The organism is Paenibacillus cremeus, assembly GCF_007786445.1.
Taxonomy (GTDB): domain Bacteria; phylum Bacillota; class Bacilli; order Paenibacillales; family NBRC-103111; genus Paenibacillus_G; species Paenibacillus_G cremeus.
On sequence record NZ_VNJI01000001.1, the window covers coordinates 230,197 to 287,867 of the forward strand.

Annotated in this window: 58 protein-coding genes (2 of these 58 only partly in view); 50 read left to right on the forward strand and 8 right to left on the reverse strand. The window is 53.8% G+C overall.

Annotation, left to right across the window (positions count from 1 at the left end; genetic code table 11):
* The 6 genes from FPZ49_RS01005 to FPZ49_RS01025 all read left to right on the forward strand — a co-directional run.
* Positions 1-1,338 carry the 3' portion of a bifunctional folylpolyglutamate synthase/dihydrofolate synthase gene (locus tag FPZ49_RS01005; RefSeq protein WP_391563796.1) on the forward strand. Its footprint begins 36 nt before the window's first position, so the window shows 1,338 of its 1,374 coding nt (coding positions 37-1,374); the start codon falls outside the window, past its left edge; its stop codon occupies positions 1,336-1,338.
* Positions 1,339-1,345: 7 nt separating this feature from the next.
* On the forward strand, positions 1,346-2,728 hold the full coding sequence (gene murC, locus FPZ49_RS01010) for a UDP-N-acetylmuramate--L-alanine ligase (protein ID WP_144842481.1): 1,383 nt from the start codon (positions 1,346-1,348) through the stop codon (positions 2,726-2,728).
* A 385-nt stretch (positions 2,729-3,113) separates the two neighbouring features.
* Complete coding sequence (locus FPZ49_RS36575) at positions 3,114-3,653, forward strand: extracellular solute-binding protein (protein WP_261381186.1); 540 nt, start codon at positions 3,114-3,116, stop codon at positions 3,651-3,653.
* A complete protein-coding gene (locus FPZ49_RS36580) occupies positions 3,568-4,068 on the forward strand; it encodes a hypothetical protein (RefSeq protein WP_261381187.1) in 501 nt (166 codons plus the stop codon). The genes FPZ49_RS36575 and FPZ49_RS36580 overlap by 86 nt, the downstream gene beginning before the upstream one ends.
* The gene (locus FPZ49_RS01020; RefSeq protein WP_261381188.1) at positions 4,061-4,441 is read left to right on the forward strand and encodes a helix-turn-helix domain-containing protein; all 381 of its coding nucleotides are present in this window, start codon (positions 4,061-4,063) and stop codon (positions 4,439-4,441) included. Before FPZ49_RS36580 ends, FPZ49_RS01020 begins: the two co-directional genes overlap by 8 nt.
* An 82-nt stretch (positions 4,442-4,523) precedes the next feature.
* On the forward strand, positions 4,524-5,909 hold the full coding sequence (locus tag FPZ49_RS01025) for a hypothetical protein (RefSeq protein ID WP_144842482.1): 1,386 nt from the start codon (positions 4,524-4,526) through the stop codon (positions 5,907-5,909).
* Between the two features lie 244 nt (positions 5,910-6,153).
* Here FPZ49_RS01025 and FPZ49_RS01030 read toward each other — a convergent pair whose 3' ends face one another.
* Entirely contained in the window at positions 6,154-7,452 is a 1,299-nt protein-coding gene (locus FPZ49_RS01030; protein WP_144842483.1) for an N-acetylmuramoyl-L-alanine amidase, read from the reverse strand.
* A 214-nt stretch (positions 7,453-7,666) separates the two neighbouring features.
* Here FPZ49_RS01030 and FPZ49_RS01035 point away from each other — a divergent pair, with 214 nt between their 5' ends.
* The 20 genes from FPZ49_RS01035 (at position 7,667) to FPZ49_RS01130 (ending at position 26,005) form a co-directional block, all read left to right on the forward strand.
* Complete coding sequence (locus FPZ49_RS01035) at positions 7,667-7,909, forward strand: DUF4321 domain-containing protein (RefSeq protein ID WP_144842484.1); 243 nt, start codon at positions 7,667-7,669, stop codon at positions 7,907-7,909.
* Positions 7,910-7,963: 54 nt separating this feature from the next.
* Positions 7,964-8,575 carry a Maf family protein gene (locus FPZ49_RS01040; RefSeq protein WP_144842485.1) on the forward strand — a complete coding sequence of 204 codons (612 nt, stop codon included), beginning with the start codon at positions 7,964-7,966 and terminating at the stop codon, positions 8,573-8,575.
* 55 nt (positions 8,576-8,630) lie between these two features.
* Positions 8,631-9,320 (forward strand): RadC family protein, encoded by a 690-nt coding sequence (gene radC / locus FPZ49_RS01045; RefSeq protein ID WP_144842486.1) that lies wholly within the window; start codon positions 8,631-8,633, stop codon positions 9,318-9,320.
* Between the two features lie 104 nt (positions 9,321-9,424).
* Positions 9,425-10,459 carry a rod shape-determining protein gene (locus FPZ49_RS01050; protein WP_144842487.1) on the forward strand — a complete coding sequence of 345 codons (1,035 nt, stop codon included), beginning with the start codon at positions 9,425-9,427 and terminating at the stop codon, positions 10,457-10,459.
* Between the two features lie 44 nt (positions 10,460-10,503).
* Positions 10,504-11,376, forward strand: a complete 873-nt coding sequence (gene mreC, locus FPZ49_RS01055; protein WP_144842488.1) for a rod shape-determining protein MreC — start codon at positions 10,504-10,506, stop codon at positions 11,374-11,376.
* An 11-nt stretch (positions 11,377-11,387) separates the two neighbouring features.
* Complete coding sequence (mreD, locus tag FPZ49_RS01060) at positions 11,388-11,915, forward strand: rod shape-determining protein MreD (RefSeq protein ID WP_144842489.1); 528 nt, start codon at positions 11,388-11,390, stop codon at positions 11,913-11,915.
* Positions 11,916-11,985: 70 nt separating this feature from the next.
* Entirely contained in the window at positions 11,986-12,651 is a 666-nt protein-coding gene (locus FPZ49_RS01065) for a septum site-determining protein MinC (protein ID WP_144842490.1), read from the forward strand.
* A 20-nt stretch (positions 12,652-12,671) separates the two neighbouring features.
* Positions 12,672-13,469, forward strand: coding sequence for a septum site-determining protein MinD (gene minD, locus FPZ49_RS01070; RefSeq protein WP_144842491.1), 798 nt, complete (start codon positions 12,672-12,674; stop codon positions 13,467-13,469).
* Positions 13,470-13,475: 6 nt separating this feature from the next.
* Positions 13,476-14,627: an FtsW/RodA/SpoVE family cell cycle protein gene (locus tag FPZ49_RS01075; RefSeq protein WP_144842492.1), complete on the forward strand. Its 1,152-nt coding sequence runs from the start codon at positions 13,476-13,478 to the stop codon at positions 14,625-14,627.
* Positions 14,628-14,814: 187 nt separating this feature from the next.
* A complete protein-coding gene (locus FPZ49_RS01080) occupies positions 14,815-15,711 on the forward strand; it encodes a M23 family metallopeptidase (RefSeq protein WP_144842493.1) in 897 nt (298 codons plus the stop codon).
* Positions 15,704-16,609 carry a M50 family metallopeptidase gene (locus FPZ49_RS01085; protein ID WP_144842494.1) on the forward strand — a complete coding sequence of 302 codons (906 nt, stop codon included), beginning with the start codon at positions 15,704-15,706 and terminating at the stop codon, positions 16,607-16,609. The genes FPZ49_RS01080 and FPZ49_RS01085 overlap by 8 nt, the downstream gene beginning before the upstream one ends.
* Before the next feature lie 78 nt (positions 16,610-16,687).
* Entirely contained in the window at positions 16,688-17,920 is a 1,233-nt protein-coding gene (locus FPZ49_RS01090; RefSeq protein ID WP_144842495.1) for an Rne/Rng family ribonuclease, read from the forward strand.
* Between the two features lie 217 nt (positions 17,921-18,137).
* On the forward strand, positions 18,138-18,449 hold the full coding sequence (rplU, locus tag FPZ49_RS01095; RefSeq protein WP_144842496.1) for a 50S ribosomal protein L21: 312 nt from the start codon (positions 18,138-18,140) through the stop codon (positions 18,447-18,449).
* Positions 18,450-18,452: 3 nt separating this feature from the next.
* Positions 18,453-18,788, forward strand: a complete 336-nt coding sequence (locus tag FPZ49_RS01100) for a ribosomal-processing cysteine protease Prp (protein ID WP_144842497.1) — start codon at positions 18,453-18,455, stop codon at positions 18,786-18,788.
* Positions 18,789-18,802: 14 nt separating this feature from the next.
* Positions 18,803-19,114 (forward strand): 50S ribosomal protein L27, encoded by a 312-nt coding sequence (gene rpmA, locus FPZ49_RS01105; RefSeq protein ID WP_144842498.1) that lies wholly within the window; start codon positions 18,803-18,805, stop codon positions 19,112-19,114.
* A gap of 149 nt (positions 19,115-19,263) precedes the next feature.
* The gene (locus tag FPZ49_RS01110) at positions 19,264-19,911 is read left to right on the forward strand and encodes a Spo0B domain-containing protein (protein WP_144842499.1); all 648 of its coding nucleotides are present in this window, start codon (positions 19,264-19,266) and stop codon (positions 19,909-19,911) included.
* A gap of 12 nt (positions 19,912-19,923) precedes the next feature.
* On the forward strand, positions 19,924-21,222 hold the full coding sequence (obgE, locus tag FPZ49_RS01115; RefSeq protein ID WP_144842500.1) for a GTPase ObgE: 1,299 nt from the start codon (positions 19,924-19,926) through the stop codon (positions 21,220-21,222).
* Between the two features lie 305 nt (positions 21,223-21,527).
* Complete coding sequence (locus FPZ49_RS01120) at positions 21,528-22,760, forward strand: MFS transporter (RefSeq protein ID WP_144842501.1); 1,233 nt, start codon at positions 21,528-21,530, stop codon at positions 22,758-22,760.
* Between the two features lie 48 nt (positions 22,761-22,808).
* Positions 22,809-24,938 carry an assimilatory nitrate reductase catalytic subunit NasC gene (gene nasC / locus FPZ49_RS01125; RefSeq protein WP_144842502.1) on the forward strand — a complete coding sequence of 710 codons (2,130 nt, stop codon included), beginning with the start codon at positions 22,809-22,811 and terminating at the stop codon, positions 24,936-24,938.
* A gap of 14 nt (positions 24,939-24,952) precedes the next feature.
* Complete coding sequence (locus tag FPZ49_RS01130) at positions 24,953-26,005, forward strand: anthranilate phosphoribosyltransferase (protein ID WP_144842503.1); 1,053 nt, start codon at positions 24,953-24,955, stop codon at positions 26,003-26,005.
* 71 nt (positions 26,006-26,076) lie between these two features.
* On the opposite strand, the gene FPZ49_RS01135 is transcribed toward FPZ49_RS01130, so the two are convergent.
* A complete protein-coding gene (locus FPZ49_RS01135; RefSeq protein ID WP_144842504.1) occupies positions 26,077-26,580 on the reverse strand; it encodes an NUDIX domain-containing protein in 504 nt (167 codons plus the stop codon).
* Between the two features lie 158 nt (positions 26,581-26,738).
* Between FPZ49_RS01135 and FPZ49_RS01140 the strand changes: the two genes are divergently transcribed.
* From FPZ49_RS01140 to FPZ49_RS01165, 6 genes are all read left to right on the forward strand, one after another.
* Positions 26,739-27,200, forward strand: coding sequence for an ACT domain-containing protein (locus FPZ49_RS01140; protein ID WP_144842630.1), 462 nt, complete (start codon positions 26,739-26,741; stop codon positions 27,198-27,200).
* A gap of 25 nt (positions 27,201-27,225) precedes the next feature.
* Entirely contained in the window at positions 27,226-28,512 is a 1,287-nt protein-coding gene (locus FPZ49_RS01145; protein WP_144842505.1) for a homoserine dehydrogenase, read from the forward strand.
* Between the two features lie 6 nt (positions 28,513-28,518).
* Complete coding sequence (thrC, locus tag FPZ49_RS01150) at positions 28,519-29,580, forward strand: threonine synthase (RefSeq protein ID WP_144842506.1); 1,062 nt, start codon at positions 28,519-28,521, stop codon at positions 29,578-29,580.
* A 13-nt stretch (positions 29,581-29,593) separates the two neighbouring features.
* On the forward strand, positions 29,594-30,574 hold the full coding sequence (gene thrB, locus FPZ49_RS01155) for a homoserine kinase (RefSeq protein WP_144842507.1): 981 nt from the start codon (positions 29,594-29,596) through the stop codon (positions 30,572-30,574).
* The gene (pheA, locus tag FPZ49_RS01160; RefSeq protein WP_144842508.1) at positions 30,571-31,449 is read left to right on the forward strand and encodes a prephenate dehydratase; all 879 of its coding nucleotides are present in this window, start codon (positions 30,571-30,573) and stop codon (positions 31,447-31,449) included. Before thrB ends, pheA begins: the two co-directional genes overlap by 4 nt.
* Positions 31,450-31,645: 196 nt before the next feature.
* A complete protein-coding gene (locus FPZ49_RS01165; RefSeq protein ID WP_144842509.1) occupies positions 31,646-33,166 on the forward strand; it encodes a LysM peptidoglycan-binding domain-containing protein in 1,521 nt (506 codons plus the stop codon).
* A gap of 38 nt (positions 33,167-33,204) precedes the next feature.
* Here the strand turns inward: FPZ49_RS01165 and lepB are convergent, their stop codons facing one another.
* Positions 33,205-33,753: a signal peptidase I gene (gene lepB, locus FPZ49_RS01170; RefSeq protein WP_144842510.1), complete on the reverse strand. Its 549-nt coding sequence runs from the start codon at positions 33,751-33,753 to the stop codon at positions 33,205-33,207.
* A 131-nt stretch (positions 33,754-33,884) separates the two neighbouring features.
* Between lepB and FPZ49_RS01175 the strand changes: the two genes are divergently transcribed.
* Together FPZ49_RS01175 and FPZ49_RS01180 are read left to right on the forward strand one after the other, a co-directional pair.
* Positions 33,885-34,589 carry a BofC C-terminal domain-containing protein gene (locus tag FPZ49_RS01175; protein ID WP_144842511.1) on the forward strand — a complete coding sequence of 235 codons (705 nt, stop codon included), beginning with the start codon at positions 33,885-33,887 and terminating at the stop codon, positions 34,587-34,589.
* A gap of 594 nt (positions 34,590-35,183) precedes the next feature.
* Positions 35,184-35,372 (forward strand): hypothetical protein, encoded by a 189-nt coding sequence (locus FPZ49_RS01180; RefSeq protein WP_144842512.1) that lies wholly within the window; start codon positions 35,184-35,186, stop codon positions 35,370-35,372.
* Between the two features lie 213 nt (positions 35,373-35,585).
* Here the strand turns inward: FPZ49_RS01180 and FPZ49_RS01185 are convergent, their stop codons facing one another.
* Positions 35,586-35,906: a transposase gene (locus tag FPZ49_RS01185; RefSeq protein ID WP_144842513.1), complete on the reverse strand. Its 321-nt coding sequence runs from the start codon at positions 35,904-35,906 to the stop codon at positions 35,586-35,588.
* A gap of 363 nt (positions 35,907-36,269) precedes the next feature.
* Between FPZ49_RS01185 and ruvC the strand changes: the two genes are divergently transcribed.
* From ruvC to yajC, 7 genes are all read left to right on the forward strand, one after another.
* A complete protein-coding gene (ruvC, locus tag FPZ49_RS01190) occupies positions 36,270-36,773 on the forward strand; it encodes a crossover junction endodeoxyribonuclease RuvC (protein ID WP_144842514.1) in 504 nt (167 codons plus the stop codon).
* Positions 36,770-37,420, forward strand: coding sequence for a Holliday junction branch migration protein RuvA (gene ruvA, locus FPZ49_RS01195; RefSeq protein WP_144842515.1), 651 nt, complete (start codon positions 36,770-36,772; stop codon positions 37,418-37,420). Before ruvC ends, ruvA begins: the two co-directional genes overlap by 4 nt.
* Positions 37,421-37,453: 33 nt before the next feature.
* Positions 37,454-38,458, forward strand: coding sequence for a Holliday junction branch migration DNA helicase RuvB (ruvB, locus tag FPZ49_RS01200; RefSeq protein WP_144842516.1), 1,005 nt, complete (start codon positions 37,454-37,456; stop codon positions 38,456-38,458).
* Positions 38,459-38,496: 38 nt separating this feature from the next.
* Entirely contained in the window at positions 38,497-40,629 is a 2,133-nt protein-coding gene (locus tag FPZ49_RS01205) for a SpoIID/LytB domain-containing protein (RefSeq protein WP_261381190.1), read from the forward strand.
* A 10-nt stretch (positions 40,630-40,639) separates the two neighbouring features.
* On the forward strand, positions 40,640-41,692 hold the full coding sequence (gene queA / locus FPZ49_RS01210) for a tRNA preQ1(34) S-adenosylmethionine ribosyltransferase-isomerase QueA (RefSeq protein WP_144842631.1): 1,053 nt from the start codon (positions 40,640-40,642) through the stop codon (positions 41,690-41,692).
* A gap of 26 nt (positions 41,693-41,718) precedes the next feature.
* A complete protein-coding gene (tgt, locus tag FPZ49_RS01215; protein ID WP_391563794.1) occupies positions 41,719-42,852 on the forward strand; it encodes a tRNA guanosine(34) transglycosylase Tgt in 1,134 nt (377 codons plus the stop codon).
* Positions 42,853-42,938: 86 nt separating this feature from the next.
* Entirely contained in the window at positions 42,939-43,265 is a 327-nt protein-coding gene (yajC, locus tag FPZ49_RS01220) for a preprotein translocase subunit YajC (protein ID WP_144842518.1), read from the forward strand.
* A 66-nt stretch (positions 43,266-43,331) separates the two neighbouring features.
* Here yajC and FPZ49_RS01225 read toward each other — a convergent pair whose 3' ends face one another.
* Positions 43,332-43,703 carry a TIGR04086 family membrane protein gene (locus FPZ49_RS01225; RefSeq protein ID WP_144842519.1) on the reverse strand — a complete coding sequence of 124 codons (372 nt, stop codon included), beginning with the start codon at positions 43,701-43,703 and terminating at the stop codon, positions 43,332-43,334.
* A 205-nt stretch (positions 43,704-43,908) separates the two neighbouring features.
* Between FPZ49_RS01225 and FPZ49_RS01230 the strand changes: the two genes are divergently transcribed.
* Positions 43,909-44,511 carry a DUF421 domain-containing protein gene (locus tag FPZ49_RS01230; protein WP_144842520.1) on the forward strand — a complete coding sequence of 201 codons (603 nt, stop codon included), beginning with the start codon at positions 43,909-43,911 and terminating at the stop codon, positions 44,509-44,511.
* Between the two features lie 11 nt (positions 44,512-44,522).
* On the opposite strand, the gene spoVB is transcribed toward FPZ49_RS01230, so the two are convergent.
* Positions 44,523-46,085, reverse strand: a complete 1,563-nt coding sequence (spoVB, locus tag FPZ49_RS01235) for a stage V sporulation protein B (RefSeq protein WP_144842521.1) — start codon at positions 46,083-46,085, stop codon at positions 44,523-44,525.
* 182 nt (positions 46,086-46,267) lie between these two features.
* On the opposite strand from spoVB, the gene FPZ49_RS37235 reads away from it, so the two are divergent.
* The 6 genes from FPZ49_RS37235 to FPZ49_RS01265 all read left to right on the forward strand — a co-directional run bounded on the left by FPZ49_RS37235 (position 46,268) and on the right by FPZ49_RS01265 (position 53,038).
* Positions 46,268-46,669, forward strand: a complete 402-nt coding sequence (locus FPZ49_RS37235; RefSeq protein WP_315899152.1) for a post-transcriptional regulator — start codon at positions 46,268-46,270, stop codon at positions 46,667-46,669.
* 158 nt (positions 46,670-46,827) lie between these two features.
* Positions 46,828-48,060 carry a protein translocase subunit SecD gene (gene secD / locus FPZ49_RS01245; protein WP_144842522.1) on the forward strand — a complete coding sequence of 411 codons (1,233 nt, stop codon included), beginning with the start codon at positions 46,828-46,830 and terminating at the stop codon, positions 48,058-48,060.
* Positions 48,050-48,955, forward strand: coding sequence for a protein translocase subunit SecF (gene secF, locus FPZ49_RS01250; RefSeq protein ID WP_144842523.1), 906 nt, complete (start codon positions 48,050-48,052; stop codon positions 48,953-48,955). Before secD ends, secF begins: the two co-directional genes overlap by 11 nt.
* A 72-nt stretch (positions 48,956-49,027) precedes the next feature.
* A complete protein-coding gene (locus tag FPZ49_RS01255) occupies positions 49,028-49,978 on the forward strand; it encodes a cation diffusion facilitator family transporter (protein WP_144842524.1) in 951 nt (316 codons plus the stop codon).
* A gap of 23 nt (positions 49,979-50,001) precedes the next feature.
* Positions 50,002-52,452, forward strand: coding sequence for a single-stranded-DNA-specific exonuclease RecJ (gene recJ / locus FPZ49_RS01260; RefSeq protein ID WP_144842525.1), 2,451 nt, complete (start codon positions 50,002-50,004; stop codon positions 52,450-52,452).
* A gap of 73 nt (positions 52,453-52,525) precedes the next feature.
* Positions 52,526-53,038, forward strand: a complete 513-nt coding sequence (locus FPZ49_RS01265) for an adenine phosphoribosyltransferase (protein WP_144842526.1) — start codon at positions 52,526-52,528, stop codon at positions 53,036-53,038.
* 62 nt (positions 53,039-53,100) lie between these two features.
* Here the strand turns inward: FPZ49_RS01265 and FPZ49_RS01270 are convergent, their stop codons facing one another.
* Complete coding sequence (locus FPZ49_RS01270; RefSeq protein WP_144842527.1) at positions 53,101-53,763, reverse strand: DUF2642 domain-containing protein; 663 nt, start codon at positions 53,761-53,763, stop codon at positions 53,101-53,103.
* Positions 53,764-53,925: 162 nt separating this feature from the next.
* Positions 53,926-54,561: a hypothetical protein gene (locus FPZ49_RS35275; RefSeq protein ID WP_186445539.1), complete on the reverse strand. Its 636-nt coding sequence runs from the start codon at positions 54,559-54,561 to the stop codon at positions 53,926-53,928.
* A 513-nt stretch (positions 54,562-55,074) separates the two neighbouring features.
* Here FPZ49_RS35275 and FPZ49_RS01280 point away from each other — a divergent pair.
* Positions 55,075-56,142 carry a CotH kinase family protein gene (locus FPZ49_RS01280; RefSeq protein WP_144842528.1) on the forward strand — a complete coding sequence of 356 codons (1,068 nt, stop codon included), beginning with the start codon at positions 55,075-55,077 and terminating at the stop codon, positions 56,140-56,142.
* A 183-nt stretch (positions 56,143-56,325) separates the two neighbouring features.
* On the forward strand, positions 56,326-57,671 hold the 5' portion of the coding sequence (locus tag FPZ49_RS01285) for a RelA/SpoT family protein (RefSeq protein WP_144842529.1). The gene runs 847 nt beyond the window's last position; 1,346 of the gene's 2,193 nt are visible here — the first part of the coding sequence; the start codon lies at positions 56,326-56,328; its stop codon lies off the right edge, out of view.

Here is a 57,671-nt window from a genome sequence, read left to right on the forward strand (position 1 = left end):
ACGGTGAGGGAGGCGGTCGACTGGGTCGTCCGCTTCATCCCGCTCGTCGGAATTAAGCCGGGCTTGGAGCGCATGGAGAAGCTGATGGAGCTGCTGGGCAACCCGCATCGGCGTTTAAAGTTCATCCATGTGGCCGGTACGAACGGTAAGGGTTCGGTTTGCGCCTACTTGACGGAAGTCATCAAGCAGGCCGGCTATGATGTGGGGACGTTCACGTCCCCTTACATCGAGAAGTACAACGAGCGCATTCGGCTCAACGGGCAGAACATCCCGGACGAAGACCTGCTGCAAGTGATCAACAAAGTGAAGCCGCTAGTGGATGAAGTGGTCGAGGAATTCGGCCAGCCTTCGATGTTCGAGATTTCGACGGTGATCGCCATCGAATATTTTGCCCGTGTCGCTTATCCGGATTTTGTCGTCTGGGAGACGGGGATGGGGGGACGTCTGGACTCCACCAATGTGGTGACTCCGATCGTTTCCGTCATTACGAATATCGGCCATGACCACATGGATATTCTGGGCGATACGCTCGAGAAGGTAGCCGCTGAGAAAGCGGGGATCATCAAAGCGGGCGTTCCTGTCGTCAGTGCGGTGGAGCAGCCGGAGGTCATCGACGTCATTGAGCGAACGGCGAAAGCCAAGAACAGTACGCTGTATTTGCTGGGCCGGGAATTCCGTTATGATATGCGCGTAACCAAAGAAGACGAACAGACATTTGATTTCAGCGGGCTGTTCCGCAACATTCCCGAGATGACGATCTCGCTGAACGGCTCCCACCAGCCGAAGAATGCCGCTGTGGCGCTCATGACGCTGGAGGTGCTGCGCCAGTATTACGCCTTCATCGCAGAGGACGAGGACTTGTACCGTGCGATGCGTGCGGCTGCGTGGCCGGGACGCCTGGAGATGGTTTCGCGGTCTCCGCGGATCTTGATCGACGGCGCGCATAACCCGGAAGGGGCAGCAGTGCTGGCGGAATCGCTAAAAAGCACGTATTCATACAAAAAACTCCATTTAATGATGGGAATGCTGGCGAATAAGAATCATACGAGTTATTTCAGGCATATACTACCAATAGTGGATACTCTCATCGTTACCGAGCCGGATTGGTTTAAAAAAGCGGCTGCTGCGGACCTTGCTGATCTCGCTCATACACTGCTCGAGGAAATCGGCCGGCGTGACGTGAATGTCATTGTGGAGCCGAACTGGAAAGAGGCGCTGGAGCTCGTGAAGCGTTCCACTTCACCGGATGACCTGGCTGTCGTAACCGGCACGTTATATTTAATAGGGGATGTACGTTCCCGGATCAACCATCAATCCGATTCTGAAAAAGGCTGGTGAAACGAGCGTGAATACATCGGAGCACATCCATTTTATCGGCATCGGCGGATATGGCATGAGTGCGATCGCCAAGGTGATGCTGGAAATGGGCTACCAAGTTTCGGGATCCGATTTGGCGCAGCAGGAGCTGACTGAAAAGCTGGCGGCCAAGGGAGCACAAGTGTATATAGGGCACAAAGCGCAAAATGTGGATGGAGCGGATATCGTCGTTTATTCTACCGCTATCTCCAAAGATGATGTGGAAATGAAGGCGGCGAAGGAGCTTAACATTCCAATCCTGCACCGGTCGCAAATGCTGGCCAGACTGATGAATCAGAAGAAGGGCATTGCCGTAGCCGGCGCGCATGGCAAGACGACGACGTCTTCCATGATTGCGCTCGTGCTGGAAAGCTGCGGTCAGGACCCAACCTTCATCATCGGCGGCGAGATTATGAACGTGGGCAGCAACGCCAAAGCAGGGAAAGGCGACTGGGTCGTAGCGGAAGCGGACGAAAGCGACGGCTCGTTCCTGCAGTATCACCCGACCCTTTCCTTGGTGAATAATATTGAAGCGGATCATCTCGAAAACTACGACGGAAACTTTGAAAATTTGAAAAAAGCGTACGCGCAGTTTCTGAGCCAAGTGAAGGAAGATGGCAAGGCCATCGTATGCAAGGATGACGCCTACCTGCAGGAAATGATTCCGCAGATCAAGAGCGAGGTCATTACGTACGGGATCGAGTCGGATGCCGATTACATTGCTCAGGCGATCGAGCTAGGCGACCGGAAAGTAGCGTTCGAGGTCGTGCACAAAGGTGCCGTTCTGGGTGCGATTCATTTGTCCGTGCCGGGTAGACACAACGTGTTCAATGCCCTGGCGACGCTGATCACCTGTATGGAAGCGGGACTAACGTTTGACCAGGTGGCGGAGGCGATCACCGATTTCCGCGGAGCCAAGCGGCGCTTCCAAGTGTTGGGCGAAGTGGACGACATTCTCGTAATCGACGATTATGCGCATCATCCGACCGAGATTGAAGCGACGATTCAAGCAGCGAAAGCTACGGGCAAGCGCATCGTTGCGGTGTTCCAGCCACAGCGGTATACGCGGACGTACTTCTTGTTCGAGCAGTTCAGCAAGGCGTTCCCGGATGCGGATGAGGTGATCATCACCGACATTTATTCGCCGGCCGGGGAGAAGCAGATCGAGGGCATCAGCTCAGCGAAGCTGGTGGAGCTGATTCGCCAGAACAGCAACTCGAACGTGCAGTATATTCCGACGAAGGAGCAAGTGCAGGAATATTTGCTCGGCTCGGTGCACTCGGGCGATCTCGTGCTCACAATGGGCGCGGGCGACATCTGGAAGGCCGCCGACGGGCTGGCAAAGTGCTTAATTGCGCTCAGCAAGAAATAAGACAACAAGCCTCCGAATTCCACAGAGCAATGTAGCTCAAGTGGAATCCGGAGGCTTTTTTGGTGTTTGGCTTAAATAATGCAGCATATATGGTGTTGGGTTTCGGGGGCAAGAGTTCGATCATATGATTTCTAGGATATTTAATTATTTTTTAGTTATAGGCATAATTTCGACCTGAGTGATAGGGATAGTACCTAAAAGGGACAAAAAAATAGACAATAGACTGCCATATTTTACATTACCGATGCAAGATTCTCAATACAGCTTCCCCTGCAATCATACAAATTTCAACCTCCAATCGAAGGATCGTCACCTCGGCAAGGAAGCTCCAATCCCTTACGATAAACTTGTAAAACGATTACAAGAAACGAGAGGGGTATGGAGCATGAGTTTGCTTAAACGATGGGCAACGGCAGGTGCAGCGGTAGTGCTGGCGGCGGCGATGACGGCATGCAGCAGCGGAGGGACGACTACGGCAAGCACGGGGACGAAGGCGGGCGGAGACGCCAAAACGGAAACGGCGAAGCCCGTAGAGTTGACCGTTTGGTCGCTGGGGACGAATGGGTATGAGAAGCTGGCGGAGGAATACAAGGCGATTAAGCCGAACGTGACCATTAAAATTCAAAACACGTCTGACCAGACCGCTCATCACAACAATATGTTGACAGCGCTTTCTGCGGGGAAAGGTGCACCGGACATTTTCATGGTGGAGATCGCGTTCCTGGAGAAATTCATGGAGGCGAAGGACAAGTTCAATAACTTGAATGATCTGGGCGCGGGCAGCATCAAGGGCAATTATTTGGATTGGAAATGGAAGCAGGCTTCCTCGGCCGACGGCTGTGTACTACCGTACCGACCTGCTGGATCAAGCGGGTATTCCAAGCAAGCCGGAGGATTTCGCCAAAGAGATTGCTACCTGGGATAAATTCGCTCAAACTGCGGTTAAGTACAAGCAAAAGACGGGCAAACCGTTCGTCGATATGCCGGACCTGGTTTTTAACGGTGTGCGGGATCAAGGCAATGATATTTACTACAACGACAAAGATGAGTTCATCGGCGACAAAAACGCGCAGGTGAAGAAGGCTTACGACTTTACGGTGAAAGGCATTAAAGATGGCTGGGTTGGCAAAAACGCGCTGTGGACGCCGGAATGGGCGAAGGATACGAACAGCGGCGGGTTTGCGGTCATGCTGGCTCCAGCATGGATGAATGGCGTGATCAAAGGCAATGCCAAGGATACGGCTGGGAAATGGATGATTACACAAATGCCGGAGGGCGCGGGGAACGCTGTGCGGCACCTTGGAAGAAGCGGAGCTGCTGCTGAGAGGCAAGTTGAGTGAGTCGGTAGATCGGCTGGCCGGTGCCTCCTCCCGAGAGGAAGATAGCCGGTCGATCAGCAAAGCGATGGAGTATATGGACGAGCGGTTCCATCACGATCTGGGGATTGACGAAATTGCCGAGTTTATCGGGCTCAGCTGCAGCCATTTTTGTGTGCTGTTCCGGAAAGAAAGCGGCATGACGTTCCTCGAATATTTGACGAAGCTGCGTATCGAGCGCGCCTGCTCCATTTTGCGTAATACGGAGGTCAAGGTGTATCAGGTTGCGCCGCTGGTCGGGTATCAGGATGCCAAATATTTTACCCAAGTGTTCCGCAAAATGATGGGCATGACGCCTTCGGAATACCGGATCGCCGAGCAAGCCGGATCGGAGTAAGAGTTCACGGTGCTTGTTCTATTTTTTTTCTAACTCTCATAGTCTAGTAATACGAAAAAAGGGACAAGGGAGAGTTGAATCAATGAACAAGGCCAAAATGACATTTCGCTTCGACCAGGAGCAAAGGCAAACCGGAAACCGCGGGGGGCGGCAGGAGCCGAAGCTGGAGGCCAAGGTGATCCCGCTGCATTCGGAAGAATACAGTGTAGTAGAAGAGACGACGCGGGAGGAAACGATAGCCCCGGCACTCCGAGGTACCGAGGGAGGAAAACCGGCGGCGCCCGAGCCGAAGTTCATAGATGCGCAGCAGCTTAATCAATACACGACCGACTTTGGCGGCTGGCAGAGCTCCTTTGACGCCGAGACGCAGCGGATCGAGAGCATCATCCGGGCCTCCGGCGGCGCGACGGTCAATCCCGAAACCGGCTACGTGGAGCCGAAGCAGGAGCAGGAGCGGGAGCCTGAGCCCAGACCGGAGGAGGAGATGCGCGACCATCGCTGGTATTCCCCGCAGGAAACCGCCTATTACTCGAAAAATCCGGGCGGCGGCTCCTGGCTGAAAATTACAACCTCTGTGGCTGGTGCGGTGATCACAGGGGTGGCGTTCGGATTTTTGGTGCTGTCGATGTTCTCCGGAGGCGACGAAGAAGCAAAGGTGAAGCCGGTGGATGCGGGTACGGCAACGAAACAGGTTCAAGGGGCGGTCAAGCCTGGGGACGCTACAGGGCAAACCACCGGTAAGTCGACGGATACAGCAGTAAAACCGGGGGATAAGGCGGCGGCTGGTGATCCGGCTTCGGCATCAGCTGCTCAGACCGCGTCTGCGACGACCGGGGTGGCTGTGAGCCTGCCGGCTCGTTCCTATACGTTTTTGCAGGGCGGCGTGTTCAGCTCAGCGCAGGGTGCGGATACGGCAGCGGCGGACTTTAAGAAAAAAGGACTGGCAGCGGCCGCCGATGCTGGCGATAAATTTCCCGTCTACGTCGGGATGGGGATGAACCGCGATGAAGCACTCGGACTCAGCGCACAGTTCCAGCAGAAGAAAATCGACGTGCTCGTCAAGCCGTTTGATATTCCAGCCGTCAGCAAAATCAAGTGGAACGGCAAGCAGGCCGATTTGTTCCAAAGCTACATCACACAAGGCGACAAGCTGATTACGCTCATCACAGCGCAAACCATCACGCATTTGGGCGACGCTAAGCCGGCGCCGATCGATGAGTCGGCCCTGCAGGCGATCAAGACAGCCCATCAGGCCTGGTCCGGCTCTTCCACCGCCGTTAGCGACGGTCTGGGCGAGGCAGGAAAGGCGTCGCTGCCCAAAATGAACAGCGCGCTCAACACCGCCGTCCTATCGCTGGACGAGTATAAGAAGAGCCCATCGGCGGCCTACCTGTGGCAGGCACAGGGCGCGCTGATGCAGTATATTGTAGCGGAAAAAGAGCTGCTGAAGGCGACAGCTGTGCAGTAAGGACAGCGGGCCGCTAGAAGCGGAAAGAAGCCAATCCTCGTAGGCAGAGGGTTGGCTTCTTTTTTGTATTGGATACGGGTTTATACTCTATTAGCTGCTTTTGGAGCAACTAATCGAGCGTTCCGACATATGCGCTTACGATAAGTTGGGATAAGTGCCGTAAAAGCAGCTATTCGAGATGGTAGCCTTATTTCGCTGCAATAAGTGCTTCAAAAGCATTTATTGCGACAGCGGACGGCGAACTTTACTTCTTCGGATTCGCCGCTAAATATCGATCCAGCAGCGCGGTGGCTTCGGCGCGGGTGATCGAGCGCTCTGGCATATACTGATTTGCCGTCATGCCGTTCACCCAGCCCGCCTGCGTCAGTGCCGCAACGGCTCCTGCCGCCCAATAGCTTGGCGGCACATCCTTGAACGGCTGCCGCAGCGTCCCTTCCAGCGCCGGCCCCGCCAGCCGCTGGAACATCGCGGCCACCTCCGCCCGGGTCACCGGGCGGTCGGGCCGCAGCGTGCCGTCGGGGTAGCCCTCCAGCACGCCGGCCTTCACCGCCTTGTCCAAGGCGGTGAAGGCCCAAGACCCCGCGTTCGCGTCGCGGAACGCGGCAGCCCCGGCGGCGCCCGCGCCGGCAGAGGCGGGCTCGCACCCGCCACCGCCGGCAGCGCCGCTGCCGTACACCGCGCCGGCGACCGTGCCGCCGGCGGCAGAGCAGCTCCCTGCCTGCGCCTTCGACAGGTCGAAAACCCTACCCAGCAGCGTCACCCATTCCGCGCGTGTCAAAGCCCGGTTCGGCTCGAAGCTTCGGCCGACGCCGTCAACAATCCCCTGCGCTTTGAGCCGCAGGATCGCTTCACGGGCCCAGTGTCCCAGCGTGTCCGGGAACACGACATTCGACGTCGGCAGGTACGCCTCGATGCCGCGGGCGATCCCCTGCGCCATCGTCTGGCGCATGGTAGAATCCGCGAGCAGCGCCGCATCCGCTTGATTGGACAAGAACGCCGTCTCAACAAGGATGCTCGGAATCTGGCCCATTCGCACGACATAGACGGCGCTTTCCACGAGCCCGCGGTTCGTCAGGCCGGTCGTGCCCACGAACGAATCCAGCACGTCTTGCGCGAGCGCCTTGCTCTGCGGGGTCAGCGCTCGCATGGCATCGCTCGCCGGGTAGCTCGATTGCGGGTAAGCGTCGTCATAATACAGCACCATCGCACCGCGCGTGGTAGGGCTGCTGTATTCGTTGGCGTGGATGGAGACGAACAAATCCGCGTTTTGGGCGTTCGTGAAGGCGACCCGATCCGACAAGGAGACATATGTATCGGTAGTCCGCGACATCGCTACCTCATAGCCGTGCTGCACGAGGAGATCGCGAAGCCGGCCGGCAATATCCAAAGTAACTTCTTTTTCCTGTAGCTGATTTACGCCGATCGCACCGGAATCGGTTCCGCCATGACCGGCATCGACAACGATTTTCGCAGCCGAAGCGGGGCCAGGGGCAATCAGCAGCCCAAGGGCCAGCAGACCGAGTCGCAAGAGAGGGCTCTTCAATCCGGTTCACTCCTTTCAAAATCCATTGTACAAGCTGATTTAGAGGTCTGTAAGCAGGTAACATATGCCATGCGCGGTAGTGGCTTTGACCGGTGTGCGCGAAGGGATGCGGGCTAGAAAGAGCAAGTGGCGGATTGCAAAATATGGTATACTAGGCTCGATACATAGTTTCATAAATTTGGATGTATTTTTAGCGAAAGAGGTATCCTACATCTTGAAAAAGAACACCTTCACACTCATCCTTATGCTGCTCATCGGACTGGTCGCGGGGACGCTCATCGGACAGCTGCTGTCGCCGGTTCCGGCCTTATCGTTTTTGGTCAAAGCCGTGGAGCTGTCCTGGCAGCCCAAAGCGGATCTGCTCGTAATCCGGTACGACTTGAATCTGCATATCAAATTGAACTTAATCGGCATACTCGGGCTGGCAGCGGGCTTCTGGCTGTACCGCAGGCTGTAGTTCCGGTTCTCTTACAAAAGCACGCTTAAAAACTTCGAATCGAGGTCGCGATTTATGTCGATTATTGGCGCAAAAACACTCATTTTAGCTTCCTCCTCCCCGAGGCGGCAGGAGCTGATCCGGTCGCTCAAGCTGCCGTATACCATCCTGGCCAGCGACGTGGACGAAACGACAGAGCCGGGACTGACACCGGCACAGATTGTGGAAGAACTTTCTAGTCGCAAAGCGCAGGCGGTCTACGAACGTTGTAAGGTAGAGGCTAGAGACGAATACAAAGGCGTCGTGATCGGCTCCGATACGATCGTCGTGCTGGAGGGCGAGGTGCTCGGCAAGCCGGCGGATGAAGCGGATGCCTTTCGCATGCTGAAGGCCCTTCAGGGCAGAGCGCACGAAGTATACAGCGGAGTTGCGCTGATCGATACAGAGACAGGCGGGCGATTGGTAGCTCACAGCACCACAGGCGTGGTGATGAAGCAGCTGGACGACGAGCAAATCCGGCGTTATATCGCGACGCGAGAGCCCATGGATAAAGCGGGCTCGTACGGGATTCAAGGACTCGGCGCGACGATCGTGGAGCGGCTTGAGGGCGATTATTTTACCGTGGTCGGCCTGCCGATGTCGCTCCTTAGCGAAATGTTGGGTTCGATGGGGATTGCTGTCTTTTAAAGTTGCGTCATGCTATAATAAAGGTTCGTACACCGACACAGAAAGAGGGGAATGCATGGAATCGCTCAATTACACATTGCGCGATGTCCCAAACGAAGAACGACCTAGAGAACGCATGATGCAGTATGGGGCAGGGGCGTTAAGCAACGCGGAGCTGCTGGCGATTTTACTCCGGACGGGAACCTTTCAGGAATCCGCCGTGCACTTGGCACAGCGTGTGCTTCGTCAGGCAGGAAGCCTGCGAAGTCTGACGGACATGAGCCTGCAGCAGCTTACAGGAATCAAGGGCATTGGCGCGGCGAAGGCGCTGCAGCTTCAAGCCAGCATCGAGCTTGGCAAGCGGATGGCGCGCAGCACCTTAAGCGACACGGTGACGATCCGGTCGCCGCAAGATGTGGCTTCGCTATTATCGGAGGAGCTGCGCTATTTGCAGAAGGAGCATTTTGTCTGTCTGTTCTTGAATACGAAAAATCACGTCGTCGGGCAGGAAACGCTCTCGATGGGCAGCCTGAATGCCTCGATCGTGCATCCGCGGGAAGTGTTCCGTGCGGCGATCAAACGCAGCAGTGCGTCGATCGTTTGCGTACATAATCACCCGAGCGGCGATCCGACCCCAAGCCCAGAGGATATCAGTATGACCCGGAGGCTGGTTGAAGCCGGCGATTTGATCGGGATCGAAGTGCTGGACCACATCGTGATCGGCGATCAAAGCTTCGTCAGTTTGAAGGAGCTCGGACTGATGTAATATAATTGGTGTTTAGCAGCTTTGAACCACACATAACAACACATACAACAACACACGCAAGCGTGCAGAGGCACGCCTCAAATAGAGAAGGGAGCACCACATTCATGTTAGGTGGATTTACGAAAGACTTAGGGATTGACCTGGGAACGGCCAATACGCTGGTGTATGTCAAAGGAAAAGGAATCGTCGTGCGCGAGCCGTCGGTCGTCGCGATCCGGACGGATACGAAGACGATCGAGGCGGTAGGCAACGACGCCAAGAAAATGATCGGCCGTACGCCGGGCAATATCCGCGCGATCCGTCCGATGAAGGACGGCGTCATCGCCGATTTCGACACGACCTCGACGATGATTAAATATTTCATTCGCCAGGCGCAGAAGCAGCGCCTGCTGTTCCAGCGCCACCCGAGCGTTATGGTGTGCGTGCCTTCGGGCATTACCGCGGTGGAGAAGCGCGCGGTGGAGGATGCGACGCGTCAAGCGGGCGCCCGCGACGCGTATACGATCGAGGAGCCGTTCGCGGCGGCGATCGGCGCCGATTTGCCGGTCTGGGAACCGACCGGGAGCATGGTAGTCGACATCGGCGGGGGCACCACCGAGGTCGCAGTCATTTCGCTGGGCGGCATTGTGACCAGCCGGTCGATCCGGGTGGCGGGCGATGAGATGGATGAAGCGATCATCCAGTACATCAAGCGCACCTATAACCTGATGATCGGCGAGCGCACCGCCGAGCAGATCAAGGTCGAGATCGGCTCCGCGCTGCAGATGGACCCGCCGGTGCGGCACGAAATCCGCGGTCGCGATCTCGTATCCGGTCTGCCGAAGACGATGGCGATCACCTCGGATGAGATTACCGATGCGCTTAGCGATACCGTGTACAGCATCGTGGATGCGGTGAAGGTAACGCTGGAGAAATGTCCACCGGAGCTGTCGGCCGATATTATGGACCGCGGCATCGTGCTGACGGGCGGCGGAGGCTTGCTGCGCAATCTGGACAAGCTGCTGACAAGAGAAACCGGAATGCCGGTGCTCGTCGCCGAGAACGCGCTGGACTGCGTCGCCATCGGGACAGGACGCGCGCTGGAGAATATCCATTTGTTCAAAACAAGATCAGGTCCAACCAGCAAAGCAAAGCGCTAATTCGGACCGCTCCGACTCGCTCATAACGTTAGAAGGTGTAAGGATTGAAACTACTTGGGAACAAGAGGCTGCTCATTCTCATGCTCGGCTTTATAATGCTGATCGCGCTGATGGGCCTGACCTATGGACGAAGCTATATGACGTGGCCGGAGAAGTTTTTGAAGGACACCGTCTCCTTTACGCAAGGACTATTGTATAAACCCGCGGGCTATATAGCGGGTTTCTTTCAAGATATTAAGCAGCTTCGTACGCTGTACGAAGAGAACACCGTGCTTCGCCAGACGCTGACCAAATATGCCCGGGATACGACGAGGCTGAACGATTTGGAGCAGCAGAACAAGCGTCTGCAGGATGCGCTGGGCTTTACGGAGCGGCAGAAGCAGATGAACCAGTACACATTCCGGATTGCCGAAGTGACCGAGTTTAACCAGCAGAACAAGATGGTGACGATCAACCTGGGCGAGAAGGACGGCATTCGGCCGAACATGGCGGTCATGTCGGTGGAGGGCTTGATCGGAAGAGTCGTTCGCGTATCCGCTTTTTATGCGGATGTGCAGCTGCTGACGGGCATGCAGACCGTGATCGATTCCGATGATAAGTTGGCGCTCGAATCGAAGGCGATCTCCGTTACGGTGAAGGGGCACGAGAACGAGTCCTACGGCTTTATCGAGTATTACAACCCGGAGAGCCAGACGCTCGTCATGACCAAAATCGAAGCCAAAGACCCGATCCAGCCTGGCGACACGATCATCACCTCGGGGAAAGGGCTGGTGTTTCCAAGAGGTATCGAAGTGGGGAAGGTCCTCGAGAAACGACAGGGCGATTTCGGCATCACGTTCGTCGCGTCGATCCAGCCGTTCGCTTCCTTTAACCACCTTCGCGAAGTGTTTGTCGTCCAATTGCCGGAGCTGAAGTAGGTGGTAGGCAGATGAATCATAAAAAAATATGGCTGGTGCTCGCCCTCTTATTTTGGCTGGAAAATACGATCTGGCCTTGGCTGCTCCCCGAGGCATGGCAAACCAAGGTGCAGGTGGCTCCGCACTTTATTTTAGTTATCGTGATGTTCATTGGCTTATATATTAACCGGCATACGGCACTAATGTACGGGCTCATTTTCGGGATGCTGCAGGACTTTATTTACTACTCGCCGATGATGGGACCGATCTCGTTTGGCATGGGCTTAACCGGGTATTTGGCGGGGCTCATGATCGGACGATTGTACTCGAGCATTTTCGTCAGCATGCTGGTCATTGCTCTGGGGAATTTGTTTTATGAGCTCATCATCTTTGGGCTGTACCAGCTGTTCAAGCTAACCCATTCGAACCTGGAGTGGCTGTTCTTGCACCAGATGCTCCCGAGCATGCTGATCAATCTGCTGTTTGCGCTGGCTGTTTATGTACCTCTTCGCAAAATGTTCGAAAGCCTGCCGCAGAAACTGGCGGAAGCTGACGAATAAAATTTCAGTCTACAGCAGGAGTTAGGCCTTCAGAAGCCGAATTGTATACGCTTAGGAGGTAGGAGCGTTTATGACGGCAGCTAAGCATCTTGTGACGATCAAAGGGGTTAAGGACGGCTTGGTGTTTATACTCGACGACACCGGCGAATTTTCGGCGGTGCTTGCTGAGCTGAAGCATAAGCTGGAGAAGACCCATCAGCAAATCTTGACCGGCCCGATCATCCATGTGAATGTGAAGCTCGGCAGCCGATCTGTCACTGATGAAGAGAAGGATGAGGTACGGAGTATTATTAGCACGCAAGGCAACCTGCTCGTGCAAAGCGTCGAGTCGGCGGAGCCGGCAGTCCCGAAGACGGAACCGGACAAAGCCGATGTGAAAATTGTGCGAGGCATAGTGCGTTCCGGGCAAACCTTATCGCAGGAAGGCAATATTTTATTTTTAGGCGACGTTAACCCGGGCGGATCGATCATGAGTACCGGAAGCATATATATTATGGGTTCGCTCAGAGGCATGGCGCATGCAGGGCACGACGGGGATGAGCTGGCGATTGTCGCCGCTTCCCATTTACGTCCTACGCAGCTTCGGATTGCGGGCGTCATTAGCCGTCCACCCGATGAGTGGGGCACGAACGAGGCTTATGAAGCGTACATGGAGTACGCGTATGTGAAAGACGGAGTAATGAAGATTGACAAAATTCATCACCTGCACAAAATCGGGTTGAACGTATACTCTTGAAACGAAGAGGAGTGGGACCAATGGGAGAGGCAATAGTTATTACTTCAGGCAAGGGCGGCGTCGGCAAAACGACGACGTCGGCTAACATCGGGACGGCTTTGGCGCTTCAAGGTAAGAAGGTCGTAATGATCGATACCGACATCGGTCTCCGAAACCTGGATGTTGTCATGGGGCTGGAAAACCGCATTATTTATGATCTCATCGATGTGGCGGAGGGGCGCTGCCGACTGCCGCAGGCGCTCGTGAAGGACAAGCGCTTCGATGAGCTGTACATGCTGCCGGCGGCGCAAACGAAGGACAAGAACGCCATTTCGCCGGAAGCGGTGCGTCAGATCGTATTGGATTTGAAGCGTGACTTTGAATACGTCATTATCGACTGTCCTGCGGGGATTGAGCAGGGCTTTAAGAATGCGGTGGCCGGCGCGGACAAAGCGATTGTCGTTACGACACCGGAGAATGCGGCCGTTCGCGATGCGGATCGGATCATCGGCCTGCTGGAGAAGGAGGCGCTCGTCGACTCGCCTAAGCTGGTCATTAACCGGATTCGTCAAGGCATGGTCAAGAAGGGGGAAATGCTCGATATCGACGAGATTTGCTCCGTCTTGGCCATTGACCTGCTGGGTATCGTGCCGGACGACGAATACGTGATCAAAGCCGCCAATATGGGCGAGCCGACGGTCATGAACCCCAACTCGCGCGCAGCGATTGCATATCGCAACATTGCACGGCGGATGCTAGGCGATTCGGTGCCGCTGATGCCGATGGAAGAAAAGACCGGCGTCTTCAATAAAATGAAAAAGTTTCTCGGAATGGGATGACGCATCGTGCTGCACAAATTTAAGAAAATCGATGTGCCTATCCTTGGAATTTTGATCGCGTTCATGGTCATCAGCACGATTCTGGTTTACAGCGCAACGGTCAGTGACCCGGACATTCACATCAGTCTGGCCAAAATGATCCAGATTTACATCATCTCGTTCATTGCGTTTATTACCGTTTCGTCGGTCGACTACCGTTTTGTAATTAAAGGCTCCTATTACATGTATATCGCAGGCTTGCTTTTGCTGGTGGCGGTATTGAAGTTCGGGAAGACGATCAACGGCGCCCAGGGCTGGTTCAGCTTGCCGATGGGGCTCGATTTTCAACCCGTGGAGCTGTTCAAAATCATTTTGATTATCACCCTGGCCACCTTCATCGCGAGGCGAAAGGGTGAATCGCTTCAACTTATACGGGACGTCGTTCCGATCGGCGTCATCGTGTTAATCCCGTTTATCCTGGTTGTGGTGCAGCCGGATCTGGGGAATGCGATTATTTTTATCGTCATTTTGCTCGGGATGTATTGGATCGGGAACATCCGGCTCAGCTACGTTTTAATCGGGGTACTGGTCATCGGCGGATCGCTGTATGGCGCTTTGTACCTGTATCAGCATTTCCAGGAGCCGATCGTGACCTTCTTGAAGGCTCACCATGTGCCGAACCACTGGATCGATCGAATGAACACGTTCGTCAATCCGACGGAAGCGTCACGGGACAGCAAGTGGCAGGTAATGAACTCGATCCGGGCTATCGGCTCCGGTTCGCTTTCGGGTGAGGGTTACCTGAAAGGAACCTCGATTCACAGCCATTTTATCCCTGTTGCGTACACGGACGCCATCTTCGTCGTAGTCGGTGAGGAGTTTGGCTTCGTAGGCGCGTCCTGCCTGCTGCTGCTCTATTTCGTGCTCATTTATCGGATGATTCTCATCTCGATTTATTGCAACAACTTTGCCGGTTCGTTTATCATCATCGGGATCGTCTCCATGCTTGTGTTCCAAATTTTCCAAAATATTGGGATGATGATCGGCATTATGCCGCTCACGGGGATCACGCTCCCGTTTGTCAGCTATGGCGGCACCTCGCTCATGATCAATATGATTTCCATGGGCCTCGTTATGAGCATCCGCCTGCACGACGATAAACTGCTGGATGAAGAATAGAATTATAGCTACCAGTACCGTTCGGATTTTTCCGGGCGGTTTTCTTTTATTTAAAAGTAATCCCATACCCATCCCTCCAGTGCGCAAAAGTATGGGACTATTTTTCAAGCTCCTCCTCCCGTATATTTGTCAGTACAAGCTCATAGGATGGAATATACACACATGCCTGTGAGAGGTAGGGGTAGCAATGGACACGACAAAGAACGTACGCGAGCGCCGGATGGAGAAGCTCCGCAAGCTGCAGGAAGGCGTAGACAGCCGGGCAGGCAGGCGGCCAGACGTTTCACATATGCATTTTCCCCAGGTGGACGAGCGCCGGGAGCTGTACCCGAGCCGGCTGGATCGGCTGGAGGAGGATCCGTATGCCTCGCTGCGCGTCGACCCCGAGGTCGAGTGGAACCGCAAGTGGAAGAGGGAATTCACGGAGTATCGAAGGAATGACGATGATCTGGGGCCGCCCGAGCGGGACGGGTCTTGGAGAGGGAGGATAAGCGCCCGCATCCTGGTCAGCGGATTACTGTTTGCGCTTACGTGGGGCATGTTCCATGTCCATCATCCGCTGGCGGAGAAGGGGAAAAAGTGGATCACCACCGCGCTGACCGAATCGGTCGATGCGAGCTCTGTAGCAGCTTGGTATGAGCGGAAGTTCGGCAGTGCACCGTCGTTTCTACCCGCCTTGAATCCGGCCAAGCACCAGGATGCCGAGAAGGTGAGTGCAGTTACGAAGCACTACTTCACTCCGGTGCAGGGCAAACTGATCGCGGCATTCACACCGGGTCAGAGCGGCGTATTAGTGGATGCCAAATCGGGAACGCCGGTAGCGGCTGTGGATACAGGGCTGGTGACGTTCGCGGGAATGAAGGAGGATACCGGATTTACCGTCGTTTTACGGCATACGGATGGCGTCGAATCGATTTACGGGCATCTGGCACAAGGCAAAATCCAGCTCAATGACTGGATCAAGGGTGGAGAAACGCTGGGCACGGTAGATAAACCTCAAGGACAAGCTTCCGGCACGCTCTTCTTTGCTTTGGCGAAGGATGGGAAACCGCTGAATCCGACGGACGTGATTACCTTTGATTAAATGGAAACCGCCTGCGTGGAACGTGTGGTTCGGCGTCAAATACCGCTTTCACCCGCTGTTCTCCATCGTGCTGCTATTCTCGATCCTCACCGGCTACTTCGTGGAGGTTGCGACGCTGTTCGGGATTGTGTTCATCCATGAACTCGGTCATGTCGCTGCGGCCAAAAGCTTCGGCTGGCGGGTCAAAGAGGTGCAGCTGCTGCCGTTTGGCGGGGTGGCGGTCGTCGAGGAGCTGGCCGGGGTTCCGGCATGGCAGGAGCTGGCCGTAGCACTGGCCGGGCCGCTGCAAAATTTTTGGATGGTTCCGGTCGGCTGGGCATTGACCGCGCTCGGTCTGTTTCCGCCCGATTGGGGCGGTTATTTTGTGCAAGCGAACGTGATGATCGCGCTCTTTAACCTGCTGCCGGTGCTGCCGCTGGACGGCGGGAAAATCATGCAGGCAATGATCAGCCTTTGGCTGCCGTATCAACGAACGATTCAAATTTCAGCGGCTGTCAGCCTCGTGCTTAGCGGCGTGCTGATTGCGGCGAGCCTGATCCATTTTATAACCGAAAAAGGCGGCATCCAGCTGAACTGGCTCATGATCGGTCTGTTCTTGTTTTACTCGAATTGGTACGATTTTCGCGGGATGCCGTATCATTTCATGCGCTTTTTGCTGAACCGCGAGACCGTGCTGAAGCGAATTTGGCTGCGCGGGACGATGGCGAGGCCGATTGTCGTACACGGGCGAAGGAAGGTATCCGACATTGTGCGGCTGTTTATGCGGGACCGCTATCATCTGGTTTATGTGCTGGATGAGCAGGGAGCCATAAGGCATGTCGTTCCCGAGAAGACGCTGCTGGATTTTTATTTTAACGAGACCAAAAGAGGGCTGTCCGTTTCCGAGCTGCTGATTTAATCGGGGCCTGGAGGCTACGGATGCCCTTTAGGATTTCTTATGGGGAATGTGGTACAATAAAGGCCGAGGTGTTGCTGCATGAAGCGTATTTTGGTGAAGTGCGATGAAGAGCATACCGAGGTGGCCGTTCAAGAGAACGGAAAGCTCGTAGAATATTACAAAGGCAACCGGGACCAGGGTCAGCTGGCCGGTAATATTTATATTGGACGCGTAGTCCGAGTGCTGCAGGGGATGCAGTCGGCATTTGTCGATGTTGGACTTGAAAAAAATGGTTTTCTATATATTGACGACCTGCTTCCTGCCCATTTGGATAAGCAGCCCAAAGAGAAGCCGCCGATTCATGAGCTGGTCAAAGTAGGACAACAGCTGATGGTGCAGGTGGTGAAGGAGCCGGTAGGCAGCAAGGGTGCCCGGTTGACGACGCATTATTCGATCCCCGGACGTTTTGGGGTGTACATGCCAGCGGCGGATTACGTAGGCGTTTCCCGCAAAATCGACAGCTCCTCCGACCGCGATCGGCTGAAACGGATGGCGGAGCGGCATCTGCAGGAAGGCGAGGGCTTTATCGTTCGGACGGCGGCCTTAGGCGAATCGGAAGAGGCGTTCGCGGCAGACATGGAGGAGCTTCGCTCCCGCTGGCGGCAGCTGGAGGCGACTTCTCACACGAGTACAGCGGTACCCCGGCTGATCTACTCCGATCTGCAAATGCTGCCGCGGCTGATCCGTGACCTATTTCGGGACGATGTACAGCAGCTGATCGTAAATAATGAGCAGGTGCTGCAGGAAATCCAGTCCTATGTTGCCGGACCTGGCTCGAACTTGGCTGGACGGTTGAAATATGAGGCTGGGCGGGAGCTGCTCGCCAAATATGAAGTGGGCAAGCAGCTGGAGCATGGTCTCAAGCGGAAGGTGTGGCTTGACAGCGGCTCCTATCTGATTGTGGACCGAACGGAAGCGCTCACGGTGTTCGACGTCAATACCGGCAAATATACCGGGTCCATTGACCTGGAACGAACCGTTTACGATACGAACATGGAAGCGGCGCGGGAAATTGCAAGATTGCTCCGGCTTCGCGATATCGGCGGGCTGATCATTATCGATTTTATCGATATGGAGACGGAGGCCGCGCGGCAGCAGGTGCTGGACGAGTTGATGCGAGAGACGAAGAAGGACCGGACCAAAACGGTCGTCGTCGGCTGGACGAAGCTGGGGCTGGTCGAGCTGACTCGCAAGAAGGTAAGGGACAGCATCGAATCGACGGTGCCAGAGCCTTGTCCGACCTGCGGCGGAAGCGGCTGGGTGAACGTATAAGGCGGTTCGACAGCTTTTTTGTGAGGATGAATTATGCTGTTGCTTTTCGTAGGCGTATGTGATAAACTGTTTTAGCGTGTTGTGAAAAGCATGCTGTAACCGCGCGAAGCGGGTCATAGTTGCAGCTGTACAGCTGTGGACTGCAAGTGCTTGTCCTGCAAGGGACCAAGCCACCTTGGCTTTAGGCGAGTCTGAGACATGGGGAGGTGCAACAACAATGTATGCAATTATTGAAACTGGCGGTAAGCAATACAAGGTTCAGGAAGGCGATGTTCTTTACATCGAGAAACTGAATGCTGGTGAAGGCGATTCCGTAACGTTTGACCGCGTGTTGGCCGTTTCGAAAGAAACTGGTTTGGTGGTAGGTGCTCCGGTCGTTTCCGGCGCTTCCGTTTCTGCGAAAGTAGAAAAGCACGGCAAGGGCGAGAAGATCATCGTTTTCAAATACAAAGCGAAGAAAAACTATCGTCGTAAGCAAGGTCATCGTCAGCCTTACACGAAAGTTGTGATCGAGAAGATCCAAGGTTAATCCATGATCCGGATCACGATTGAGCGTAAGCACGATAGTACCATTAAACGCTTCGGTGTGCGAGGTCATGCGTTCTATGACGACCCGGGCAAGGACATTGTCTGCGCCGGCGTCTCGGCTGTGACGGTAGGCACCGTGAACTCTGTCGAAGCTCTGACCGGCTTGGAACTAAAAACCCAGATGAAGCACGGGCTGCTTCAAGTGGAGGTTCCGGACGGACTAGATCCGACTACGGAGGAAAAAACGCAGCTGCTGCTGGAGTCCATGGTAGTAATGCTGCAATCGATTGAACAATCGTATAGTGCATATATACAAATGCAAGACACAATCTCGAAGTAAGGAGGTAGACAAATATGTTGCAATTAAATCTTCAGTTGTTTGCATCCAAGAAGGGTGTAGGTTCCACGAAGAACGGTCGTGACAGTATTGCTAAGCGCCTTGGCGTAAAGCGTTCTGACGGTCAAACCGTAACGGGCGGCAGCATCTTGGTCCGTCAACGCGGAACAAAGATTCACCCAGGTAATAACGTGGGTATCGGTTCCGACGACACTCTGTTTGCTAAGATCGACGGCGTTGTGAAGTTCGAGCGCCTTGGTCGCGATCGCAAGCGTGTGAGCGTCTACCCTGTAGTGGCTGCTCCTGTAGCTGCTGCGGTAGAAGTGTAATAACCGTCAACGTCTAAACCCTGGCGATCGTTGTTCGCCAGGGTTTTTTTGTCGAATGCGGGGATGAAATTGGAAAATTTGTGTACTTTGATTAAGCGCATGCTATACTGTAGGAATACAGACCGAACCTTGAAACGGAGAGATACGGCATGACGTCGAACGCGAAACAGAGTACAAGTATGGGCGATTCCGGTAGGGTGGGAGCATCCCAAGCTGCGCTAAATTTCGACTTGGACCGTGCAGAAGCGGATCTTCGTTTGCTTCGCCTGTTCAATCGGTATCGGCACGATTGGATGAATGATATCCAGATTTTTATGGGGTACGTCCAGTTAAAAAAATATGATAAATTAACGGATTTAATGGAAAAAATAAAAGAGAAGGTTCGTCAGGAAAGCCTGATGTCCAAGCTGGGGATTCCTTCTCTGATCGTTCATTTATTGACCTTTCAGGCGGAAGTGAAGGAGCTGGAGCTGCACGTTCGCATGGAGGAAGAAATCCGTTTGCAAGATTATGGTGTCCCTGAAGAGACGGAGCAATGGCTCGCAGCGCTGCTGGACAGCTTCAAAGCTGAGGCTATGGCGGCGGTAAACGAGTGCAATGCGCTGGAGCTTTATTTTGCGAAGGAAGCGGACGGGCTCGGTATCACGGCGGACTACCAGGGCGGATATGATCTGGAGCGCTTGAAGCTGGCGGAGGCAACGCTGTGCAAAGCTTGGTTGGCCGGGCGCGGCTGGGTACTGGAAGCGAGCTATAGCGAGATTCAGGTCAAGTGGACGGTTCGTTTGCAACGTACATAATGAGGTGAAACAATGTTTGTAGATAAGGCCAAAATTTTTGTCAAAGGTGGGGACGGAGGCGATGGACTCGTCGCTTTCCGCCGAGAGAAATATGTACCGGAGGGCGGTCCGGCCGGAGGCGATGGAGGCGATGGTGCCGACGTCATTTTTCGTGTCGATGAAGGTCTTCGGACGCTAGTCGATTTTCGCTATCAGAAGCATTTCAAAGCCGACCGCGGGGAAAAAGGACGGAATAAAGCCCGGCACGGTGCGAATGCAGAGGATATGATTGTTCGCGTGCCCCCGGGAACCGTGGTAATCGATGACGACACGCAGGAAGTGATTGCGGATTTGACGCGTCACGGGCAAGAAGTCGTCGTGGCGAAGGGCGGACGCGGCGGACGCGGAAATACTCGGTTCGCAACGTCGAACAACACCGCGCCGGCGATTGCCGAGAACGGCGAAGATGGCCAAGAGCGGTGGGTCGTTCTTGAACTGAAGGTTATGGCGGATGTCGGACTGGTGGGCTTCCCGAGCGTAGGTAAGTCCACGCTGCTGTCGGTTGTATCGGCGGCGCAGCCCAAGATTGGAGCGTACCATTTTACAACGCTGACTCCGAATTTAGGGGTGGTGGATGTGAAAGACGGCCGCAGCTTTGTCATGGCGGATCTCCCGGGCTTGATCGAGGGTGCGCATGAAGGCGTTGGACTGGGTCATGAGTTTTTAAGGCATGTGGAACGGACACGCGTCATTTTACATGTGATCGATATGGGTGCAACGGAAGGCCGCGATCCATTCGACGATTGGGTCAAGATCAACGATGAGCTCAAGCTGTACAACGCAAAGCTGGAGGATCGTCCACAGATCATTGCCGCGAACAAGATGGACATTCCGGAAGCGGAAGAGCACTTGGCGGAGTTTAAGCAGAAGTTGGCCGAGCTGGGCAAAGACATTCCGATCTATGCGATTTCGGCGGTGGCGCGCTCCGGTGTTCAGGAGATGATTTATAAGCTCGCCGATCTGCTGGAGTCCATTCCAGAAGCGCTGGTTGTGGAAGAAGTGGAAGAGGTTGAGGAGCGTAAGGTGTATCGTCTGGAAACCGAAGATGATGACTTTACGATCCGCAGGGATAATGATGCGTTTGTAGTCGATAGCCCTAGCATTGAAAAGCTGATCAAGCGGACGAATTTCAGCACGCATGAAGCGGTGATGCGGTTTGCACGCATTTTGCGGAAGAAGGGCATCGATAAGGCACTTCGCGACCGCGGCGCTACGAATGGGCAGACGATCCGCATCGGCGATTTTGAGTTTGAATTCGTGGAACAAGAATAAGTTTGTATTGCACACACTAATTTGACGATGTCAAGGACATGTCAGGTTAGTGTTTTTGTTTGGCCGGACATATCGAAAAAGACGAACGAAATAATTTAAATCTGTATTTAATGTTCGTTTATATAAGTTATGACATTCTTAGTATCATAATTTATAAATAATTTTAAAGGGAAAACCTGAACTTTTTTTGAGAAAAACCATTGAACTTTCCTAAGTTCGCCTGTATAGTATATTTATGTTATAAAACATTACATTAAATTGAAGGTATGCACGAGAAAAGAGAGATATTGGAGAGGATGGATGAGATGGATCACAAAAACTTTAGAAAGTCAGGACATTTCCCGAGTTTACTGTCAGCATTTCTCTATTTTGATGTCAGTTTTATGATTTGGGTTATGTGCGGAGCCCTGGCGCTTTATATTGCCAAAGACTTTAACCTGACTGACGCACAGAAAGCGACAATGGTGGCTATTCCGACGCTGGGAGGCTCCATTTTTCGAATTCCGATGGGGATTTTGGCCGACCGGATCGGTTCGAGGAAGACCGGCATCATTGGGATGCTGCTGACGATTATTCCGCTGTTGTGGGGATGGCTCGGCGGAACGGATATGAATCAGGTGCAGTCGCTGGGCTTTTTGCTCGGGATTGCCGGAGCCAGCTTTGCTGTGTCGCTTTCCTTGGCGAGCCGCTGGTATCCGCCTCAGTATCAAGGGCTAGCGATGGGCATTGCCGGTGCTGGGAACAGCGGTACCGCGCTTGCGACGTTTTTTGGTCCGCAGCTGGCCGCTTCGATTGGCTGGCATAATGTGTTCGGGCTGGCGATTATACCGCTGCTGCTCGTGTTAGTCGCTTACGCGTTGATGGCTAAAGACAGTCCGAATCAGCCAGAGCCCAAAAAGCTGAAGGATTACTTGTCTGCGTTTAAGCTGGCGGATACGTGGTGGTTCTGTATGTTCTATGCGATAACCTTCGGCGGCTTCGTCGGGTTCTCCAACTACTTCAACATTTTCTTCTATGACGTGTACGGCGACAAGACCATAGCCGGCGGGCTGAGCAAAATTCAAATCGGTTATCTGGTGACGGTCACCGTCATTGCGGGCAGCTTTTTCCGCCCGATTGGCGGGTATATCGCGGATCGGATCGGCGGCATGCGGTTCATGCTGGTGCTTTTCTCGGTGATCGCCATTTGTGCATTTGCGATTTCGACGATGCCCAGCTCGTTTCTCGTCATGCTGGTGCTCACCAGCGTGATGATGGCGTGTCTTGGCATGGGGAACGGCTCAATTTTCCAAATTGTGCCGCAGCGCTTCTCCAAAGAAATTGGAGTTGTGACGGGGATTGTAGGCGCGGCGGGCGGTCTGGGCGGCTTTCTGCTGCCGAACAATGTGCTCGGACCACTTAAGCAGGCGACAGGTACCCACGTAACAGGCTTTATCGTCGTCGCATCCATCGTGCTGGTGGTGACGCTAATTTTTTATGTCGTATCCCGCAGCTGGCGGAAGGAATGGGCGACGGCGGATTCCGGAGTGAATTACTAAAGTGGACGAAAAAGTAGATCCAGGGCGAAAAGCGGGTGAAGAATAGAGATGAGCGATTTTCTGAAGCATTTTCAGAGGCAGCAGGCGGCGATGACACACCGCGAAACGACGACCCAAACCGAATGCCCTTACTGCAGTGTGCAGTGTACGATGAACTTGCATGAGGAAAAGTCGATCATGGTCAGCCGCTACTCGGTGACGCCGAATAAGGAGGACCCCGTCACCGAAGGACGTTTGTGCGTCAAGGGCTTGAATGCCCATACGAATGCGGTCGATGACCGGCGGCTCAAGTATCCGCTGGTGCGTATGGACGGCACCTGGAGCCCGGTGGCTTGGGAAGACGCGCTGCAGCGTATCAAGCTGGAAATTAGGAAGATCCAGCAAGTCTACGGCAAAGATGCCGTTGGCGTATACGGCGGCGGGTCGCTGACCAATGAAGAGTGCTATCTTCTGGGCAAATTCGCCCGAGTCGCGCTGCAGACCAAATATATCGACTATAATGGGCGATTCTGTATGTCGGCCGCTGCTGGGGCCGCGAACCTGACGTTCGGCGTCGACCGGGGGCTGACGAACCCGTTGTCGGAGGTACCGCTGGCCAAATGCATCATTCTGGCCGGAACCAATCTGGCCGAGTGCCAGCCGACGATTATGCAGCATTTTCGGAAGGCGCGTCAGGAGGGCTGCAAAATTATCGTGATCGATCCGCGGGAAACCGCCACCTGCTCCATTGCCGATCTGCATCTGAAGGTGCGTCCGGGCTACGATGCGGCGCTTGTGAACGGCATGCTGAAGGTGATTTTGGAGGAGGGCTATGTCGATCGCGACTTTATCGCGCAGCGTACGAACGGCTTCGCCGAGCTGGCCGAGCATGTGAGCAAGGTGTCGCTGGCCGAGGTGGCGGCGCTCACCGGACTCGACCCGCTGCACATTATCGAAGCGGCCCGGATGTACGGGCAGGCGGAGACGGGCATGGTGTTTACCGCCAGAGGCGTGGAGCAGCATGCCAGTGGCGTGGCCAATGTGCGAAACTTCCTCAATCTGGTGCTGGTGACGGGCAAGATCGGGAAGCCGGGCTGCGGCTACGGCGCCGTGACAGGGCAGGCGAACGGCCAAGGCGGCCGCGAGCATGGGCAGAAGGCCGATCAGCTGCCGGGGTACCGGCTGATCGAGCATCCCGAGCACCGTGCTTATATTGCGCAGGTATGGGGCGTGCCCGAGGAGGAGCTGCCTCGCAAAGGCGTATCCGCTTACGAGATGATGGAAGCCATCGATCGGGGCGAAATCAAGGGGCTGATCATCCTTGGCTCCAACCCGGTCGTATCGGGACCGAACAGCTCCATGGTGGAAAAAGCGCTCAAAAAGCTGAAGTTTTTGCTGGTCATCGACCTGTTTGAATCGGAGACGGCGAGGCTCGCGCATATGCTGCTGCCTGGCTCCTCCTATTTGGAGGATGAGGGGACGATGACACAGCTGGAGGGGCGGGTCATGGTTCGGCGGGCGCTGAAGACACTGCCAGGGAAGGCGAGGCTCGATTGGAAAATCCTTTGCGACATCGCGGAGGTGCTCGGCAAAGGCGACTTTTTCCGTTACAGGAAGGCAGAAGAGATCTTTAACGAGCTTCGGGTTGCCTCGAAGGGCGGCAAAGCCGACTACTTCGGTATGACCTATGAGCAGCTGGAACGGCAGCACGGAATGTTCTGGCCCTGTCCGGAGGAGGGGCATCCGGGTACATCCCGCATGTTCGAGGAGCGCTTCGAGCACGAGGACGGCAGGGCCAGACTGACGCCGATTGAGCATCAAAATCCGAAAGAGGTGGCCAGCAAAAAGTATCCGTATCTGCTGACGACCGGACGCGTGCTTCAGCATTATTTATCTGGGGTGCAAACCCGGAATACGCCGGAATTAAATTCGAAATTCCCGGAGCCGCTGTTGGAAATTCATCCGGAATCGGCAGGGGAGATTGGTCTAATCAACGGGGGGCATGCGAGTGTGACTTCCAAGCGTGGGATGATCCGGCTGAAGGTCAAATATTCGGCAAAAATCCGCCGGGATACGGTGTTTGTGGCGTTTCATTGGGGCGATGACCACTGCATCAACCGCTTAACGAATCCGGCGCTGGATCCGACCTGCCGAATGCCGGAATTCAAAGTTTGCGCCGTTCGAATCTCGCCGGGCTAGGAGGTAGCCTCATCATGAAGCAATGGATAAAAACAGTCGGCACCGGAAAGCAGGGGTCACGCCATTTGACCTATGATGAAGCCGTGGCTGCCGCGCATGCGATCGCACGTGGGGAATCCACGGATGCGCAGACAGCTGCCTTTTTGATGGCGATGAGGATGAAGGGCGAAGCGGACGAGGAGATGATGGGCTTCATCGACGTATTTCGTAAATATTCGCTGCCCTACCGCTCCTTTTCACAATCGCTGAACTGTGCCGGTCCCTATGACGGACGCGTGTATTTTCCGGTTACGATTCCCGTCAGTCTGCTGCTGGCCTCGGTCGGCTTTCCGCAGGTGCTGCACGGCAGCGAGTCGCTGCCTCCCAAGCTGGGCCAGTCGCTGAAGGAGCTGCTGGAAGGGCTGGGCATCCAGGTGGAGCAGGAGGCCAAGGAATGGGAGAAAATGTTCAGCAGCCTGAATATCGGCTTTTTATGGACGGATCGCATCTGTCCGCCGTTCGGCCGCGTGCGGCATGTCCGGGAGCAGATGGGGCTGCGGACGTTTTTCAATACGGTGGAAAAAGTCATGAACCCGGTGCATTCGCTAGGCATCGTCATCGGCGTCAATCATAAAACCGCCATGGATCATTTGATCCACCTGCTTCCGAAGTCGGGCTTTGAGACGGCGTACATCGTTCAGGGAATGGAGGGCTCGGAGGATTTGCCGATCTATAAGAACAGCTCGATTCGCAAGGTGACGCCTTGGGGGGACGAGTCCAGCACGATTGATCCGGCCACCTTCGGCTTCCGGGGCGAGCCGCTGGAGAAATGCAGCAAGGAGCGCCAGCTCGAGCTGCTGAACCGAATTATGCAGGGAGAGGAAACACCTGAGGTGAAGAACGAGCGGGAGCATGTGATTTTTAACGCGGGGCTGCGCTTGTTCTGGTTCGATAGGGTGGCCTCCTACGAGGAAGGCTTCCAGCTCGCTAGGTCGCTGCTGCAGCGCAAAGAGGCGTTCAAGCTGCTGAACAAGTGGCGCGAATGGAGTCATCGCAGCGGGGTTCAGGGGATGCAGGCGAATGGATAAAGCGGTGGTGTAAGGTGATGGCACCTTGCTCCGCCGCTTTTTTGTGCCCATCTGCTCAGCTGCCTATGTGGCTACATTTGCTGCGGATCGATCAGGGCTGTCCAATGCACGGTCGGCCGCCCGTCCGTGGCATAGCCTGCGGTGCCAACCCATACGTGCTCGGATGGGCCGACGTCGAAATAATGCGCCAGTAAAACGCGAAAAATAAACGGGATGTCCCGATCAAGCACCTGCTCGCGGGGAATCCAGTGCAGCTCGCCCTCCTCGGTCAAGGAGACGTCGCGCCGGGTCGTATAAGCCGTATAAATGAACTGCTGACGCACCTCGCTCTGGTTGAGACGAATGAGAATGTACTGCAGCTTCAAGTCCGTAATGTCCGCCGGCAGCAGACCGGTCTCCTCGTGAATTTCACGGAGCACGGCGGTTTGCGGATCGTTGATTTCATCCGGCTCCAAATGGCCACCTACGGCGGCCCACATGCCCGGGTTTAGTGTGCGGAGCGGGGATCGCTTCATCATTAGCATATCACTCTGGTTAAACAGGATGGCGGTGGCCATCATGCGCGCTCGAATCAAGGCTGGCTCTCTCCTTTTGTGGCAAGGGATGGGGTTAACATCACTTTAACACATTTTAAAGCAACAAGCCTATTGCCGAACCACGTCGAATCCGATATAATGTCCTCTAGGTAGAAACAATCGTCTTTTTGGAGAGGACTGTTAACGTGCCGGATAAAATGGCTTTAGAGGGGAAGCCGGTAGGGTCGGAACGCTATTACTTGGTGCGGGAGGACATTTTGCCGGAAGCGCTCATCAAGACGATTCAGGCGAAAGAGCTGCTCGCCCGAGGTGAAGTGAAGACGATTCACGAGGCTGTCGAGCAAGTGGAGCTGAGCCGGAGCGCTTTTTATAAGTACAAGGACGGAATTTATCCGTTAAGCAAGCTGGAACGTGAGCGGATCGTCACGATCTCGATGGATCTGGAGCATCGCTCGGGCATCCTTTCCCGGGTGCTGGCGATGATCGCGGGGCTCGAGGGCAATGTGCTGACGATTCACCAGACTATTCCGCTGCAAGGGATGGCCAATGTGGTCATTTCGGTAGAAACGTCGGTCATGGGCGAGACCATCGCCGTATTACTCGACAAGCTGCGCCGTCAAGACGGCGTCACCCGAGCCGCTATCGTCGGTCAAGGGTAATTATACTTAATTGGGGGACAACCACATGAAACCGATCAAGGTAGGCTTATTGGGACTCGGTACTGTAGGTACTGGCGTAGTCCGTATCGTAGAAGGGCATCAAGCGGATTTGCTCAGCCAAACCGGCTCGCCGATCGAGATTGCCAGCATCCTGGTTCAGGACAAGAGCAAGAATCGAAATATCAGCGTATCGCCAGATAAATTGACGGAAAATCCATGGGATATCGTAGAAAATCCGGAGATCGACGTTGTGGTTGAGGTGATGGGCGGCATCGAGCTTTCGAAGGAGCTGATGCTGGCGTGCTTGGAGAAGGGCAAGCATATCGTTACCGCGAACAAGGATTTGATGGCGCTGCACGGGCCTGAGATTTTGGCGAAGGCAGCGGAGAAGGGCTGCGATGTGTTCTATGAAGCGAGCGTAGCCGGCGGTATTCCGATTATCCGCACGCTGATCGAGGGCTTCTCCTCCGACCGGATCACGAAGATTATGGGGATTGTGAACGGAACGACGAACTACATTTTGACCAAAATGAGCCAAGAAGGCGCGGCTTACGCGGATGTGCTAAAAGAAGCGCAGCAGCTGGGCTACGCGGAAAGCGATCCGACCTCGGATGTAGAAGGCTTTGACGCCGCAAGGAAAATGACGATCCTCGGCACACTCGGCTTCCATGCGAACGTGGCGCTGGGTGATGTGGAAGTAAAGGGGATTTCGAACGTTACCAAGGAAGACATCACCTACGGCAAGCGTCTCGGCTACGAGGTGAAGCTGCTTGGAATCGCGGAGCGCCAGGACGACCACATCAGCATCAGCGTGCAGCCGACGATGGTGAAGAAATCGCATCCGCTCGCGTCCGTCAACGGCGTGTTTAACGCGGTGTATGTGTACGGGGAAGCGGTAGGCGAGACGATGTTCTACGGACCGGGCGCGGGCGAAATGCCGACGGCGACCTCCGTGGTGGCCGACCTGGTCGCCGTGGTACGCAATATGAATTTGGGCATCAATGGCCGCCGTGGCTTTAAGCCTTATAAGGAGAAGAAGCTGAAGACCGACGAGCAGATCGCATCGAAAAACTTCATCCTTCTTCACGTCGCGGACAAAGCGGGCGTTCTGGCGCAAATCACGCAAGTATTCGCGCAGTATGACGTCAGCCTGGAGTCGGTGCTGCAGCATCCTAACGCATCCAATCCAAACGCTGAGATCATTATTATTACGCACGACGCAAGTAAAGCATCGATCAATAAAGTACTGAAGCAATTCGAATCTTTGGACGTTGTTCATGAAATCAAAAGCGTATACCGCGTGGAGGGCTAATTAATCATGAGATACATGGGACTACTGCAGACTTATAAACAATACTTGCCAGTCAACGACAATACACCGCTGCTGACGCTGCAGGAGGGCAATACGCCGCTGGTGCGGGCGGAAAACCTGTCCAATGAACTGGACCTGGACATTTATTTCAAATATGAAGGCTTGAACCCGACCGGCTCGTTTAAAGACCGCGGGATGGTTATGGCAGTGGCCAAAGCGATGGAAGAAGGCAGCCGTACGATCATGTGCGCATCGACCGGCAATACGTCCGCAGCGGCGGCGGCTTACGCGGCACGCGGCGGGCTCAACTGCATCGTGCTGATCCCGAACAACAATATTGCACTTGGCAAATTGGCACAAGCCATCATCTATGGCGCTAAAGTAATTGCAATCGAAGGCAACTTCGACCGCGCGCTCGAAATCGTCCGCGAGATCACGGCGAAGCACCCGATTACGCTGGTGAACTCCGTGAACCCGTACCGGATTGAAGGACAAAAGACGGCAGCATTCGAAGTCTGCGACCAGCTCGGCAAAGCGCCGGATTATCTGGCCATTCCGGTAGGCAACGCAGGCAACATCACCGCATACTGGAAAGGCTTCAAGGAGTACTACGCGGAAGGCAAGTCCAAATCGCTGCCGAAGATGATCGGCTTTGAAGCGGAAGGCGCAGCAGCGATCGTGCGCGGCGAGCCGATTGCAGAGCCGGAAACGATCGCAACGGCGATCCGCATCGGCAACCCAGCCACTTGGAAGGGCGCTGAGGCGGCAGCAAAGGATTCCGGCGGTCAAATCAATTTCGTGACCGACGAGCAAATTCTCCACGCGTACAAAACGATTGCAGCGCGTGAAGGCATTTTCGCTGAGCCGGCTTCCGCAGCCTCGATTGCAGGGGTCATGAAGCTGAAGCAAGAAGGCTACTTCGAGAAGGGCCAGTCTGTCGTGTGCGTATTGACCGGTCATGGCTTGAAGGATCCGAACATCGCCATCAAAAGCGTCAGCGCGGAGCCCGTGGTGGTGCAGGATTCGGAAGCGGCGGTTATGGAAGCAATCCGCAAGCTAGAAGGTTAGGAGCGAGCGCGGCATGGACAACACCAAGAGAAAGGTTCGCGTCAAGGTGCCGGCTAGTACCGCTAACCTCGGACCGGGCTTCGATACGCTCGGGATGGCGCTCGATTTATACGCATGGATTGAAATGAGCATTGTGGAGGAAACCCGCATTACGTTGTACGGCGATCAAATGAACGGCGTACCTACGGATAAAAGCAACCTCGTCTACGAGGTGGCACAGATGGTGTTCAAACGGGCTGGCGTCAGCCACCCGGAGCTGGAGATCGCGATGTACAGCGACATCCCGCTGACACGCGGCCTAGGCAGCAGTGCGTCGGCGATCGTGGGCGCACTCGCCGCGGCCAATGGCGTCATCGGCAGTCCTCTGTCCGATGACGAGCTGTTTCAGATGGCGACGGAGCTCGAACAGCACCCCGACAATGTCGGGGCATCGCTGTTCGGTGGCCTGGTCGTCGCCTTCTGGGACGGCACACGCGCGGAGCACATCCGCGTGGAGCCTAACCCGCAGCTGGAAGTGCTGGTGGCCATCCCGCACTTCCAGCTGTCAACCGAGAAGGCGCGGGGGGTACTCCCGCGCCAGCAGAGCCTCGAGAATGCCGTCTTCAACGTCGGGCATTCCTCGGTGCTTGTAGCCGCCCTCTGTACCGGGCGGCTGGATATGATCGCGCGCGCTATGAAGGACGCGCTGCATCAGCCATACCGGGCGCCGCTCGTGCCCGGGCTGGCCAAGATCCTCGCCGAGGCGACGAACCACGGCGCCCTCGGCGTAGCGCTCAGCGGCGCGGGCCCGACAATGCTCGCGCTCGTCGATCGCAGCAGCACCCGCAAAGCGGAGCTGGAGCAGTTCATGCTGGGCACGCTGCGGCAGGAGGGCATTGAAGCCACACTTATGTGGCTGAACCCGGATAAGCCGGGTGTGCAGGTCGAGACGTTGACAGCCGAAGACGAAAGGTGTACGCTACTGGAAATCGTCAAAGGAGGCGTCAACGCGTGAAACGCATATCTCTTCTGGGGCCGGGGACGTTTACCGAGGAATCGGCGCACTATTTTCTCGGCGAAGAGTCATTTGAATACGTGAATTACAAGCTGATTCCCGATGTGTTTCAATCTACCGTGGATGGAACGACGGATTTCAGCGTGATCCCGATCGAGAATACGTTTGAAGGCTCTGTGAATTTGCACGTAGACACGCTCGTCCATGAGCTGGATTTGCCGATTCAAGCGGAGTGGGTGTTTCCGATTTCGATCAGCCTGCTGCGTCTGGCGGATGGAACGGCGTCGAGCGGTACAAGCGAGGATTGCAAGCAAATCCGTAAAATCTATTCACACGGCGTCACGCTGGCGCAGTGCCAAAAGTTTTTGCGCGAATACTTGCCTCATGTGGAGCTGGAGGCCGTAGGCAGTAATGGGGAGGCGGCCCGGCTAGTGAAGGAACTCGGTGACCCCGCGATCGCTGCACTGGCTCCGGCGACTGCAGGCGCGTTGTATGGCTTAATGACAGTGGTATCGGGGATCCAAGACCATCAGGACAACTTTACGCGCTTCGTGCTGATTGGTCCGGAGAAGCTGAAGACGGAAAGGCCCGCCGATGGCTGTAAAACAACCATTTTGATTACGCTGCCGGAGGATTACCCGGGGGCGCTGCATCAGGTGCTTTCTGCCTTCGCTTGGAGAAGGATCAACCTGTCCAAGATCGAATCGCGTCCGACGAAGAAAAAGCTGGGCACTTATTTCTTTTATATCGATATTCAAGCTTCGATGGATTCGGTGCTGCTGCCGGCGGCCCTGCAAGAAATTGAAGCGATTGGCTGTCAGGTTCGCCTATTAGGCTGCTATCCGACATACGCCTATGTACCTCAAACGAAGTGAGTTGTCACGCCCCATTGCTCCAATCGAATAGATTATTAGAGAAGCGCGTCAGAAATGGCGGGTTTCTTTTTTTTGCAGATAGGGTGGAGCCTAACTTTTTTCGATGGGGGGTGGTCAAAAGCCTAACTTGCTGCATAAACTGTAATGTCATTTCTTACAAGCACGTTTCTCCGTAAACTTGAAGGAGGTTTATGCAGTGAAGATCCATATTGTAAAAAAAGGTGACACGCTTTATGAGCTCTCGAAAAAGTATAACATCGAGCTAGATAAGCTGATTGCCGCCAATCCTCAAATCGCCGATCCGAATGTTCTGGATGTTGGGATGAAGGTAAAAATACCGCACGAACCGAAGCCGGTGAGCCCTCCAACAGATTATTTGTATAAGCACACCGTAGTTCAGGGGGATACGCTCTGGAAGCTGGGAAAAGCGTGGGGCGTTCCGCTCGGTGATATGGTGGCAGCCAATCCGCAGCTGAAAAACCCGAATGTACTGATGACTGGGGACATTGTGTACATTCCAAAAATGAAACCACAGCAGCATTCCAACCAGCACATGCCTCATCATAAAAAAGATACGTCGCAAATTTTGCCGATCGAGGCAGCTCCAATTAACGAGATTCCGCCAGCTCCTCCAGCACCGCCTGTTGTGGAAGCGCCGATCGCAGAAGCACCGATTGCTGAAGCACCGATTGCAGAAGCACCGAAGCCAGAAGCGCCGATCGAGAAGCCGGTGGAAAAACCGATCGAGAAGGTCGTTGAGAAAGTAGCGGAAAAAGCAGCTGAAAAACACGAAAAGGCGAACTTCGAGTTCCCCAATATCGTTTCTCCGCTTCCGATCAAAGAAAAAGAAGGAAAGTCCAATACACCGATGTATCCCATGTGGGAGCAGCCGGATTTTGGCATGATGAACCAGCCTTCGGTAAACCCGTTCCAGCAATTCCAAATGCCGGCTGTGGAAGCGATGACACACGGCAAGGTGAAGGAAAGCGATTGGCACGAGCCGGAGCTTCCGGTCTTCCCAACGATGACGGAAGCAGCACATATGCCATATCATGACCCGAGCGCGAACTTCCCTATGTACCCAACGATGACGGAAGCAGCACACATGCCTTATCATGATCCGAACGCGAACTATGCGATGTTCCCAACGATGGAGCAGCCGATCGCGAGCGGAGATTGCGGCTGTGGCAAACCGGATTTTCTTCAGCCAACGCAACTGCCGGCCTACCAGCCAGCTATGCCCAACCAGGGCTTCCATCCGACAGCGCAAATGCCTGCATTTTATCCAGGGATGCCAATGCCTTGTGATCCATTTATGCACGCGCAGCCGTTCCCATTTGCTGCACCTTCGGACACGTCGCCATTTGGTGGAGCTCCTACTGGTGTAGATCCGATGGCGACGGTTAGCGGTTATCCGGGAATGCCTGGTTATCCGAACTACTCAGCAGCTCCAATGGTGTCTCCATATGGCATGCCTTTTCCTTGGATGGGGCATGTCGACTGCGGTTGCCATGGACGCTCCGAAGGGGTAGAAGGATCCGGTGAGAAAGTATTTGTAGCTCAAGCTGATGAATCGTCAGCGAAAAAGCAACCGAAGCGGAAAAGCAAAGAAAGCTCAGCTCGTGCGGCGTTGAACAGCTTGATCGCAAAACAAAGCCGCAAACCGCGCGCGTCCACAGAAATTCGGAAAGCCTACCCATGGCTGAACCAGTATTAAAGGAAAGAAAAAAGCCGGCAGCGAGAAGCTGTCGGCTTTTACATTTTAATGCCAAGCACGTGATCAAATGGGACAAACCCGATATCCCGACTGTCCTTACTATGGTTGCGGTTATCTCCCATGACAAAAAGATGACCTTCAGGGACCGTCCATTTGCGTTCAACAGGGAACTGCATTAACTCATTGAGATAAGGCTCGTCCAAGGCTTCGCCATTGCGGTACACCTTGTGATTCTTTAACTCAAGCACATCTCCGGGTTTACCGATGACACGCTTCACATACATATTCTCGTCGTGGACGCCGCGTAGAAATTCAAGGAGCGGATGCTCCATCAGATCATCCATAAAATCACGAGGCCGATCGACACGGCTGTCAATGATCACGATATCTCCGTAATTCGGTTCATAATGAAACGTATGGGACAGCTTGGATACATAGATTCGCTGTTCATTTTGGAGCGTAGGATCCATGGAATGGCCAAGCACTTGAGTAGGCTGAAACACGAAAAGTCCGATTAGAAGCGTGAGAACGATGGCGACGGCGATGGAGCTGATCCAAGCCCCGACTTCCTTGATGAATGATGGCATCGGTGATGTTCCTTCCTTTCCGTGGGTTGGCAGATGCACCATTTCAGTATACATGCTCTAAGTATAAACGTCGATCCCCATGGGAAAAATAGTAAATAAAAAGGAACCAACACACATAGAAGGGGATCGCCATGATGCTGCTCAGCTTCTGGAATCAGTTGAAAAAACAATTGAAAAAAAAGCTGCGTTGGAAACGGCGTTGGTTGAATTTGGCGGCCATTTTGCTCGTCGCAGGAATCACCGCGGTTTGGTTTGGGGTAATGAACGGGAAGAATCATGAACCGAAGGTCTGGAGCCCGCAAGAGCAAAGCGTGTTCGGACGCCAAATCTCTACACCAGCCCAGCCGGAGGAAGAAGTGTTAAAAATAGCGAATCAATTAAGCGGCGAACGAGAAGCGTTTATTAAGAAAGCCTATGTATGCGGCGACGAGCTCCAGCTGATCGGAACCTTGAACTCAGCGGGCATTCTCTCGTACCATAAAGAGCACCCGGCGCTAACCGTAAGCCTAGGTGAAGATGGAAGGGTACTGTTCACAGAAAAAATCGATGACCTATCGCCAAGATGCAAAGAAAATGCCTACTTCGGACTGGATGCAGGGGGCAACCTTTCCTTATTTGAGGGAATCCCGGGAATCAGCGGAAGCAGCGTAATCCGAACTTTCTTCCAGCTCAACATTGAGCATCTGGAAAGCAGCCTCCCCAGAGAAACGGTTAAACAACTGTACCGCGGCATTCGTGTCATGGATTTGGATGATTACAACAGCGTCCTGTCAACACTAAGTGATTTTGCGATAGAAGAAACCGAAAGAGCAATGCAGTCGACGCCTGCGCACTAACTCGATATGAAAGGCAAAGGGAACGGACAGTCAATCGAAAATTCGATTGGCTGTTTTTATTTGTCGTGGGGGTTATAGTTAGTGATAGGTTTAAGGTTTAGGCGAGATTTTGATAATTATTGAAGTTGATTCAATCGATTGGAAAGGAGCTCAGGGTGCCAGTGGCAGTGCTTTTATCCATTATCCCATTAGCTCAGGAAACGCTACGCCAATAGTACCTGTTGTTATAGTCAGTACTAGTTAATCCAAAGTAGAATCAACAGTAGAACCAACAGTAGAACCAACAGTAGGAACGGACAGTAGAAACCAAATAATAATACTAAAAAAACTACACGGCAAACAAGCGCAGAAATAGATAAAAAATGACTGCTGCTAGCATTTTGAATAACCCTAAGTTCCTCTAATATCTCAGGCGCACTGATTTCTTTCTTTTTGAATTGGTCTCGCGGCTCTGGTAATGGCACGGTAAGTAATGGAGCTAGTAGTAGCGTATAGACGTGTAAGTTCGTCGAAGATGGGCTTTGAGCTAAGGGAGAGATTTAGGCGATAACAAAACTCATCTAAATAATACTGCAGGTGCTTACGGGCTAGTCCATGAAAGGTACGGTTAATCCAAGAGCTGGCCTTGGCGGCATATCCAAGCAGAACAACTGGACGGGAGGAGCTAAATCGTTTCAAAGAAAATTCAATGTCGGCGTTTTGCGAGCTTACATGCTGTTTGGAAAAATTGGCCGTACCCGACGGGAGTACAAGTTTATGGCGCATATGCGTCTTGTCGGTTAACTTCATTTTGATATAAACCGGTGCAGCTTCTTCGTTCAAAGAAGCCCCAAAACAGAAATGGCTGCTCTTGTTTGTGAAGCTCTATGGAACTGGTATGAGGCTTACCATAGAAGCATGAGGCGACACGTACAATGTCAGACAACAAATGCTCGCGGTCGGCTTGACTCATGGCTCGTCGAATTTTACTGAGAATTAGCCAGGCTGTTTTGTAAGTTAGTGAATAGCCTCACTCAGCGCAACAGCGCTAATGCCGGTTTCCAGCTGAGAAACAAGGTATAAGGCTAAAAACCATTTGGTTAATGCCGTGCGGCTATTTTCAAAAATCGTCCCAGCCGTAAGGGAAGTTTGATGGCGGCAATGGGCGCACTCGAATAGAGGGAGTCTGCGCGTGGCTGTTTTATAGGCATGATGGCTCCCGCAACGCGGACAGGAAAATCCGTCAGGCCACTTGGCATGAAATAAATAGTCGGCGCAAGCCTCCTCCGTTCCAAAGAGCTCCTGAAAGTGTTTCAATTGGGCATTCCCCTGATCCATCGAGTACAGACCTCCTCCACATAACACTCTCTTGATGAATAATCGGACATTAACTGGAATATTTATGACTTAACAGAACTAACGTTCTGGAATAGTCAAATCATACCAAACATTTGTTCGTATATCAAGCGAAATATTATTCTTTTGGATTAATAGCATTTGAGATTATTCTGAGTAATAGGGATAGTAGGAAAAGCACTAAAAAAAAGCATATATACCTCCCGCCAGCGAACAAAAAATTCGATAAAAACTTGCCCGTGTCACAGCGTTCATAATCTGTTATAATGGCAAGTGAACACATATGTTCGCTTTCTGGGAGAGAATGCGGGCATTTTTTTAACACATGGGGAAAGGCGTGCTGGCATGCGAGTACTAGGAATTGACCCGGGCATAGCGATCGTTGGGTTCGGGTTTATCGATAAGCAGGGACATAAGCTCGTGCCGGTTCAATATGGATCGATCCAAACGGAAGCACATACACCAGACGCTTTGCGTCTTAAGCAAGTCTATGAGGCGGCCGTCCAGCTAATCGACAAGTATAAGCCGGATGCGGTGGCGATAGAGAAGCTATTTTTTAACCGGAATGTTACAACAGCATTAACCGTTGGACAGGCGAGAGGAGTTTTGATGCTGGCAGCGGAGCAAAAGGGTTTGCCGATCGCGGAATACACGCCTTTACAGGTCAAGCAGGCGATCGTAGGTTACGGAAAAGCGGAGAAAAAGCAGGTTCAGGAGATGGTTCGCATGTTTTTGAACTTGTCCGCCGCACCGAAGCCCGACGACGTAGCGGATGCGCTGGCGATTGCGATTTGTCATGCCCATTCCGCAACCTTACAACATAAAATAAACGAGGTACATAAGCGATGATCGATTATCTTAGAGGAACGGTAGCGCATCGGGATTTAGAGTATGTCGTCCTGGATGTGCGAGGGGTTGGCTACCGCGTGTTTTGTTCCAATCCGTTCGCAGTGATGCCGAAGGATGCCAAGGATTCGAGTGAAGTAACGATGTTCATCCATTACCATGTTCGTGAGGATGCGCATTTGTTGTTTGGTTTTACAACGCGGGAGGAGCAGTCGCTGTTCCGGATGCTTTTGGATGTGAGCGGGATTGGACCGAAGGTCGCGATTGGTATTCTTGCCGGTGGCAAACCAGAGCAGATTACGGCGGCGATTCGGCAGGAGAATTTGACTTTCTTGACCAAGCTGCCCGGCATTGGGAAAAAAACAGCGCAGCGCATAGTCCTGGATTTGAAGGAAAAGCTAGGAGCGCTGTCGTTTGGCGAAGACACGATCTTTGGCTTTGCAGAGGGCGCTGCAGCTGCTGCGCTCGCAGCGAACGTCGATGGAGCATGGGCGGAGGCTAAGGCTGCGCTGATGGCGCTTGGCTATACGGAAGCGGAAGCGGATCGCGCCGGGCATACGATTAAACCGAAGCTCAAAGGCGACGAAACGACGGATGTGGTTACGAAGCTTGCGCTGCAAGCCTTGTTTCAGCAATCGCTGACGAAATAATCAAGCCGATCATGAAAGGAGCGGTTATACATCATGGACGACCGGATTATTTCGGCGAATTTAATGATGGACGAACAAACGATGGAGTTCAGCTTGCGTCCTAGGTACCTGGCTGAATACATCGGCCAGTCGCAGGCGAAAGAAAACCTGAAGGTGTACATCGAAGCGGCAAAAATGCGCAAAGAAGCGCTGGATCACGTCCTGCTGTACGGACCGCCGGGACTTGGGAAAACAACGCTTTCGAATATTATTGCCAATGAGCTGGGCGTCAATATGCGAACGACTTCAGGTCCGGCGATCGAGCGTCCGGGCGATTTGGCTGCGATTTTAACGAATTTACAGGAAAACGACGTTCTTTTTATAGATGAAATTCATCGTCTCCACCGTACGGTGGAAGAAGTGCTTTATCCGGCGATGGAGGATTTTGCCCTCGACATCATTATTGGCAAGGGACCTAGCGCGCGCTCGGTACGGCTGGATTTGCCGCCTTTTACATTGGTTGGGGCGACGACTCGTGTAGGATTGCTATCATCGCCGCTGCGTGATCGTTTTGGGGTAGTCAGCCGTCTTGAGTATTACACGGTTGATGAGCTTTCGTATATCGTGAGCCGAACCGCTGACATTTTACAGGTTCAGATCGTTGGAGAAGCTTCACGTGAAATCGGCATGCGCTCCAGAGGGACCCCGCGGATTGCCAACCGGCTGCTCAAGCGAGTTCGCGATTTTGCGCAGGTCAAGGGCGATGGCATTATTACGACGGATATCACACGTGCAGCGCTCTCCAGCATTCAAGTCGATCCGCTCGGCCTTGATGAAATTGACCACAAGATGCTGCGCGCCATTATCCTTAGCTTTCAAGGCGGACCTGTCGGTCTTGATACGATTGCAGCATCGATTGGGGAAGAAAGCCAAACGATTGAAGATGTATATGAGCCTTATTTGCTGCAGATCGGTTTCCTGCAGCGAACACCACGGGGACGCATGATTACGGACGCGGCTTGCAAGCATTTGGGATTGCCGACTCCGAAACGCTCGTAGGAGCGACATCGTGATAAGACGGGAGAGGTGACTCGGCAGTGAGGAAAGGAATTTTACACGTTGCAGCAGGTCAGAGCTGCAAGGTTGCATTGATCGCCGGACTGCTCATGTCCGGTGGCTTGGTAGGCGCCAAAGGTTGGACGAGCTTTGGCGGTGGGCCTGCTACGGCGGAGGCAGCGGTTACCGTGCCGAAGCTGGATCAAATCCGTGTCGCACTTTTTATCGACACGGGCAAGTACAGTGACACGGTGGCGGCGGTTACGCTGTCCGCCGCCGCCGGTCTGCAGCTTAGCCTGCGGAGCGCCGGCGGCGCGAAGCCCGTCTATACGGCAGCGGCGAAGGAGCCTGTTCGCGTGTACGCGGACGGCTTCTACGCGCAGCTGCCTGAGACGGGCGACGCCGCTAAGGCGGGTGCGCAGGCGCAGAAGCTGGCTGCGGCCGGTAAAGCGGTGGGCATCGTGCAGCGCACGAAGCAGGGCAAGCCGGCCTATCAGGTTTACCTTGGTCCGTTCGCGACCAAGGAAGCGGCTTCCGCCGAGGCTGCTGCGCAGGCTGGGGCGGCAGTGTCAGGCCCGCAGCGCTTGAGCGCGGGCACCTACGCCGGCGCAGCCGAAGCGCAGGCGCAAGCGGCCGCGATCGCGCAGGCCGGCTTCGACGCCGACGTCGCGCTGCTGGACGCCGGCGAAGCGGGCGCGGCCGCCTACGCCGTGCTCGTCGGCGGCGCGGTGGACGCCGCTGCGCTGCAGGCGTTGAAGGCGCAGCTGGCGGCCGCGCTGCCCGCGGTCGCGCTGGCGCCGGTTGATGCTGCGCAGGGCTACGCGCTGCAGCGCAGCGAACTGGCCGTTACCGCCGATGGCACGGTGCCGGCTACAGGCTTCGCCGTTGGCGGGCCCGCCAAGCTGTGGGCCACAACGGCAGCAGCCCAAGCCGCCGATGGCGTAACCGTCCTTGAACGGGCAGGACGGTCATACCGCGGCGGCATCGAGCTGTCGCGGCTGAACGGGAAGCTCGCCGTCATTAACGAGCTTCCCTTCGAAGAGTATTTGTACTCGGTCGTCAGCTCCGAGCTAAGCAAAGCATGGCCCTTGGAGGCGTTGAAGGCGCAGGCGGTAGCCGCCCGCACCTACGCGCTCAAGCAGGGCGTCAAATATCAGATCGCGCATGTCACCGACACCACGCTCGATCAAGCTTACAAAGGCCAAACGGTTGAATTCCCCACCGCGGTTCAAGCCGTTCAAGCAACCCAAGGCGAGGTGCTTGCCGATAAGAGCGGTTTGATCAGCCCGCTGTTCTACTCTAATGCGGGGGGCATGACGGCCGAATCGACGGAGGTGTGGGGGAACGCCGTCGCCTACTTGAAGAGCATGCCTTCTCCCGATGACGGAGCGGAGGAAGGCAAAAAGCTGTGGTATCGCATCGTCCTCCCGAATGGAAGCTATGGCTATATCCATTCGGATTATGCTCGCGACACCGGGCTCAAAAACCCGGCCGGCCTTCCTTACTATGAATCCACCGGAACCGGTGTCAGTGTCCGGCCGGCGCCTTATGTCGATAATGCCGGTAATCCGGCCATTTTCAAAGTGGATATCGGCGACCGTTTCGTCGTCATCGACCAGGTCAAGGAATCAAACGCCTACTCTTGGATTCGCGGTCCGTTTGATGCCTCGAAGGCCAAGGACAAGCTCGGCAGTGCGCTTCCAGCTGGCACAGGCGCCATCGATCATTTGGAAGTATCCAAACGCGGTCCATCCGGTCGGGCTCTAGAGGTTTCCGCCAATGGTCAGCCGCTGAAGGCTGCTTATCCCGATGCGCTGCGCACCATGCTGTGGGGACTGCCAAGCACCCGGTTTGAAATTGAAGAAACGGGAAGGTATACTATATTGGGAGCCGATGGAAAGACCCGAAGCCAAACTTCAGCGTCCCCATCGATCTATGCTGCCTCGGGTTCGAATCCGGGGACAGAGCAAAAGGACTCGCAGCTGTTCGTGATGGACAAGGACGGCAAAGTGCGAGTGGCGACCAAAAGCCCGCAGTTTATTTTTAGGGGCACCGGCTTGGGACACGGCTTAGGCATGTCTCAGTGGGGAGCCAAAGGCTATGCGGAGCTGGGCTACGATTATCAAAAAATATTGCAGACCTACTATGTAGGAGTCTCCATTGTTAAGGGATGAAGCGAACACGATGCAAGTGGATTTATTTGATTACCATCTCCCCGAAGAATTGATCGCGCAAACACCGCTTCTGGAGCGGACGTCTTCGCGTCTACTGACGCTGAATAAGCAAACGGGCGAGATCGGCCACCATAGGTTTGATGAGCTGGAGAATTATTTACAAGCCGGGGATGTACTCGTGTTGAATGATACGCGGGTCATTCCAGCCCGGCTTTTTGGCGTGAAAGCAGACACCGGCGCGAAAGCCGAGGTGCTGCTGCTCAAGCAGTTAGAGGACGACCGCTGGGAAGGGCTGGTTCGGCCCGGCAAACGTCTGAAAGCAGGAGCCGTGCTTCATTTTGGCGGCGGAACAACAGGCGAGGCCTCGGATGAACCCCTGCTGACCGCTACGGTAGAAGCCGAAGGCGAAATGGGTAGCAGAGTGCTGCACTTCAGCTATAACGGCATTTTTAATGAGATTTTAGACCGTCTGGGCTCCATGCCCTTGCCGCCCTATATTAAAGAGCAGCTTCCCGACCGGGAGCGGTACCAAACGGTGTACGCCCGACATGAAGGGTCGGCTGCAGCGCCGACGGCAGGGCTGCATTTTACCAAGGAATATTTGCATAGGCTGGAACAAAAAGGTGTACAATTAGCCTATGTTACGCTTCATGTCGGCTTAGGGACGTTCCGGCCGGTCTCTGCGGAGACGGTGGAGGCTCATGAGATGCATGAGGAATTTTATGAGGTAACGGATGAAACCGCGGCGCTGATCAACCGTATTAAACAACAGGGCGGGCGAGTCATCGCTGTAGGGACCACCTCGGCCAGAACGCTGGAGACGGCGACTGGAGAGGATGGAATCATCCGCGCAGGCCGCGGGTGGACAGGCATCTTCATTTACCCTGGGTATCGCTACCGTATGGTAGATGCGCTGCTGACCAATTTTCATTTGCCCAAATCGACGCTGCTGATGCTGATCAGTGCGCTGGCTGGGCGTGAGCATGTGCTTGCCGCATATCATGAGGCCGTGGAGCAGAGGTATCGCTTTTTCAGCTTCGGCGACGCCATGTTCATTTATTAGCGGAACGATAGAGAGAAGGAATTCAATTGACGATTAAATATGAACATATCAAAACCTGCAAGCAGTCCGGAGCCCGCCTAGGCAAGGTTCATACGCCACACGGAGTGATTGAGACCCCAGCTTTTATGCCGGTGGGGACGCAAGCTACGGTGAAGACGATGAGCCCCGAAGAGATCAAAGCGATGGACGCTCACATTATTCTCAGCAATACGTATCATTTGTTTCTTCGTCCGGGCCATGAGATTGTTAAAGCCGCCGGAGGACTGCATCGATTTATGAATTGGGATCGTCCGATTCTAACCGATAGCGGCGGATTTCAGGTTTTTTCCTTGAGCGAGATGCGGAAAATTACAGAGGAGGGCGTACAGTTCCGTTCGCACTTGAACGGAGACAAGCTGTTCATCTCTCCCGAGAAGTCGATCGAAATTCAGAATGCGCTCGGCGCGGATATCATCATGGCCTTCGACGAGTGCCCGCCTTATCCAGCTGACCACACTTACGCCAAAAACTCACTCGAGCGCACCACACGCTGGGCGGAGCGCTGCTTGAAGGCGCACGCCCGTCCGGACGAGCAGGGGCTCTTCGCTATTGTTCAGGGTGGCATGTACGAAGACCTGCGCAAGCAGAGCGCCGCTGAGTTGACTTCCATGGATTTCCCGGGGTATGCTATTGGGGGATTGAGCGTGGGCGAGCCTAAGAACCTCATGTTTGAGGTACTGGATTATACCGTTCCACTGCTGCCTGCGAACAAGCCGCGTTATTTGATGGGCGTCGGCTCGCCGGATGCCTTGGTTGAAGGTGCGATCCGCGGCGTCGACATGTTCGACTGCGTGCTTCCTACACGGATTGCCCGCAATGGGACCGTCATGACAAGTCAAGGACGGCTGGTCGTTCGCAATGCCAAGTTCGCCGAGGATTTCGGACCGCTGGATCCTGAATGCTCGTGCTATACGTGCCGAAATTACTCCCGGGCCTATATTCGCCATTTGATCAAAGCGGACGAAACGTTCGGCATACGTCTTACCACCTATCATAATCTGCATTTCCTGCTCGAGCTGATGCGCGGTGTCCGCCAAGCGATTCGTGAGGATCGGCTGCTGGATTTCCGGGATGCTTTCTTTGAGCAGTACGGCATTGATGAGAATAGTAAAGGCTTTTAAGCGGTTTGCGGTGCATGAACTCGTTCATAGCGCGCAAGTCAGCTGAATAGCGTTGTGAAATTTATTACGGTGAAGGGGGAAATCGCATGTTTTTAATCGCCGAAGAAGCAGCAGCACAGCCGGGAATGGAAGGGTATTTGGTCACTTACGGACCGCTCGTCTTGATGTTCGTGGTCTTGTATTTCTTACTGATTCGTCCACAGCAAAAACGCCAGAAAACCCGCAACTCGATGCTTGGCAACTTGAAAAAAGGGGATAAGATCGTCACCATCGGCGGTCTGCACGGGACCATTCTTGAAATTAACGATGAAACCGTGATCCTTCGTGTAAACGATGTCACGAAGCTGACGTTTGACCGTTCGGCAATCAACTCCGTTACGGCTTCCGCCACCACGGCTGAAGAAAAGAAATAACGGTCCGCTTGATTCCAAAAGAAAAGAGGCTCGCAACCGCGTATGATGCGGTACGAGTCTCTTTTTTTACTTCGCCTTCGAGCCTTTCAAATTTACTCCGATCATCCCGCCGAACGCACCCGCCAGGAACGCGACGACTCCGAGGTACATCAATTCCTTGCTGAGGCCGCCGTCGTAAGCCAAAAATCCAATAATCCAGACGATGATGGTGTACACCAGACCGAGCAATCCTCCGTGATACCAGCCCTTGCTGCCGCTCCGCTTGCCCGTCGTCAGCCCGCCGGCAAACATAGCCACGCCATGAATAAAGAGGGTGGAGCTGAGCCATGAGCTTTCCGGCAAATTGGTTCCGAGCAAAATCAGTGAAGCAGTCAGTGTTCCCAGCAGCATGAATAGCCCGGCGTACATCAAGCCTACAAATAAAGGTGAACCTTTCACAATCGATCAACCTCCATAACAACCCTTATATTTCATATGTATGGGCATGTACACGAAAATAGTACAGGTTCTATTGAAGCGGCTGGTCGGATTACCAACAATTCACCCGCATGTGAACCAATCCCCAAGGTCAAAATACCCATGTTGCTACTGAGTCCTTGAGTCGAGAAGGATCGGCGGTCAAATAAATGGAGGAGGACGTTCTATGGACATGCTCACTCTTTTTTTACGCACCCTGGTTGTGTTTATGATCGTGTTTTTGACGATGCGCGTGATGGGCAAAAGGGAGCTCGGGAATCTGTCTGTCTTTGACCTTGTCATGTGCATCATGATTGCGGAAACGGCCTCGGTCGCAATGCAGGACTTGAATACACCTATTTTGTACGGCCTTGTGCCGATGATGACATTAATCGTGATTCAGCTGGTGTTAACTTTCCACTCCCTCAAAACCACCTCTGCGAAGCGATGGCTGGACAGCAAGTCTTCGACCCTTCTGGATTCGAGCAGGTTGTTCAAGACGGCAGACGTCGAGTTTGCGATGCTGGAGCCGCTAATCAAGACCGCGAAAAAGGAGATGCAAACGAATCAAGCCCGTCCCCGGGAAGGACAGGCTGCTTTTCGATATGAAGGCTTGCCTCTGACGCTTATTATGGATGGAAAAGTTCAAGATGAGAATTTAGCGAAGTTAGGGAAAACCCGGTTTTGGCTCAAACGCGAGCTGCAGACGAAGGGCGTGAAGGCTTTTAAAGAGGTGTTTTTTTGCTCGGTGGATCATCGTGAGAAATGGTTTATTGATAAGAAGCGCTGAGGGCGCGCGTGCTATTTTACAAAGCGGTTCCCCAATCGGAAAATGCGGAACAGATCGGAGCGGTCAAACAGCTTGAGGATCATCGCCATGATCATGTAGACGCCTATTCCGGTCGCGCAAGAAGTTAAAAAACGAATCAAGGTACTGTCCGTCCACTCCACATACATGAGCACGTGGCTCGCGATGCCTGCCACCGCCATGCTCAAGGTCACTTTTAGAAAATCTCCTGAATCCATCCGAAATTTCAGCAGCCGGACGATGCTGTTCCAATGCAGTACGGTCACCAACATAATATTGATTGTGATCGCAATGACTGCGCCCAGAATGCCGAATTTCGGATTGCTTGCCAGCACATAAATTAATCCCAGCTTGACGATGGATCCTGTAAGTGTGTTGATCAGCGCGCTGCCGGGTCTCTCGAGTGCCTGCAGGGCGGCTTGCAGCGGTGCTTGAAAATAGATGAACAACGCGGCGGGAGCCATCATTCTCAGCATGGACCCGACCGTGGCCTGTCCGTACATAAAATAGCAAATCGGCTCAGCAAGAACAAACATCAAGACAGCAAACGGGGCGCCGGTCACTAGTGCCAGCTTCAATGACTGATGAAGGCGCATGTGAATGGTTTTCATATCATTTCGGGCCGCCGCTTCGGATAGAGAGGGGATTAAAGAAACAGCCAGCGAGTAGGTGAGCGCGCTAGGCAGCATGAGGATCGGGATGACCATCCCTTGCAGCGCCCCGTACTGGGCGGTCGCGAGCTTGGTTGCCACACCGGCGATGGCAAGACTTTGGACGATAAGGATCGACTCCAGAAAATAGGAGCAGGAACCGACCAGCTTGCTCCCTGTGACCGGCAAGGCGAGCTTCAACAGCTCCATCAAGTGACCGGCGCTGGGTTTACTGCTTTTGCTTTTGGCCGGCATGGGAGTTGTATTGAGCTGCTTCCGGTTCTGGCTGTACAAAAACACGAGAACGAGCATGGCGCTAATCTCGCCTGCCATTACGCCGACCATGGCTCCAGCCGCCGCGTATTCGAGTCCGTAAGGCAGCATTAGATAAGCAAACGCAAGGACTGTGATAATGCGCACGACCGTCTCAACGACTTGGGAGAGTGCGGTTGGGATCATATTTTGCCGGCCCTGAAAATAGCCGCGGAACACGGCCGACACGCCCACGATGAAAATAATCGGCGTCATGCACATGAAGGTCAGATATACTCGGGAGTCGGTAAACAGATGCGAAGTAATCCATTTTGCACCATAGAACGTACCTACCGTGAACAGGATGCTAATCGCAGTCGATAACCCGAGTGAGACGCGAAAAATGCTGCGCACCCGCTGCTCGTCCCCCTCTGCTTCGGCCGCGGCAACGAGCTTAGCAATGGCGATGGGAATGCCTCCGGTTACGACAGTCAGGATGACGATGAGAAACGGCCACCCCATCTGATACAGTCCGATGCCCTCGGCTCCGATCACCCTTGGCAGTGTAATGCGCGGAATAAAACCGAGAATTCGGTTAATGATGCCGGCCGCAAGCAGGATAAGCGTACCTTTAATAAATGATTGTTTGGTCAAGGGCAATCCTCTTTTCTGGGGCGTGCTAGACTGAAGCTTTCATAATTAATGGATATGCATAACCTGTCCTGCGGCATGCAAACATTTTTCCAACACCGATTGTCGAATGACATGCAGGAAAAAGTGCTGCGATAGCGAATTAAAGTAGGAGAATGGCTTGAGATACGGGGGAGAGGTGCAGTATGGGAGAGGACGAATTGAAATCGAGTCTGGACGGTTCCGTCGGACAGAACCCCGAAGCGTCGGATGTGGAGGAAGAGCAGCCGATTGAGCAGGACATGGGTGTGGATCTGGATCAGCCGGTTCAAGCCGAACCTGAAGATGCCGGTGACGCTCAGGACATGAATGACGATGAGCTGAATGAAGTGATCGCGGAGATTTGCCGCAGTAAAGCGGAGGAGTTCCGCATGCTGGGCTACGAGCAGGTGACCGGACAAGATATCTGGGATTGTGTCAGCGCCAAGTTTCAGAAGACCGGTATTCCGCCGATTCACCGGATTGTCAACGACATCTTATCCTTAAAAGTTACGCAATTTATGAACTGGATGACGATGAGCATATACAAAGATGCCCATTTTCGCTAAAGCGAGGGCTTCTTTTTTTTGGGGTTATGGAGTATGTCCGACAGATTGGAATTTCTCGGACATACTCCCAGAACGATTCGTTCTCCAAAATGCTGCAAATTGACTCATTTTTCGCAGGTGGGTATAATAGGAACATTGAGTATTGGAAGGAGATCGTTATGGACATCAAAAGAATTGTCTCTTTTTTCGCTATCGTTGCGATTTTGTTCGCTTCCATCGCGATAACGAGTCCGCAATTGGTGAAAAAAATCAAGCTTGGGCTTGATCTCAAGGGCGGGTTCGAAATTTTGTACGTGGCGGAGCCGATTGAAGCGGGCAAACCGGTTACGGCCGATTCGCTTAAGCAAACGGCGATCAGCTTGGAGAAGAGAGCAAACGACATCGGCATCGCCGAGCCCGAAATTACGACGGAGGGCAAAGACCGCATCCGCGTTCGCTTGGCAGGGGTTGCGAATGAGGAAGAGGTCCGCAAAGTTATTAAAAAGCCGGCAGAGCTTACCTTCCGCGGGCCGGACGGCACCAAAGAAATGGTCGGCAGTGACTTTGTCGAAGGCGGCGCCAAGATCGGATATGATCAAAGCAATCGTCCGATGATCAGCATCAAGGTCAAGGATAAAGACAAATTTAAAGCCGTTACCGAAAAGCTGGTCGGTAAGCCGCTCGCTATTTATTTGGATGAAACGCAGCTTTCCGCACCCATTGTACAGCAAGTACTGACAGATGGAACCGCGACAATCAGCGGTAACTATACGTTCGACGAAGCAAAGAAGCTCGCGGATACGATCAACCTGGGCGCGTTGCCGCTCAAGCTGAATGAGAAATATACCCAGAGCGTAGGCGCAAGCCTCGGTTTGATGTCTTTGCATGAGACGGTGGAGGCCGGTTTGATCGGCTCGATTCTGATTCTTCTGTTCATGCTGATTTTCTATCGCATTCCGGGCGTTGTTGCAACGATCACGATCCTTACCTATGCGTGGCTGCTTCTGGTTGTCTTTAACTGGGTGCACGCGACGTTGACGTTGCCGGGGATCGCAGCATTTGTTCTCGGGATCGGGATGGCCGTTGACGCGAACATCATTACATACGAGCGGATTAAGGAAGAAATCCGCAGCGGCAAGAGCATCTTGTCCTCGCTGAAGTCGGGCTCGAAGCATTCCTTCCGTACGATTATGGATGCGAATATCACGAACGTTATTGCGAGTGCGGTACTGTTCTACATCGGGAACGGTGCCATTCGCGGATTTGCTCTGACGACGATTTTGAGTATCGTGCTGAGTATTTTAACGAACGTCTTCTTGGCTAGATTACTGATCCATCTGTTAGTCCGTGCCAATTGGTTCAAAAAGCCAGGGTATTTCGGTGTGAAGGAGGCGGAAATCCGTGGTTTATAAAAAATATTTTGATTTCGTCAAAAACCGGAAATATTTTTATATTGCCTCTCTCGCCATTGTGGTGATAGGCTTGATTGTCTTGTTGATTAGCGGGATGAACTATGGCGTCGATTTTAAAGCGGGAACCTCGCTCGATATTTCCGTGGGACAAGCTGTAGATCAGGCCAAAGCGGAGAAAGTGTTTAAGGATGCCGGCGTAGAGCCTGCCATCTCGACGGTGGGCGGAGATAAGGGCGATCGAATTTCGGTCCGATTCAATGAGATTTTACCCGATGATACCGTGAAGAAGATCAAGGATGGCTTTATTGCAGCTTATGGCGATAAAGTATCGCAAGAGGTCAACACGGTAACGCCGGATATGGCGGTTGAGCAGAGAAACAAAGCAGCGATCGCCATCGGCATTGCCAGCTTGGCGATTTGCTTGTATGTGACGATTCGCTTTGAATGGCGCTTTGCTGTGGCATCGATTATTGCCATTCTTCACGATGCTTTTATGGTTATCGCGTTCTTCTCGATTTTTCGCCTGGAGGTCAATTTGCCGTTCATGGCGGCCATTCTGACTACGATCGGTTATTCGATCAACGATAAAATCGTTATTTTTGACCGGGTGCGCGAAAATCTACGTTTTGCCAAGATTAAGTCCTCGGAAGACGTGGCGAACTTGCTTAACGACAGTATTTGGCAGACAATGTCACGGAACATTAATACCGTTGTGACGGTATTGATCGCGGCGATCTGTTTGTTCGTCTTCGGCAGCCCGGCGATTAAGCTGTTCGCACTGGCTAAAATCATCGGTCTGACGAGCGGGGCATATTCCTCGCTCTGTATCGCTGGTCCGCTCTGGTACTATTTCAAGCAAAAATCGGTTAGTTCTAAAAAGAAAGTCGCAGCGTAAGTAAATATATTGACCGGCCGCGCGAAACCGCTGTTTCGGCGGCCTTTCTATCGACGTTGGAGGAGTGGCCTCATGGCTGAGGATCGTTTCAAGAAAGCGGAGTTTGGCGCATGGATCGGCATCGTCGGCAATATCGCCTTGGCGCTTATGAAGGGACTCATTGGCTACGCCTCAAGCAGTAAAGCCTTAATGGCGGATGCCTTGCATTCGGCTTCGGATGTGGCGGGATCGGTTGCCGTGCTCATCGGCATTCGGGCTTCGAAGCTGCCTCCGGACACGGACCATCCCTACGGTCACGGGAAAGCGGAACCGATCGCGTCCATCGTCGTGTCGGTGCTGCTGCTGGTGGTAGGCATCGAGATCGGCGTGTCCTCGGTCAAAGCGATCCATCACGGTGTCGATGCGCCGCCGGGGAAAATTGCATTTATCGCTATTTTTATCTCGATCATTGTGAAAGAAGCTATGTTCCGGTACAAGTACCGCTTGGGGAGAAAGCTATCGAGCCAAGCCTTGATTGCCAATGCATGGGAGCATCGCTCCGACGTGTACTCATCGATTGCGGCTTTTGTAGGCGTTGGCGGCGCTATGCTCGGTAATTACCTGGGAAATACTTACCTTTACTATCTTGACCCGATCGCGGGCTTGTTCGTTTCAGTGCTGGTGCTGAAGATGGGATACCGCTTGGTGATGGAATCGATTCATAGCACGATGGATCATGTGCTGCACGAAGAGGATGCTGCAGAGCTGCTGGAGACGGTTCAGCGTATCAAAGGTGTGATTGCGGTCGACGACCTGCGCGCGAGAGAGCATGGGCACTATGTCATTGTGGATATCAAAATCAGTGTCAATCCGAAGATCAGTGTGCAAGAGGGGCATGACATCGCCAAGATTGTCAAACAGACGTTGATGAAACGGTTCATTCATGTATCCGATGTCTTCATCCACGTGAACCCTTATGATCCCGGATATCCTTATAAACACGGCGAGACGGAAGCGGACGATTATCCGACGCTGCTGCACTAATATGATTGGGTGGGTGTTACGGCATGCTTCAGGCGAAATCAAGATGGAACATAGGCGAGGCCGATGCTAAGCAGGCGGCGGATTTGGCAGAAGCGCTGGGTCTGACGCCTATGCTGGCCAAAATGCTTGTGATCCGGGGAATCACAGACATCGAGCATGCCGAGAAGTTTTTACACGGGGGAACGGATCAAATCCATGATCCGTTCCTTTTAGATGGAATGGCGGCTTCCGTCGAGCGGATCCGCAAGGCAGTGGATGCGGGTGAGCGCATCCGGATTTACGGCGACTATGACGCGGACGGGGTCAGCAGCACCACGCTGATGGTACGGCTGCTGCGGCAGCTGGACTGCACGTTCGATTACTATATCCCGCATCGGGTTCATGAGGGGTATGGATTGAATTGCCCAGCTCTGGATGCGGCACATGCGCAGGGCGTCACGCTCCTGATTACGGTGGACACCGGGATCAGTGCGATCAAGGAAATTGAGTATGCACAATCGCTTGGCATGGACGTCATTGTCACGGATCACCATGAGCCGCCTGAGGTGCTGCCGGAGGCTTACGCCATCATCAATCCGAAGAAGCCGGGCTGTCCTTATCCATTCAAGCCGCTGGCAGGCGTAGGTGTGGCCTTGAAGCTTGCACAGGCGCTGCTGGGCCGCTGGCCGGAGGAACTGCTGGAGATCGCGGCGATCGGCACGGTGGCGGATCTAATGCCCCTTACCGGCGAGAATCGGATGATCGTTAAGATGGGCTTGGTACAGATGCGCGACACGAGCAATCTGGGCATCAAGGCACTGCTCGGCGTGGCGGGCATCGCGGTGCGGGAAGTGAACTCGACGCACATCGGCTTTGCGCTGGCGCCACGCATTAATGCCAGCGGGAGACTGCTGAGCGCTGATACGGCGGTCAAGCTGCTGACGACGCAGCATGAGCAGGAAGCCGAGCAGATGGCCTTTGAGCTGGATCAATTGAACAAAGAACGGCAAAAAATCGTCGATGAAATGACAAAGCAAGCTATCGCGATGATGGAGGAGCAGCAGCGGGAAGGCGGACTGCCAAAGACCATCGTACTCGCTCACGAGGATTGGAACGTAGGGGTTATCGGGATCGTGGCCTCCAAGCTGGTCGATCGGTTTTACCGGCCGACGATCATTTTGGGCATCGATAAAGAAACGGGCATGGCCAAAGGCTCGGCGCGATCGATCGCCGGCTTTGACATGTATCGGGCGCTGACCCATTGCCACGATCTCATGGATCATTTCGGCGGTCATCCGATGGCCGCCGGGATGACGCTGGAGCGGCAGCACTTACCGGAGCTTGGGCGCAGGCTGGCGGCGCTGGCCGAGGAGTGGCTGGCGCCGGATGACTTTGTACCGCTGCTGCAAGCGGATATGATGTGCGAGTTCGAGGATGTGGCGCTGGAAACCATCCGCCAGCTCGAGCTGCTTGGCCCGTTCGGCATGGGCAACCCTTCGCCGAGGTTCGTATTAAACGGGCTGAAGCTCAAAGAGATGCGCACGATGGGAAAAGAGCAGCAGCACTTGAAGCTGTCCCTTCGTTCGGCCGCAAGTGAAACCGCCGCATCGGTCGATGCTGTGGGCTTTAGCAAAGGCCAGCTGTCCGAATGGATCTCTCCATCGGCGTCGGTGGATGTGCTCGGCGAGTTCAGCATCAACGAATGGAACGGCGTCCGGCGGCCACAGATCATGATCCAGGATTTGCGCGTCCCGGATGTACAGCTCTTTGATTGGCGCGGAACGCCGAAGCCGGAGAAGAAGCTGGCGGAGCTGTGCCAGCGCCTGGAACGCCGAGCTTATGGCACCGACGGGACGATACCGCCTGCGGTCGTACTGTTCTCGGCGGCCTTGCCGTCCGCGCTTCGAAGCACAACGAATGCTGCCGTCTGGCATGTGGATTTGCTTGGAGAGCTGCATCCACTGAACAAGCTGGCAGCGGCGAACCGGTACAGTGAAGCACAGGACATCGTGCTCTATGCGCTTCCGGAGCGGCTGGATCAGCTGGATGCGGCTGCTGCGCAGGCCGAGTCCGTGCAGCGCTTCTATGCCGCCTTCGGTGGAACGGAAGAAGAGAAGCAGGCTTCCGTGATGCCGAGCCGGGAGATGTTCAAGACCGTATACGGTGCCGTAAGCGTGCTCCAAGGCGGTGGAAGTCAGTCGGGATTCCTGTCCATGCTGGCGAAACGCTCGAGCTTATCTCCAGGCTTAGTCCGGTTTATATTGGACGTCTTCACCGAGATCGGGCTCATGGAGCCGGCGGGTGAGGCGTACCGGCTCGTTCCGGCATCGAGCAAAAAGGATCTGTCGGGCTCGCTGCTCTACCAAGCCCGGATGAAGCGGCCGGAAGTCGAGCAGGAGCTGGTGTATACATCGGCGAGAGAGCTGCTGCTGCGGCTGGCGAGGGCGCAAAATGACGGGCTGCAGGACCTGTTTATGAATTCTAGCGGGGCATAAGACGCATGAATCGGCTGAATGGTCATAAGATCGAGCATGCGCTGAAATACTATGAAATGTTGGAGGGAACCCAATGAATTATAAAGATTATATCCGAGTGATTGAAGATTTTCCGCAGCCGGGCATCAGCTTCAAGGACATTACGACCCTGCTGAATAACGGTCCGGTCTATCAGGCCGTGATCAATGAACTGGCGCAAAGCTTGAAAGGCCGCGAGATTGATGCCATTGCCGGCCCGGAAGCCCGAGGCTTCGTTATTGGCGCGCCGCTGGCAGTCGCTTTGGGCATAGGCTTCGTGCCGATTCGCAAAAGCGGCAAGCTGCCGGGTGCGACCATCGAAGCGGATTATGCGCTGGAGTATGGCAAGGATAAGCTGGCCATGCATGACGACGCCATCAAGCCTGGTCAGAAGGTACTGATTGCGGACGATCTGCTGGCGACCGGCGGCACCATTGCGACTTCGATCAATCTGGTGAAGCAGCTGGGCGGTAAAGTCGTCGGCGCAGCGTTCCTCATTGAGCTGATGGACTTGAACGGCCGCGACAAGCTGAACGGCATCGACGTAATTTCGCTGGTGAAATACTAAGAAAGTACAAAGAAGGGCGTCCCAGGCGGGGCGCCCTTCTTTGTACTGCCGCTTTCGTTGAATTAAGGGAAGTGAACCGTTTTTACATGATCGATATGCATAAAAGCGGATTCGCCGGACGCGGTCACAATTTCGATAATGGGCGAGTCTGCTGTTTTCAGTAATCCGATTTTGCCCGAGCTCTCTCCCAAATTCAGGACGGCGAATTGACCTTCAAATTTCTTCAGCTGCTGGTCGATGTTTCGGGCGAGGGCGATCGGCTTCGGATTCAATGGAAAAGCGCTTGGACTCATCGCATAAGGGGTGGCATTAAGCTCATATGGAATTAAACATTTCAAATGGCGCATCGATACCAATACAGAGTGAAACACCGGAGAATGGAAGACAAAGAAGTCATTCATGATGCTCGTGATATATCCATGAATGGATTGGTTCCCCGTAATGAACAGCTCGGTAAACATCCCTTTTGCGTTCATCAGCACCTTGCGATATGACAAATCCGGAGTCGGTTCCCAGTTGATTTCGGCTGCGTTCACGATTTCGTCCACTTTTTTGGTAGGCGAAAGCTGTTGGAGATGCAAAAGCGGTACATAAATGAACTGGGTGTCCATATGAAGCACCAAAATATCGTTGCCGATATCGATCAAGGTGCCTCGCAGGACGTCTTTTTTTCCCGAGACGGCAATTTCAACGGATTGATTAATGAATGAACGCATGGCTTTCATACACGTGCCTCCTTTCAAGTCAATAGCTGGCTGCATTGAGAGCGCTTCCTAAGCCTTGGATGAAGCACCTCATTAAAAAAAGAACCGTCATCTATAGGACGGTTAGAAACAGAATCAGGCGAGCGCCTCTGCACTCGGGCCCGCCTCGATTCTGAACGGAAATTATCGGTTTTTGCTGCTGCTGCGTTTTTTGTTGTTGCTGCGTCCGCCACCGGTACGACGTCCGCCGGTTCCGCGAGAGTTGCCGCGGGAACCGTTAGAGCCGCCCGAACGGCTGCCGCTGGAGTTTTTGTTGCCGCTCTTGTTGTTGCCACTCTTGTTGTTGCCACCGCTCTTGCTGTTGTTATTGCCGCTCTTGTTGTTGCCGCCGCTTTTGTTTGAAGTGATGACGTTCACGCTTTTAATATGGAAGAGAGGAACACGAACGATAACGTTGTCAACGACAATCAGGACGAAATCGGAAGTGACATCGGAGATGACGCCAGCCAATTTTTCCGGACCGCCGCGGTTGATTTGAACATATTCGTGGCGAAGTGCTTTCAGGACAGCGTTGAAGTTAGCAGCCATCACATAGGAGCCGTCACCGGAGTATGCGTTTTCGCTGCTTCCTCCTGTGTTAGCCGAGATGCTTTTCACATGAGTGTTGTTCACATAAATAATGCCGTTGGAAGAACCAAGCGCCAAATAGTCAGATTGAATACCAAGCAAATTGCCTTCAAAGGAATCGGGACCGCCACGGTTGATTTTTACCTCTGAACCTACCAAACCATACAATTGATTTCCACCGCTGTTTGCCATGGTGAGTTTACCCCTTTCATGTGGTCAAAATGGTGTGAGTTGCATTTAAAGCAGTACTGCAAGGACACGCGTTTGATTGTAAGGCTCCATTCAGTCGGCACCTCTATTTCATCGGCACCAACCTCCTTTCATTTGTCAGTGGTGTTGATTTGTAATATATCTATATGTATCAGTTAAGGAATGGTATGGTCTGGAAACTATATCTCTTCTAAATTCCACGGATATCTTGTAGGACAAAATAGAACCTTTCGCGGATCTTATGGGGGGAAAGAGTGCTTTGCTCCCAAGGCGTTATCCCGGTTGGTCATGCCTGAGTGAAGGGCTCTAGCGAGGCTCTAACTATCGCTATCCGCAGGCGGTAGAATAAGAGGGCGATTAGAAGAACGCTTCTACAGGAAACAGTGATACACGCCGTGCCCGATAGGGCAGCCGTAGCATACGGTAAAGTACACAGAAAGCCTATCTTATACGAGATAGGTTTTTTGCTTTTCTATACGAAAGGCGGAAAAGCTCATGGCTGCGGAAGTGCTGGAAAGATCGATCTCGATCCATAATGAGCAGCTTCGAATGCTGCAGCAGGATGTTTGGAGCGAACGTTACGTTCCAGCGGTGATGACCGTGAACGGACGGAAATACGATATTCAGCTGCGGTATCGCGGAGGTCATACGAGGGAATACCCCAAACGCTCTTATGAGGTCATTCGTGGAGGAAGAACGTATCATTATAACGCAGAGTTTGACGATCCTTCGCTGATACGCAATGCGCTATCGTTTCGGTTTTTCGAGTGGCTCAAGGTCCCGGCCCCAAAGACCAAGCATTGTCTGCTGTATTTAAACGGGCGAAACTTAGGCGTATATCTGGAGCTGGAGGGGGTGGACCGTACCTTTTTTCGACGACGGGGCATCCGGATGCAAGCCCTCTTTTATGGAGTCAACGATAATGCCAATTTCAGTTTGCTGGCTCCGGAATCGAACCAGCCTAAAGCCTCTTTGATGGCTGGGTATCAGCATATGGTGGGGACGGCGGACGACCGGCGGAAGCTGGTCCGATTCATTCGCCGGCTGAATACAGGGTCGTCCAAGGACCGCATGCTGGCTCTTTACTTGCGCAGACGACTCGACATCGACAATTATCTCCGCTGGCTGGCTGGCGCCGTATTTACCGGCAATTATGACGGATTTGAACAAAATTATGCCCTCTACCGCCACAGACCATCGCAAAAATATCGGATTATCCCTTGGGATTACGAAGGCACTTGGGGCCGGAACTGCTTTGGCAAGCCGTGCGGCAGCGATCTGGTCAGCGTCAAGGGATATAATGAATTAACGCGACGCCTGCTGCGCAGTCCGGCGGTCATGGAGCAGTATAAGGAGCTGCTGGAGACGACCTTGGAAAATCACTTTACCGTGCGCAAAATCATTCCTGTCGCAGAGGCCCTGCACAGCGCCATCAGACCGCATGTGGCCCGCGATACGGAGCGAAAATGGTCGTTTTCCACCTTTGACGACGAGGTGGACTTTATTGAGCAGTATGTGAAAGAGAGGCGGCGTCTCATTGCCGATGCCATCCGCAGGCTGTGATCTCAGGAGCTGGCTGGCCGATTCAGTTATTCAAAGTACCTCCTAGGACAGCCTTGATGCGATAATGCTACGGGGCTGTCTTCGTTTTGCGCAAAATATGTCGGATTGTACCGCAATTCTTGACGGAAAGCCTAGTTCAAGGGCATAATGGATTAAAATCGATTTAAGGGAATGGATGGACGGATGGGAATAGAGCAGCTTCTTGAGAAGGCATCCACTTATTTGAAGGAAAGCGATCTGAATAGAATCCGGGAAGCCTACGAATTTGCCGACAAGGCCCATTACGGGCAAGTGCGCAAATCGGGAGAGCCGTATATTTTGCATCCGCTCGCCGTGGCAGAGATTTTGGTGGGCATGCAGATGGACACCATCTCCATCATTGCGGCGCTGCTTCATGACGTGGTAGAGGATACGACGGTATCGCTGGACACCGTGCATGAGAAATTCGGTCCTACCTGTGCGATGATTGTGGACGGTCTGACCAAGCTCGAGAAGATCAAATTTAAAAGCAAGGAAGAGCAGCAGAACGAAAACTACCGGAAAATGTTCGTGGCCATGGCCCAGGACATCCGCGTCATCCTGATCAAGCTGGCGGACCGGCTGCATAACATGCGCACGCTGAAGCACCAGTCCGAGGAAGCGCAGCGGCGGATTGCGGATGAGACGCTGGAAATTTTTTGTCCCATCGCGCACCGGCTCGGGATCTCGGCGATCAAATGGGAGATGGAAGACATCGCCCTGCGCTATTTGAACCCGCAGCAGTATTACCGGATCGTCAATTTGATGCAGAAGAAGCGCACGGAGCGCGAGCAGTACATCAATGACGTCATCCATACGGTCAATGAAAAGCTGCATGAGATGGGCATTGACGGCGATATTTCCGGGCGTCCTAAGCACATTTACAGCATTTATAAGAAGATGACGGCACGGGCCAAGCAATTCAATGAGATTTATGACCTGCTGGCGCTGCGGATCATCGTGGACAATATTAAGGATTGCTATGCTACTCTTGGGATCATTCACACCCTGTGGAAGCCGATGCCGGGGCGGTTCAAGGATTATATCGCCATGCCGAAGCCGAACATGTACCAGTCGCTGCATACGACGGTCATCGGACCGAAGGGCGAGCCGCTGGAGGTGCAGATCCGCACCTTCGACATGCACCGCACCTCCGAGTTCGGGGTGGCCGCGCACTGGGCCTACAAGGAAGGCACCTCAATGCCGACCGGGGGGTACGAGGATAAGATGCAGTTCATCCGTGAAATTCTCGAGCTCCAGAATGAAGCGGAGGACGCGTCGGAGTTTGTGGAATCGCTCAAGATGGACTTTTTCTCCGACTTGGTCTTCGTCTTTACGCCAAAAGGCGAAGTCATCGAGCTGCCGGCCGGCTCGGTGCCGCTGGATTTTGCCTACCGGATTCATACGGAGGTCGGGAACCGGACGATTGGCGCCAAGCTGAACGGGCGGATCGTGCCGCTCGACTATAAGCTGAAGACCGGCGATATCATTGAGATTTTGACCTCGAAGCA

Excerpts from the sequence above, each read along its gene's own strand:
- FPZ49_RS01180 (WP_144842512.1), top strand. The coding sequence starts at position 35,184 with ATGAAAGGTACGGTTAATCCAAGAGCTGGCCTTGGCGGCATATCCAAG.
- FPZ49_RS01025 (WP_144842482.1), top strand. The coding sequence starts at position 4,524 with ATGAACAAGGCCAAAATGACATTTCGCTTCGACCAGGAGCAAAGGCAA.
- thrC (WP_144842506.1), top strand. The coding sequence starts at position 28,519 with ATGAGATACATGGGACTACTGCAGACTTATAAACAATACTTGCCAGTC.
- mreD (WP_144842489.1), top strand. The coding sequence starts at position 11,388 with ATGAATCATAAAAAAATATGGCTGGTGCTCGCCCTCTTATTTTGGCTG.
- FPZ49_RS01145 (WP_144842505.1), top strand. The coding sequence starts at position 27,226 with ATGAAACCGATCAAGGTAGGCTTATTGGGACTCGGTACTGTAGGTACT.
- FPZ49_RS01130 (WP_144842503.1), top strand. The coding sequence starts at position 24,953 with ATGAAGCAATGGATAAAAACAGTCGGCACCGGAAAGCAGGGGTCACGC.
- rplU (WP_144842496.1), top strand. The coding sequence starts at position 18,138 with ATGTATGCAATTATTGAAACTGGCGGTAAGCAATACAAGGTTCAGGAA.
- rpmA (WP_144842498.1), top strand. The coding sequence starts at position 18,803 with ATGTTGCAATTAAATCTTCAGTTGTTTGCATCCAAGAAGGGTGTAGGT.
- FPZ49_RS01090 (WP_144842495.1), top strand. The coding sequence starts at position 16,688 with ATGAAGCGTATTTTGGTGAAGTGCGATGAAGAGCATACCGAGGTGGCC.
- ruvA (WP_144842515.1), top strand. The coding sequence starts at position 36,770 with ATGATCGATTATCTTAGAGGAACGGTAGCGCATCGGGATTTAGAGTAT.
- secD (WP_144842522.1), top strand. The coding sequence starts at position 46,828 with ATGGACATCAAAAGAATTGTCTCTTTTTTCGCTATCGTTGCGATTTTG.
- ruvB (WP_144842516.1), top strand. The coding sequence starts at position 37,454 with ATGGACGACCGGATTATTTCGGCGAATTTAATGATGGACGAACAAACG.
- FPZ49_RS01265 (WP_144842526.1), top strand. The coding sequence starts at position 52,526 with ATGAATTATAAAGATTATATCCGAGTGATTGAAGATTTTCCGCAGCCG.
- FPZ49_RS35275 (WP_186445539.1), bottom strand. The coding sequence starts at position 54,561 with ATGGCAAACAGCGGTGGAAATCAATTGTATGGTTTGGTAGGTTCAGAG.
- radC (WP_144842486.1), top strand. The coding sequence starts at position 8,631 with ATGGAATCGCTCAATTACACATTGCGCGATGTCCCAAACGAAGAACGA.
- FPZ49_RS37235 (WP_315899152.1), top strand. The coding sequence starts at position 46,268 with ATGGGAGAGGACGAATTGAAATCGAGTCTGGACGGTTCCGTCGGACAG.
- FPZ49_RS01080 (WP_144842493.1), top strand. The coding sequence starts at position 14,815 with ATGGACACGACAAAGAACGTACGCGAGCGCCGGATGGAGAAGCTCCGC.
- nasC (WP_144842502.1), top strand. The coding sequence starts at position 22,809 with ATGAGCGATTTTCTGAAGCATTTTCAGAGGCAGCAGGCGGCGATGACA.
- FPZ49_RS01175 (WP_144842511.1), top strand. The coding sequence starts at position 33,885 with ATGATGCTGCTCAGCTTCTGGAATCAGTTGAAAAAACAATTGAAAAAA.
- queA (WP_144842631.1), top strand. The coding sequence starts at position 40,640 with ATGCAAGTGGATTTATTTGATTACCATCTCCCCGAAGAATTGATCGCG.
- yajC (WP_144842518.1), top strand. The coding sequence starts at position 42,939 with ATGTTTTTAATCGCCGAAGAAGCAGCAGCACAGCCGGGAATGGAAGGG.
- FPZ49_RS01100 (WP_144842497.1), top strand. The coding sequence starts at position 18,453 with ATGATCCGGATCACGATTGAGCGTAAGCACGATAGTACCATTAAACGC.
- thrB (WP_144842507.1), top strand. The coding sequence starts at position 29,594 with ATGGACAACACCAAGAGAAAGGTTCGCGTCAAGGTGCCGGCTAGTACC.
- FPZ49_RS01050 (WP_144842487.1), top strand. The coding sequence starts at position 9,425 with ATGTTAGGTGGATTTACGAAAGACTTAGGGATTGACCTGGGAACGGCC.
- obgE (WP_144842500.1), top strand. The coding sequence starts at position 19,924 with ATGTTTGTAGATAAGGCCAAAATTTTTGTCAAAGGTGGGGACGGAGGC.
- FPZ49_RS01255 (WP_144842524.1), top strand. The coding sequence starts at position 49,028 with ATGGCTGAGGATCGTTTCAAGAAAGCGGAGTTTGGCGCATGGATCGGC.
- FPZ49_RS01185 (WP_144842513.1), bottom strand. The coding sequence starts at position 35,906 with ATGGATCAGGGGAATGCCCAATTGAAACACTTTCAGGAGCTCTTTGGA.
- FPZ49_RS01040 (WP_144842485.1), top strand. The coding sequence starts at position 7,964 with ATGTCGATTATTGGCGCAAAAACACTCATTTTAGCTTCCTCCTCCCCG.
- FPZ49_RS01140 (WP_144842630.1), top strand. The coding sequence starts at position 26,739 with ATGGCTTTAGAGGGGAAGCCGGTAGGGTCGGAACGCTATTACTTGGTG.
- FPZ49_RS01270 (WP_144842527.1), bottom strand. The coding sequence starts at position 53,763 with ATGAAAGCCATGCGTTCATTCATTAATCAATCCGTTGAAATTGCCGTC.
- FPZ49_RS01280 (WP_144842528.1), top strand. The coding sequence starts at position 55,075 with ATGGCTGCGGAAGTGCTGGAAAGATCGATCTCGATCCATAATGAGCAG.
- FPZ49_RS01230 (WP_144842520.1), top strand. The coding sequence starts at position 43,909 with ATGGACATGCTCACTCTTTTTTTACGCACCCTGGTTGTGTTTATGATC.
- ruvC (WP_144842514.1), top strand. The coding sequence starts at position 36,270 with ATGCGAGTACTAGGAATTGACCCGGGCATAGCGATCGTTGGGTTCGGG.
- minD (WP_144842491.1), top strand. The coding sequence starts at position 12,672 with ATGGGAGAGGCAATAGTTATTACTTCAGGCAAGGGCGGCGTCGGCAAA.
- FPZ49_RS36575 (WP_261381186.1), top strand. The coding sequence starts at position 3,114 with ATGAGTTTGCTTAAACGATGGGCAACGGCAGGTGCAGCGGTAGTGCTG.
- lepB (WP_144842510.1), bottom strand. The coding sequence starts at position 33,753 with ATGCCATCATTCATCAAGGAAGTCGGGGCTTGGATCAGCTCCATCGCC.
- FPZ49_RS01065 (WP_144842490.1), top strand. The coding sequence starts at position 11,986 with ATGACGGCAGCTAAGCATCTTGTGACGATCAAAGGGGTTAAGGACGGC.
- FPZ49_RS01120 (WP_144842501.1), top strand. The coding sequence starts at position 21,528 with ATGGATCACAAAAACTTTAGAAAGTCAGGACATTTCCCGAGTTTACTG.
- FPZ49_RS01110 (WP_144842499.1), top strand. The coding sequence starts at position 19,264 with ATGACGTCGAACGCGAAACAGAGTACAAGTATGGGCGATTCCGGTAGG.
- recJ (WP_144842525.1), top strand. The coding sequence starts at position 50,002 with ATGCTTCAGGCGAAATCAAGATGGAACATAGGCGAGGCCGATGCTAAG.